Here is a 57,671-nt window from a genome sequence, read left to right as displayed (position 1 = left end):
CCCTTAGCAGCGACGCCCCCACAATGGCCCACGCGCACCGGTCGGCGGGTGAGGGCTGATGGCCGGGTTCAACCTCCCTCACCGCGGACGTCCCACTCACCCATTGGCCGACGCTGCCCGCATCAGCGGAGTGAGCCTGCGCCGTGAACGCGGGCGGTTCTGGGCCTGCCGGTTCGGTCGCAGCGTCGAACTGAGCGAAGACCGTGACCGAAGGTGGTGGGTGCTCACCGATACCCACACTCCTCTTGGCCCCTACCAAGACCCGCAGGATCTCCTGCGAGCGGCCTCGGAGCTCCTGACCGAGCAAGCCGACCGCTCTCGCCACCGGCTCGTCCAAGGACGGAGGGTCTCATGAGCCACCCGCCCTGCCCTGCCTTCCACCCCTCAGACCGCCGCGCGGGGGCCCACCAACCCCACACCCAGTCACCGCGCGGCTCTGCCCGGACCCCGATGAGCTGCTCCGAACGCATCCGCGATCCGCGCACGCTCTGGGGTCTTGTCACCTACCGGCAAGGAGCGCACCGATGAACACGACCCGTGCAACTACATGCACCATGGCTGACCTGCAGGCTGCGCTGCTGGGCGCGGACGCTTCCCCGGAGGCCTTGCAGCACGCTCAGGCGTTGCAGCACGTGGCCCCTCGGATGTGGGGGCTGACCTGGAAGGGGCGGGAGTGGGTCGGGGCGCTTGTGCGCCATCTGCGTCCTTGGGGCGTGGAGCAGGTTGTGGATCTGGGCTGTGGGATGCCGACTCGGGTCGGTGCCCCTGGCCCCGTCCTGGTCGAGACCCATGAGCACGCCTTTGCGGCAGGGGTGCGCCGGTGTGCCTACGTGGACGTGGATCCTGAGGTGGTCCGGGCCCGCCGCGGGCTTCCCTCTTTCCGTGGAGGGGCGGCGTTGGCCGACATCACCGTTGCCGATCAGCTCCATCACGCGCTGGCCGAGTGCGGTATCGACCCTGACCGGCCCACCCTGGTCCTGTTGGGTTGGGTCTTGGGGTGGATGGATGATGCCCAGGTCACCCACACCCTGGGCCTGATCGGGGGCCTCTTCACCCACCCCTTAAGTCTGGTTGCGCTCTCCCACCTGAGCGGGTGGGGTCCAGCACCGGGGCAGCTCAGCCACGCCACCGGCCGGCACGTGTACGCCCGCTCAGCGCAGGATCTGCTCGCGCTGCTGAAACACGCCGGTCTACACCCGCACCAGGGCCCCACGCCGGTGGAGCACTGGCCCCTCCCTCATGAGCCCACCCCTGGCACCGATGTGCTCTGTGCCCTGGCTCGGATCGGAGGCCAGCGGTGACCGTGAACGCTCCTACCTTTCCTACCTTGGCTGATTTGTGTCCTGACAGCCCGGCCGCGGATCTACGTGTGGTCTACGAACACGGTGGTGCGACCGTCGCCGAGCTGATCACAGCCACCGGCACCTCACGCGCCAAGGTGGAGGACAAACTACGTCGCGCGGGAACACGCATGCGTCCGCCGGGCCGACGACCGACCCACTCGGTTCGAGGCCGGCTCAGCCCCGCCGCAACCACCCAGCCGTGCGCCGTCTCGGCTCCTTCTCCCATCGTGCTTCGGCATGTATTCGCCCGGCGGATACGGGAGCTGCGTGTCCAGGCGGGGCTCACCCAGTCCCAAGCTGCCCGGCGAGCGGAGGTCGCCTACAGCACCCTGTCTCGTGTGGAGAACCCTCAGACACCTCTGATAGGGGTGAGCCTGCTGGGCAAGCTGTGCCAGCTCTACGACGCATCATCTTCGGTGCGTGGGGAGCTGTTCGCCCTGTGGCAGGACAGCGACCTCCCCCCATGGTGGGAACACCAGAATCTGCGCGTGTCCGCTGAAGATGAGCGCACCGCGTTAGGGGTACGCGCGGACGCCCAGCGAGTGCACGGATGGGCTGAGGCCCTGGTGCCCGAACTGCTGCGCACCGCCGACTACACACGCGTCATCGCCGACGCCATGGGTGTTGAACCGCAGATGGCGGTCGCGGTGTGTTCGGCCGCCCAGCGCCGTGCACGACAACGCGGAGTCGAGCAGCGCTACGTCGTGGACGAGACCGTCATCCGTCGCCCCGTCGGTGGCCCCCAAGTCATGGCCGACCAGATCAGCGTCCTTCGTGGGCTGGCCGCGCAGGGTCGCTTGCGGGTGCTGGCGTGGGAGAGCGGCCACTATCCCCTCGACAGTGCGTTCGAGCTGTGCAGTGTGCCCGGCCTGGACACGGTGCTCTACCACCCACGTGCCCGAACCATCCATACCGGGGGAGCGTTCGGCCACCACGACGTCTTCATTCGTCTTTGGGGACAGGCCGAGGAGGAGAGCGCCACCCTGGCTCTGCTCGATGACGCCCACACCCGCCTGTCCGCCACAACCACGGCCACCCTCCGTCTGCCTGGGCGGCCTGGCCTCGACCGGCCCGGAGGTGCGTAGTGGCAGATCTGGTATTGCGCCCCCATCAGGTCGAGACGGTGGAAGTGAACAGCACCGGGTTCGACATCACCACGAGCGCCAACTCACCACGCCTCGGACAGGAGAGTGATGGGCGCTAACGCCTCCTACGGCAGGCTCGACCCCACAACCCGTGCCCTGCACCAGCTCCTGGCCTTGGCCCCTGGGGAGGAGGTGACCTTGGCCGCGGCCCAGGCTCTGGCCGACCGCCCCTACATCGAGGTGCGCCACAGTCTCTACGACCTGGTCGAGGCCGACATGCTCACCCGCACCGAGCGGGGCTGGAAGCAGACTGACCTCTGGCGCACCCACGCCTTCCACATCGAGGACGAGCACACACCGGACACCATGGCGGCGATGGGCAGGATCTTGACCTGGTATTTGCGCACCGCCACGGTCGCATCCCACGCCCTGGCCCCCCACTACTGGCATACCCCAGTGCGGGACGGGTCCGCGGACGTTGCCCACTACAGCCCGCTCCAGGCCATGGAATGGTTCACCGCTGAGGAGGGCGCCCTGGTCGCTGCCTTGTTGACTGCGCAAGGCCTGGACCAGCACCGGTTGGTGTGGCAACTACATGAAGCGATCCTGCCGTTCCTACGGTCGCATCGCACCCACACCCTGTGGCACCGCACACTGTCCGCCGCCCATCACGCCGCTGAAGTCTCCCAGGACCCTGTGGGCCAGGCGGTGGCCCAGTCGAGCAAAGCATTGTTGGAGGGCCAATTGGGCCCTACCGACCATGCCGCGGCCGCCTTCGAAGAGGCCCTCACCCTGTGGGAGCAGACCGAGCACACCGGTGGCCTGGCACAAACCCTCATCGACTACGCCGCCCTGCAGGTACGACGCGGTCACACCCGGCACGCCCGACATCTGCTGGAACGTTCCCTGGCCCTCACCTCAGAGCAGAGCTGCCTCGCCACTCGGCTGAGCGCACGAGCCCAGGTGTGGTTGGGCCAGGCCGCCCTCGACGAGAACCACCTGGATGAGGCGCGAACCTGGTTCACCACCGCACTCGAAGGCACCGGCTTTGTTGCGCAGGCCTACGCCCTCTTGGGCCTGACACGAACCCACCTGGTCGCGGGGGACCCGATCAGGGCCGCGCACGCCCTGCAACGCGCCGACCTGCTCTTGATCGCATACCCGGACCGAGCACCCCACGCCGCGGTCGAAGTGTTGCGCGCCCAACTCCACGCCGACGATCCCGCCCGGTGCCGCACCCATCTACTGCGGGCGCACACACTCCTGGCCAGCCTCGGGCATCCAGACGCCGACACCCTGCTTCAGTACATGGCCTCCCTACCCATCGAACCCACCGACCGCCCCTGGTGACCCCCTGCCATCTCAACCTCCGGAGTCTGAGATTGACCACCACCTCATCACCCGACCCCGAACAAACCACCCCCGACACCGACCAACAACAGGAGCTGTCTTCCCCCACCTGGCGGCGTTTCGACGAGGAACTGACCCGAACCTCGCTGTGGGCCAAACTCCGACGTATGCCCGCTCTGACCACAGCGGCGTTGGGGTGGGGCTGGCGTGCCAGCCCCCGAGACCTACTGGTGGCGCTGGGCGCGAGTGTGCTGGCCGCCGTACTCGCGGGGGTGAGTCTGGCGGCCGTGACCTGGGTTCTGGACGCCCTGCTGGCTGGAGGGGACATCGGTGAACGGGCGCGCTCAGCGGTGCCGGCCATCATGGTGGTCGCCGCCGTGGCCGGGGCCTCGGGGTCCATCCGTCTGGTCTCGGAATGGGCACTGGCACGCCTGGGACCCCAGATCGAACGCGTGGTGGAACCCGAACTGTTCCATCTGACCACCCGGGCACGACTGGAAGCCTTCGACGACCAGGAATGGGCCGACTCGATGTATCGGGCTCGGGACCGGGGCATGTACGAGGTCGCGCACATGGTCACCGCCTGCCTGGAAGTGATAGCCGGATTCGTGGGTCTGCTCTCCCTGGCCGGGGTCCTGGCCGTCCTACACCCCGCCCTGCTACCGCTGTTGGTGCTCAGCGTCATCCCCACCGGCTGGGCCGCCACCAAGGCAGCCGGGATGGAACATCAGGCCCGGCGTGAGTTGACCACCGGGCGTCGGCGCCGGTGGCTGTTGGGGGACCGTATGGCCGCCCGGGATCCCGCCGCTGAGCTGCGCTCCTACCAAATGCGCGATGACCTCATGGCCGAGTACGTGGTCCTGGCCGACCGGGAGCGCACCACCATGCTCGGTGTGGCCTGGCGCCAGACCCGGGTGCGGGCCGCCGGCGCGTTGGCTTCGGGAGCGGCCACCGCCGCCACCTACGCCGCGTTGGGAGGGCTACTCGTGGTGGGCATGATGCCCTTGGCCGCGGTGGGCACCGCGATCCTGGCCCTGCAACGCGCCAAAGGCCAGATGGGGCAGTCGTTGCATTCGCTGAACCGGGTGTATGAATCCGGGCTTTACTTCGCAGACTTCACCGAGTTCTGCGCCCGTGCTCGCGACCAACTACCGCCCGCCCCCACCGCCCCGCACCCGGGGCCGCTGGCACGGCTCCAGGTCCATGAGGCGACCTTCGCCTACCCCACCACCGGTGACCGGCCCGCTCTGCGACAGGTCAGCATGCACGTGAAAGCCGGAGAGACCATCGCCCTGGTGGGTGAGAACGGGTCGGGCAAGTCCACCCTGGCCCGGCTCCTGAGCGGTCTCTACCACCCTCAGCAGGGGCAGGTGACATGGAACGGGGTCGACTACACCGCGATCGGAGAGCCCATACATCAGCGGGTCAGTGTCATCACCCAGGACCACACCCGCTGGCCCATGGACGCCCGCCGCAACGTCACCATGACCAGTATCTGCGACCTTGAGCGTTTGGGCGAGGCCGCTCGGCTCAGCGGCACCGACGAGGTCATCACCACCCTGCCCCAGGGGTGGGACACCCTGCTCGACACCACCTTCGCCAACGGGGTCAACCTCTCCGGTGGGCAATGGCAACGTCTGGCCACCGCCCGCGGCCTGTACCGCACCGCCGACCTGCTCATCGCTGACGAGCCCACCTCGGCGTTGGACGCGCGCGCCGAGGCCCGCTTCTTTAGCACCATCAGTGAGCACGCCGCCCGCACCGGTGCCGCGGTCGTACTCATCACCCACCGGATGATCAATGTCCCCATGGCCGATCGCATCTATGTGATGGATCAGGGCCAGGTCATCGAAGAGGGCACCCACACCCAGCTCATGGCCGCCCAGGACCGCTATCACGAGCTGTACACCCTCCAGGCCCGCGCCTACACCGACACCGCCGATACATCGATCACCGATCGGTGACGTCGTGGACGTCCCTACCGACCACTGGGCCCTGGTAGGGAAGTCGGCCCCAGCACCCAGTCCTTAGCCTGATTCACCGAAAGCGATCTCAGATGCGTGAGTCCTACCAGCTGCAAGAGCATCAGCGCGATGCACTGCGCCCGACATTGGAGACCCTGGCCACCAACGATCGCACCTTCACCGTCATGCCCTGCGGTACGGGCAAGACCATCCTGGGGCGCGCCGTACAAGACCATCTGGCTCCCCGCGGGTGCGTCCTGACCCTGGTACCCCGCATCTCCCTGGTCGGTCAAACCCTCGCTGACTACCGCAACCTCGGTGATGAGCGCTTCGGGACGATCCTCGCGGTGTGCTCGGATCCGAGCATCGGCCAGGACCGGCACCTGCACGGGCTCACCGTGGTGGCCACCACCGACCCGGCTGTGGTGGCCACCACCGTCGCACATGCGGTGGGGCGTGTGACGGTGGTGGCCACCTACCAGGCGCTGGACACCCTGATCAGTGCGCACCGCGACCACGACCTGCCCACATGGGCGGTGGTGGTGCTGGACGAAGCCCACCGCTTGGTGGGCTCCCCCGACTGGTCCCGCGCTCTGGACAACACCCTGGTGCCCGCCCGCTACCGCGTCGGTGTCACCGCCACCCCCCGCGTGGTGGCCACCTCATCCGCAGGCCAGGAATCGCCAGAGCTAGTGGCCATGGACGACCCCGAACGGTTCGGTCCCCGCGCCCACACCTTGAGTTTCGCCGAGGCGCGCGAGCAAAACCTGCTCGCCCCCTACCGGGTGGCCACACCCGTCATCACCCCCGGCCACGTCCGCTCACTGGTCGACCGATCCGAGCATCTGCTGGTCGGCGACCAACCAGGGGCCCTCTCCGCCCAGGTGCTGGCCGTGCAACTGGCCGTGCTCCAGGCGATGCACCGCTTCGGTAACCGCCGCGCGCTGACCTTCCACCCCCGCCTGCCCCATGCCCGGCTGTGGGCGCGCACCCTGCCCCAAGTGGCCACGCTGCTGCAGGAGCCACCGGTCCGAGTCCAGGCGCGTCATCTGAACGGCGCGCATTCCCATCACCGTCGCTCGCAAGTGCTGGAGGAGTTCACCTCTGCCATGGGCGAGGACGAGATCCGCGCGATCACCTCGGTGGGTTTGTACCGTGACGGCCTGGACGCCCCCTCCTGTGACACCGCGGTCATCACCCACCCGCTCACCTCGGTCGAGGCCGGGGTGCAAATGCTCAGTCGGCCCCTGCGGGTGGACCCCGAACGGCCCGACAAGGTGGCGTTGTTCGTGCTCCCGATCGTGCTCTCGGCCACCACCGACCCTGATCACCTGGGCGAGATCCTCACCGATTCAGGGTGGGGCACCTTGTGGTCCGCCCTTCGCGCTCTGGGCGCCATGGACGAAGACATCTTCATCCAGCACGCCCGCCCCAGCCCGGCGAGCACCGCGCTTTCAGAGTCTGGGTCCCAAACGGCCTTCCCTCCGTGGTGGAGCTTGACCGGAGTGCCCATCCCTTCGGGTTTCGCCCACGCCATCATGGTGCGGGCCGCCCACGAGATCACCCCCCAAAGCCCAGACGCGGTAGAGAGCGTCTACCGGGCAGCTCTCATGCGTTTCCTGGCTCGCGAGCGCCACCTGAACATCCCCAGCAAGCACGTGGAGGACGGGTTCGCCTTGGGTCAACGGGCCGCCCACAAGCGTTCCCTCCACCGAAGGGGGGCCCTGCCTGCGGACGAGGTGGCCTGGCATGAGGAGCTCGGCTTCCCCTGGGACATGACTGGCCGTGACGAAAAGTGGGACCGGGCGTTCTCCCACACCCAGGCGTTCTTCACCGAGCATGGTCACCTGAACATCCCCAGATCCCACAGACCAGAGGGGTTTCATCTGACTGAGTGGCTACGCCGCCAGCACGCCGACTGGGACAGCCTCCCCGACACCAGGCGCACCCGTTTGGAGCGCATTGGTATGGGCCACGAGCTCTTCCAAACTCGATCTGAGATGTGGGAAGACGCGTTTACCCACGCTGAGAAGTACTTCGCCGAACACGGCCACCTGAACGTGCCCCAACAGCACCACGTCGACGGGTTCGGGCTGGGCTCATGGATCAAACGACAGCGCAGCCGTTGGGACAAGTTGAGCACCGAACAACGCACACGGCTGCTGCGTCTTGGTTTCAAGCCCAAGACCGAACGGCCCAAGAAGTCCACTCTTGACAGGCCCAAGGCGCCCAGCAAAGTCCAGCAGTGGGAAAACGCGTTCGCGCAAGCCGAAAGGTTCTTCCACGAGCACGGCCACCTCGACGTCCCCTGCGAGCACACGGTGAATGACGTGCACTTGGGTCGGTGGGTGCACGGTCAACTCCACTGCTGGGACCGGCTCTCCCCAGCTCGCCAGCAACAGCTCCTGGATATCGGTTTCGACCCGGCGCATAAGGCTCCGGCAAGGAGTCAGCAGTGGGAAAACGCGTTCACGCTAGCCACAGCCTTCTTCACTCAGCACGGCCATCTCAACGTGCCCAAGAGCCACACACCACAGGGGTTTCGTCTGCGTAAGTGGCTACGCCGCCAGCACAACAGCTGGGACGAACTCACCCAAGACCATCAAGCCAGGTTGAACACCATCGGCATGGACCCCGAACTCTTCGCCCGCCGCCGGCCCTGCTCTGAACCCGAGCAGGGCCCTCGCTGAGCAGGAGCACGCCACGCCCTCGCCCCAAGCCGCCCTCGTCCACCCCACCAACAACACGGCCATCAACAGGTGAGTGCGCGGCCAGCACCAACAACCCTCGAAGGAAAGAGCATGAGCATCACGATCCGTGGCATGTCCGCCAACGTCTGGCGCAGCGGGGTCTGGACCCCGGAGCGCACTCCCCAGAACCGGATCCCGGCCCTATGTGAGGCCATCACCGCACAGAGCCCCCACCTGCTCGGTGTGCAAGAGGCCGATGACTGGGCCAAGAACGATGGGTTGCTCTTGGCCGAGGTGGAAGAGCGGCTCGGTCTGAGCGCGGTCAAGGAGTCGTTCCTCCCCGACCGGTCCACGGGCTTGCTCTACGACCCCACCGTGATGGACCTGGTGGAGTGGGAGCCCGCCCCGGGCCAGGGCTGGCAGGGTTTCACCGGTACAGCCCGCTTCGACCTGGGGCTGGAGTACTCGATCGCGGTCATCGTGGTGCACCTGTCCCACCAGAGCGCCCCCTGGGCCCTGCACCAGGCATCCCTGGTCAACGACCGGGCCCGGCGTGTGTCGGACCGCCGTCAAGCACCCGGTGCGGTGCGAGCCGAAGCGGCGTTGGTGTTCGGCGACGTGAACCAGCCTGGGCTTTACCACTCGGCCGCTCCGCCCGACCCGCGCCCGCAGGAGTTGCCCGCGTGCAACCTGGCCTACCGGTTCACCGGCATGCCGGGGCAGGAGGTGGTGAACCGGGATGTGGCCGAGCTGTTCGCCCGGTGCCGGTGGACCGATCTGGCCCTGCATCTGGCCGACCAGAGCACCGACCCCGGCGAACAGGCCCAGCTCATGGCCTCCACCGCCCACAACGGCGGGTTCTCCATTGACCGGGTGTATCTGACCGAATCGGTGGTGCCCGCCGCACGCACTTTGAAGCAGGTGGACATCCCCTCCGACCACCGGGCTCTGGTGTGGGAGATCGACCCCGCACGGATCGACCCGGCCGTGACCACACGCCTGCACGTATAGCCCCCTTGTCCGAGTCTGTCTACTCACGCATGGAGAAGTTACCCATGACCCCCCGATGGACCGGCTGCGCGAGCTGGACCTGCATGCCCTGCGTACCCCTGCCTCAACAGATTGCTCTCGCCGCCACCCCGGTGTTTCCGCGACCCCTGGGCCACCTGGAGGTACACCTGCCCCACCTGCTCGCCCACGACCCCGACGACATCGCTGACACGCTGGGCCGTCACGGGGTGCGGGCGGTGGCCGCTACCGGCCTGTTGCCTGGATCGGTGCTGCACCGCGACCTCGACGTGGACCAGATACGTCACGGTTTGCGGTTCCTGGCCCGTATCGGTTGCCCGGTGGCACTGGTGATGCTCGACCATTCGATCACCGGTACCTACTACCGGGCCGTGCAGGAGACCATCACCCGGTTGTGCGCCCTGGTCGACCTCGCGGCCGAGCACGACATCACCCTGGCCGTGCAAACCCTGGGCGCTCCGGGCCAGCAGCGGTCCGAATACGCCAGCGGCACCCTGCCGGGTATCCGCACCCTGCCACAAGTCACGCGACTGTTGGATGAGTTCGACACCGAATCGGCCCGGGTGGGGGTGTGCGTGGACTCGGTGTCCTGGGCCGCCACCGGAGCCGACCCCGCACATCTGACCGAACTCGACCACCCGGTGCGCCATGTCCGCATCGCTGACATCCCCCACCGAGTCCCCGCCCACCGGTGGGGGCCGGCCCAACGCTTGATGCCCGGCGACGGGGCCTTGCCCTGGGCCACGTTCACCTCGGCCCTGGAGAAGATCCGCTATCGGGGGCCGGTCGCGGTGACGGTGTCCAACCCCCGCATCCGCGCCCTACCCGGGCCAGACATCATCGCCCGCTCGGCCCGGGCCCTGGCCCAGGTGTGCTCGCGTGCCCCTACGACCGAGGCCACCGCCTACGCCGCCTGAACACAATCCAAGCTCTGCCCCCTGTCGACACACCATGGAGAAACACATGTCCACGACCGTCACCGTCGTATCGCAGAACATGGCCTATTCCGGGCTTTTCACGTCCAGCGGGGAGCGTGACCCGCACCGGTGGGAGGGCCTGATGTCCACCATCGACTCCCACGAGCCGGACATCCTGCTCCTACAGGAGGTCGGTAAGTGGGAAGACCACAACCGCCAGCCCATCGCCCGCGCCGAGGACGCGTTGGGGATGCGCATGGTCGGGATCACCACCCGCCCCGCCGGTGGGGGAACGGCCCTGATGATCCGCCCCGACACAATCAAGTGGGAGCAGTGGGAGGACCGCTACAGTGACCAGACCCTGCACGGGTTCGGGGTAGGGGTACTGCGCCTACCCGGCCTGGACACCCCACTGGCCACCATCAGCGCCCACCTGAACCCGTTCTCGGCCAAAGCCGCCGTTGAGGAAGGCCAACTCCTCGTCGCCCGCTCCTACCGGTACGGCGGTCTCGGCGTGATCGGCGGCGACATCAACCACTTCTCCCACCACGACGACCCCAGTGCGATCCCCAACCCCGACCACATCCCCCCGTACAACCGCTCCTCCCGCTGGATCACCACCGACGCCGGGGACGTGCTCCCCAACCGTGCGGTGGGCCGTGCCCTCCGACTCGGTGGGCTGACCGACGTGGCGGTGCGCGTGGCCACTGAAACTTCGAACACCGACGTGCTGGCACCCACCGGTCGAGGCAGGTGCCGGGTCGATCAGTTCTGGGTCACCCCGCCTCTGGTGCCCGCCATCGTCGGCTACGCACACCACCCGCACGAGTACTCCGACCACTCCCTGATCACGATGGGGCTAGACACCAGCCGGGTGGACCTGGACGCCGCCATTCCTGAATGGATCTGACCCCAACCCGCAGCAAGAGGCACCATCCCCCACACCAAGCCGGGTTGGAGACCGTGGTGAAGGTGGAGCGGCACCTGTCCAAGCGCTGATCCTCTTCCCGGACCCCGTTTCCCGGTGTGGGTACCGCACGCACCCGAGGTGCCCACACCCCCGCCTGATACCGCATCAACCAGGAAGTTGCCCGGTGATCGCCTCCCTCGCACACCAAGTAGAGCACTGGCCCCCAGAAGGGATGCCGCACGTGTACGCGCTCCCAGACCCGGACCTACCCGCCAACCAGGCGTTCTTCGACCTTGCGGCCCGCCACCGCCGCATCCTCACCGACCGCTTCACCCACCTGGTGGCCCCCGTCCCCCAACAGTGGCTACACGCCACCGTGCAACTGGTCATCGACCCCGGCTCTCCTACGCTGTCGCCCCACCAGCTCGATGAGGTGGCAGCCGCACTCCACCACCACGTGGCCGGCCGACCAGCCTTCACCCTCGGGGCCGCCCCCTACGTCGGCACTCACAACCCGACCCTGGACCTGGCACCCGATGAGCCCTTCAACCAGGTTGTCGACCTCACCCGTCGCGCTCTGGACCAGGTCCTGGGTCAGAAGCGGTCCACCTATCAACCCACCGCAGCGCACATCACCACCGGTTACTGCCACACCGCAGCCGACTCCGGGCCGGTAGCCAACGCCCTGCGCGCCTCCCGCCCCTCCCAAGCACCGGTGACCATCACCCGCCTGGCCCTGGTGATGGTCACCCACGACCCCGAAGGCCCCAGCTACCGATGGCACAACCCACCGCTGGCCACCATCGACCTGCACCAGGAAAGGCTCCCTTGCGCATGACCCACATCCGCACCGCCACCACCCCTGGCTCACCCACCCGCCTCAACGAGGACTTCACCGCGGTGACCGACACCGCCGCGGTACTGCTGGACGGCGCCGGAGGGCCGGCGTCCCTGAACAGTGGGTGCTCCCACGGAACCCCTTGGTTCGTACGCCGCCTCGGTGCGCACCTGCTGCACTCCATGCTCACCAGCGACCAGAAGTTGCCCGACCTGCTCGCCCAGGCCATCACCGACGTGGCCGCCGCGCACACCGGCTGCGATCTGCGACATCACGGCACCCCCTCCACCACCGTGGTCCTGCTGCGCCGCGCCGCCCCCGGCATCTGGGAGTACCTGGTGTTGTCGGACTCCACCCTGGTGTTGGTCACCGACCAGGCAGTGCAGACGATCAGCGACAAACGCATCGACGACGTCGCCACCGTTGAAAAGCAACGGATGGAGTCCCACCCCTTGGGGTCCAAGGAGCACCATCGGGCTCGGCTGGCCAAGGTGAACCGGGAACGGGACTGGCGCAACCGCGAAGGGGGGCACTGGACGGCGGCCTCCGACTCGGACGTGGCTGCCCACGCGATCACCGGCACCGTTGACCACCTCCAACGGGCCGTGCTGTTAACCGATGGAGCCGAGCGGTGGATGCACTTCACCGACCGAACCATCAAGGAGTTGCTCGCTGCCCTGGACGAGCAGGGCCCGGCCGCGATCATCGCCCAGGTGCGTGCACACGAAGACGCCGACCCCAAGGGGCAGACTCTGCCGCGGGCCAAACACCGAGATGACGCCACCATCGTCGACATCCACCTCCAAGGAGCCTCCCGGTGACCACCCTGTCCCCCGTCTCTTTCGACACGATCACGGTCCTGACGTTCAACGTCTGCAAACAGGACGAACCTTTGAAGGGTTCGGGACGTGACTGGGGCCCCATCGCCGACCTGATTACCAGCCACAACCCCGACGTGGTGTTGCTACAAGAACTGGACGGCACCACCGCCAAACCCGCCGCCCCCAACGGCCGCCCCGTGCCCGGTGCGGCCGTGGACCGCCGTCAAGCCGAACGACTCGGCCAAGCGTTGGGCATGAAGATCAGCATCGCCGACGCCCCCGACTCCACCGTGCACACCGCCATCGCCTGGCGCTCCGAACTGACACTGGTGCACTGGACGGAGTTGGTCGAGCCGCCCAACCACCACGGCCAGTCTCTGGCCGTGTTCGACCACCCCACCTGGGCACATCCGCTGACCGTGGCGAGCGTGCACTTCTACCCCCGCAGTGCCCACCGGGCGGCTGAGGAGTGCCGAGCCCTGATCGAACCTCTGCTCAAGCACAGCCCACTCGCGGTGGTCGGAGGCGATTTCAATACCGCCACCGCCACTGACCTCGATCGAGGTGTGGATTTTGCGACTCTGCCAGCGCACAACCGGTCAGCACGTGTGGAAGCCCGGCCCGGCCCGGCCACCCCCGTCCTGGAACTCGACCACGTGGTGCGGTTGGCCGGCCTGGTCGACCCGGCCGCGTATCTGTACACGCAGACCCAGGAGCCGAGATTGATCGAAGCTACTGGACGTGGTGGGTTGCGTGTGGACCGGTACGCCCTGACCAGCGATCTGGTTGAAGGGGTGGTCGACTGTCATCCGGTGGACGGACAGGGGTTGAGCGATCATGTGCCGGTCCTGCTCACCCTCGCCCTGCCCACCACATAAGAACAGGTGGTGGCGGACCCCATAGCGGGTGACCTGCCACCACGCAGGAACCATCACGGCTCTCCGCTCTTCTCTTCCCCTGGCACAGAGGGCTTCGGGCCTTACCAACGGGCCAAGGAACGCTGTGCCCCTCCGCCACAGAGGCGCTTTCCACCGTTAGCCTCTGGTCGCCCCCGTCACCGGGGAAGTCGTCATTCCCTGGCCGGCCATCACCCGGCCTCACCGCTAGGCGGTGACCTGCTCCATCATGTGCCTCCACACCGCACCCACGATCAGCGGCTGGGGCGTCCACTCAGCATGACCGTCCGGGCACATCGCCCGGGCGACCTGACGGTCCCACCCCATACCGATACCAGTATCCCGATCACACACCGGACAGCACAACGTGTGAGGCCCATCTTCGCTTTCCGGCCCAAGATCCAAAAGGATGCGCTGCTCCGCGGTGAACCCCTCGACTATCTCCCCCGTCGGGGCGGACTTGCCCACCACACCCATGTGGTCGTACAACTGATCGATCAAGGTGAGTTTGCCCCAGGCGTCCACCAGTTCTTCGGGAAGTTCGGTGTGTGCGTGCAGCGGGCGCAAAAGGTCGAGCTCGTAGGCGGTCCCCGGAGGCAGCTCGCGGGGCGTACGCAGCGTGCGTGGCACCACCATTGTTCCTGGTGCAGGCGGTCGGTCCCACCACACCCACGCCGCGACAGCCACCACAAGGTCCGGATCCTGCCCGGACCCTCCTGGGATCCCGGATTCAGCACGGTCTCGGGCCAACGCCCTGCGCGCCCAGGCCACGGCATCGGTCCAGGCCTCATGTCCATGTCCGGTCGCGTTGTGATCAATGCGCATAGGGGCAGTGTGGTGCACACTGGCCCTTCCTGTGTGGCCGATTACGGCCATTTCCTCGGACATCTAAGAACCGCAGGCCCGTGGGTAGGGTTCCACCATGACCACACCCCCACTCCCTCCAGCGACACCGCGCTCGTCGGGGTCCACGGACTGCTCACGCATCTGACCAGCGACACCGACTGGCCCCGACAGGTGCTCGACATGATCGCCGAGCAGCTCATATCCGCCGGTGATGCCGCCAAACACCTCGCTCACCGTGAAGGTGCGCCGTTCCACTTCGAAACTCACCGAGAGGCCGAGGCCGCCATTCGTCGGGCCAGGGACTACCACGCTCACCTGGCCCACCTGGACGGAGCCCCGTCCAACATCACCTCTGAGCTCCACCGGCATGCCGACACCAACAAGATGGCTCGCATCGAGGTCCTGGGTCGGTACCCCGGTTGGGCATGGGCAGGGCGGGCCTATATCAGCGCCATCGAAACCGTGCAGGTGAGCCTGCCGGAGATCAAGGTGTCCCCCTGGCAGGTGGAACGGATCGGGCTCTCCCTGAGAGCGGGACAATCAGCCTCGGTCTGGGTGTGGCGGGACCGGATCCGCAGTATCGCTCCCGGGGGCAAGGTCCGGAACCGGTCCGCACTGCGCCTGCACTCGTCCCGCTCACACTGCCGCGCAGGAGCGCGATCCCGTCTACATCATTTACACTTCAGGTTTTCCGGCCGTCTCAAAGCAGTACTCGTACTGCATCGGGCAATCGCTCAGCTAGTGCTGTGGCCGGGAACGTTCGCCCGGGTGAGTGATCGGTGTCAGGGTTGACCGCAACACCAGCAGTCAACCCTGAAAACCGCGATGTCCGCACCGCTCAAAGCCCGCAGACTCACCGACCCCGAGGGCCAAAAACTGCAACGCATCGTTCGCCGGGGCAGCACCAACACCGTGCGCTACCGGCGGGCGATGATCATCCTGGCCTCCTCCAGCGGCAACACCGTCCCGGTCATCGCCCGCCTGGTCGCCGCTGATGAGAAAACCGTGCGCGAGGTCATCCACGCCTGCAACACCCAAGGGCTGAGCTGCCTGGACCCTAAGTGGGCGGGAGGCCGTCCCCGCCTACTCACCCCCGACGAAGAAGACCTCGTCACCCAGACGGCCACGACCCGACCGGCCAAGCTCGGTCAGCCCTTCACCCGCTGGTCGCTGCGCAAGCTCGCCGCCTACCTGGCCCACCGCAGCGGACCGGGCCTGCGCATCGGCCGCGAGACCCTGCGCGCCCTGCTGCACCGGCACCACATCACCTTCCAACGCACCACGACCTGGAAGGACTCACCCGACCCCGACCGCGATACCAAACTCGACCGCATCGAGCACGTCATGGAGCACTTCGCCGACCGGGTCTTCGCCTTCGACGAGTTCGGGCCGCTGGGCATCCGCCCCACCGCCGGAACGGGCTGGGCCCGCAAAAGCCGCCCGGACCGGATCGCGGCCACCTACCGGCGCACGCACGGCATCACCTACTTCCACGGTTGCTACTCGGTGGGCGATGACACCTTGTGGGGCCTCAACCACCGGGGTAAAGGCGGCGCGAACACACTCACGGTGCTCAAGTCGATCCGTGCCGCCCGCCCGGACGGCGCTCCGATCTACGTGATCATGGACAACCTGTCCGCGCACAAGGGTCCCAAGATCCGCTCCTGGGCGGCCAGGAACAAGGTCGAGTTGTGTTTCACTCCTACCTACGCCTCCTGGGCCAACCCGATCGAGGCGCACTTCGGGCCGTTGCGCCAGTTCACCATCGCCAACTCCCATCACCCCAACCACACGGTCCAGACGCGGGCGCTGCATGCCTACCTGCGGTGGCGCAACGCCAACACCCGTGACCCGGACGTGCTCGCGGCCCAACGCCGAGAACGCGCCCGGGTGCGTAGCGAGAAAGGTGTTCGTTGGGGAGGCCGACCGCTATCCATCGCGGCGTGAAGGTACCCGGGTGAACGTTCCCGGCCACAGCACTAGGCAGTCGGGGGACAGTTGTTGTCCCACGCGGTAGGCGCATCGAGCAAAGGCCCGAAGTGACAACGGCAGCGCGATTCTTCTCCGCCTATCGTGGAGCCGACGAACTGTCGGCATCCGCAGTGACCTTGCTTCGTTTCCGAAGCTGGCCCAGCGCCACCCAAACCACCATGACCAGCAGGCTCACCCCCACCATGGCGTCCGCGGCCTCCGCAGGCGGCCAGACCCCGGTCACCGTGCGGTACCCGGCCACCATCACCATGACCACAGCGCACACCCCGGCGACCACCTGGATGATCGGGTTCTTGGTATGGACGAGCCACACGCCGAATGCGATCCCCACGATGGCCATGCCTACGACCACAGCCGATTCGGGAACTCCCGCCGACATGGGGTCAACCATTGCACCTCTGTATGTTCCCATTTGAAATGTCTATCACTAGCCCTTTCAAATGGGAACGAACACCAGAGGCAGAGCCCGGAAGTGGTTCACCAAGGCTCGGCGCCCGGGACGGTCTTCCGCGCTGCGCGCGCCTCCCCCTGGGGGCGAATCTGGCGGAGACCGGTGATCGAGTAGTCGGCATTCGCCATTCGCTTGTGCAAGCCCCATTGCCAGTCAACCACCGGCTCCCGGTGGGCTCGCCAAACCGATTCTCATCAGGCCGCTGTCGTCGGGGCGGACCTCATGAGCGGCGCGGCCGGAAGCCCTCTCGACGGAACAGGTGCGCAGGGCCGTCTACCCCAGGCGCCTGGCCGAGCCCGGACCGGCCCTACTGACCGACGGCGGTAGACAGGGGCCAGACGAGGACAGGCGAGGGCGCGAACCATCTCGAGAGGACAGCGGAATGCCTGCTCGACCGTGCGGGTGAGGGACTTGAGGGGTACACGGCCTACCCGCCGTGGAACGCGGTGCTCGAGACCATCAAAACAATGCCCGAGGTCGACCAGCTCCGATGGCAGCGCAGCAGGATCGCCGAAAAGGGGACGCATAGCCTTCCCCAGCCGGCCACCGGGCAAGGCCGATGGGCGACTGAGCGCGGGAGCATAACGCCGACGACGAACCTCGCCACCTGTGAGGGCTTCGCCGCGGGGCGGTGTTGATCCGATGAGGCGATTCATGCTTCTTTGGCACGCGGACCCGTCCGGGGCCTCCGGCACGGGCCAGGTCGCCACTGGCTGCGAGTTCAGCAGCAGCACCGTGTTCCTGTATTGGTCTGGCGAGCACTCGCCCACGATGACCTAGCAGTCCACCGCCAGCGTCATCGCCGTCCACGGACACCAAGCCGCGCCGGACGCGGCGGCGGTGAAGAAGAGTCCCGGGTCCACCCCCTGGACTCTTCTTCACCTTCAGCCATGCATTGATTCGTCTTTTTAATCATCATCCTTAGCCATCTATCGGATAGTCTCGTACTGGTGAACGAGTCATCTATTCGACAGGAGGCAGCATGACTGTCGGGATCTTGATGGAGAAGCCGTCCGCGGCGCGCAACGGGAGCAAGGCGTGGGGCGGGACGAAGGGCACTTTCGACGGCGTGCAGTACGTCATCGCCCACGCCAGGGGGCACCTCTACGAGTTCGTCGCCCCGGACAAGATGGTCGACCCCTCGCTGGCCGGCAAGTACAAGAACTGGGACCTGGCCAACCTCCCTTGGGATCTCGGCGACTTTTCCTGGGCCAACGAGCCGATCAAGGACACCACCCAGGTCCGCAACGACGTCAAGCAGGCCCTGTCGGGCTGCGACGAGATCGCCATCGCCACGGACTGGGACGAGTCGGGCGAGGGCGACGCCATCGCCATCAACACGCTCGTCGAGCTGGGGCTGACCGGCAAGAAGATCTCGCGGCTGCACTTCACCGACGAGTCGGAGAAGTCCCTGCAGCAGGCGTTCAAGGACCGCCGGCCGGTGCAATCGGTGTACGACCACCCGGCGTTCAAGAAGGCCCGCTTCCGCTCAATGTTCGACTTCGCCTCGATGCAGTGGTCGCGGGCGGCGACGCACGTGGCCCGTCAGTCCGGCCAGGACACGGTCCTGCGCCAGGGACGGCTGAAGTCGGCGATGGTCAAGCTCGTCGGCGACCAGCTCAAGGCCTACAACGACTACGTGAAGTGGCCCTTCTTCCAGAACCGCTTCCGCGACGAGAACGCCGTCGTCTACACCAACCCGGACGAGCCGCGCTTCGACAGGGCCGACCAAGTGCCGCAGGAGTACACCGCCTCGCCGGTGGTCAAGGACAGTGCAGAGATGAGACGGACGACTCCTCCGAAGCTGCTCGACCTCGCGGCGCTGTCGTCCATGCTCGTGAGCAAGGGCGTGAAGGCCCAGCTCACGCTCAAGACCTACCAGGCGATGTACGAGCAGCAGGTCGTGTCCTACCCGCGCACCGAGGACAAAACGATCACCCCGCAGCAGCACGCCGAGCTCGCGCCGTTGGCTGACCGGATCGCCGCAGTGGCGGGCGTGGACACCAAGCACCTGACCCACCGCGAGCCGAGGAAGACCCATGTCAAGCCGGTCGGCGCGCACGGCGCGAACCGCCCCGGCCCGAACGTGCCGTTCTCCCTCGAGGACGTCGAGCAGCGTTTCGGCACCGCCGGCCGCATCATTTATCAGACGCTGGCGAAGAACTACCTGGCCATGCTCGCCGCCGACTATGAGTACGAACAGCAGAAGGGCCACGTCGAGAAATTCCCCGACTTCAAGGGCGTCGCCAACGTGCCGAAGAAGATGGGCTGGAAGTCGGTCTTCGACCCCGACGCCGGTGACGAGGATACGGCCGGCAACGAGGACGAGTCCGCTCATGGCCTGGGCACCAGCGCCGAGCCGTACGTGCACGAGGGCGCGAACAAGTGCCCGAAGCACCCGAGCATGAAGTGGCTGATGAAGCAGCTAGAGAAGAGGGACGTCGGCACCGGCGCGACGCGGACGAGCACGTACTCCGAGGTCACCAGCGCCAAGGCGAAGAACCCGCTGCTCGTCGAGAAGGGCAAGAAGCTCACCCTGGCCTCGGCTGGCGAGATGAGCTGGCTGCTGTTGCCGGACACCCGCATCGGCGACCTGTCGCTGACCGAGGAGATCTACGCCGGCATGCGCGCCGTCGCCGAGGGCAGCGTCGATCCCGACCAACTGCTGGCCCGGGTCGCCGACTGGGTCCGCGAGGACATCGAGGTGATGACAAGGAATGCTGACGCCATGCGCGCGACGCTCGGCCTGACCAAGACCGAGGTGGTCGCCCGCGCCGAGGGCGTGTGGACCGCCGCGCCCGACGGTCCGAAGAAGGTCTCGTTCAAGAAGGTCTGGGCCGGCCACCAGTTCACCGACGACGAGATCGGCCGCCTGCTGGCCGGTGAGGAGATCTCCTTCGAGGCGATGTCCAAGGCCGGCAAGTCCTTCTCGGCCAAGGGCAGGCTCGGGCTCAGCGAGTTCAAGGGCCGACGCTACGTCGGCTTCCGGCTCAAGGTCCCCGACCGCCCTGAGGCTTGGTGCAAACGCTCGTTCTCCGAGGACGAGAAGCGGGCCTTGGAGGCTGGCCAGATCCTCGAGCTCGACGGTTTCGTCTCCAAGAACGACAAGGCCTTCTCCGCGAAGGTGAGCTGGGACGCGAAGGCGAAGCGGATCGTTCCCCACTTCGGCGACAAGAAGTCCAAGCCGCGGGTGAAGGCGCGCGCCTGATCCACCGATCGTTCGAGGTCGCTGGCCGCCCGGACGATTCGTCCGGGCGGCCAAACTCCTTTCAATGTTCTATGAATGATTCTCAATCGGCAATCCGTGCGATAGAGTTTCCGTATATGGAATTCATCTATTAATTCATTTTAATCATCGAGTAATGGGTGAGAGAGAGGTGAGCAGGCGGATGCGAACGATCGCTGAGCCGACGGCGAGAGTAGGTGCGCGGCATGCCTGAAGTCAAGAGTGCGTACAAGGTTCCGGTCAGCCTGGCCAGAGGTCTGCCGGACCACGAGATCGGTCTCGGTGGCAACAGCTGGCAGATGCGGCCGATGCCGATCAAGCAGATCGGCTTCTTCCTCGGCGGGATCATCGTCGTCGCCTGGTGCGCGACCTCGACTTTCATCGCCGATTCCGGCTCGAAGTTCATCGCGCTCTTCGTCCTGTGGTCGCTGGTCTTCGTCCTCTACATGGGCCAGCTGACCAAGACCAAGGAGCTGCGGATCACGACGGTGCCGCCGCTGCTGGCCTACCTGCCGAAGTCGGCGCGCCGGGTCTTCACCAGGCGGGACTCGAACCCATCGGGCTTCTACTCGATTGTCGGCATCGAGTCGATCGACGAGGACGGTCGGATCCACTACTCCGACGGTGGGCAGGGGCAGGTCTATCTCGTCGTCGGGTCGGCGAGCTACCTGCTCTTTGATGAAGACCGGGTCGGGATCCTCAAGCGCAACGACGACTTCTGGAAGAAGGTTGAGACGACCTGCGAGCACGTCTTCATCACGACGAAGGAGCCGCAGCGGATCTACCACCAGATGGCGAATCTTGAGCGGCGTAATCAGGCCTTGGGGATCCGGGACCCCGATCTCATCGAGCTGCAGAACGAGCAGTACGACATCCTCACCCAGCACGTCGGTGGCAAGTTCGCATCGATTCACCAATACCTGCTGCTCAAGGGCAAGAGCGAGGACGCGCTGCGCCGCGGACACACGATCCTCCAGGCCGAGGTCGAGAACAGCGATTTGATGATCAAGGAAGCCACGATGCTCGACCGCGAAGAGGCCCAGCCGATGCTGCGGGTCTTCTACTCCGGAATCGATGACCAGCTCACTCCCACCGCGACCTGAGCGATACCCCCTCCCCAACGAGACGACGAAGTAAGGATGCGGACGAACCATGGCGCTGTTCATGAAGAGCAGGAAGCAGCTGGGTATCCCGGCCGAGGCCGAGCCGGAGACCGAGCCGAGCCAACCGGTCGACGGGCCCGAGCCCCAGATGACGACCGCCACGCGGCGCGGCTTGCTCGGCTGGTGGGCCCGACGGCAGGAGGAGCGACAACTGGCCGGATCCTACTTCTTTTACCCGCACCTCATGGCGCTCAAGCCCAAGGAGCGCTACCTCTTCCGCTCGGACTACGTCGAGGTCGACTCCTCGGTCGCCTGCGTCCTCGGCTACTTTCACGACGACGCCTCGCACGACGCCTTCGCCCCGTTCTGGGGTATCGACAGGATCCCGTCGGGGCTCGACGAGCGGGTCACGGCGGTCGTGCTCGAGCAGGTCGTGCGCAAGGACGACAAGTGGATTGACCAGTACACCAAGCAGTCGGAGAAGCTCGACTCCCTCGAGACCAGCGAGCAGGAAGCCTCGGGCACGACCTCCTCGAAGCGCAAGGCCGCCAAGGCCTCGGCCGACCGCGAGGCGATCATCGGCGAGCTCCAGGATGGAGCAGCGTACCTGCACGTGCACAACCGCCTCTTTCTCAAGGCACCGGACCTGGAGACCCTCGAGGACACCATTGATCGGGTCACGCGCCTCTACATCGACCGCTTCGGCACTCTCAAGGCTGCGGCCTACGTCGGCGAGCAGCGCCAGGAGCTGTCGGGCCTGTTCAAGAACAACGACAAGAAGCGCGGCAAGGGCTTCCATTACACCTCGACCGAGTTCGCCGGCTCCTACTCACTGGTGACCAACGGGCTCAACGACAAGGACGGAGAGTACGTCGGATTCATGGTCGGAGACGTTAATTCCTCGGCCGTGCTCATGGGTGTCAATGACTACGCCCACCACGTCGTCGTCGCCGACTCGACGCTGTCGGAGTACCTCGACCGCGAGCGGGTGTCGAACATGTGGTGCTCGAAGCTGTCTCAGGCGACGATGCTCGACAACGGCCGCGCCGTCCACCTCGTCCTCGACGGGGCCAAGATGGACAAGCTCGGGCCGGCGTTCGAGCGCCTGACCGCCCGCGTCGACCTCAACTCCGGCGAAGTGAACATGTTCGAGATGTTCGGTGAGGAGAAGGACGAGCTGGCGATCTTCTCCACGCACATGGAGAAGCTCAAGCTCATGTTCGAGCAGCTCTACGAGTCCTCGGACGGGGCGGTGGCCTCGATTATCAGGGGCAACCTCGAGCGAATCGCCACGGACTTCTACATCGACCAGGGCATGTGGCGCGAGAACGCCCAGTACATGCGCAAGAAGCTGCGTGTGGTCGGCATTGACCACACACATGTGCCGAAGCTGCAGCTGTTCGTGTCCTATCTCGACATGGCGCACAAGCGCCTGCTGGCCTCGGACAAAAGCGACCCCGACCAGCTCCGGGCGCTCAACCTGCTCCAGACCATCGGACAGACGATGCTCTCGACCAACGGTGACCTGTTCAATAACGCCACGGCTGCCGCGATCGACGGGGTCCACGACGCCCGCCGGGTGCTCTACGACTTCTCGCGGCTGATGACGCGCGGGCGCGGCGTGGCCATGGCCCAGTTGGTCAATATCGTCGGCTTCGCCGTGGCCGAGCTCGGCGTAGGCGACACCGTGATCATTCACGGGGCAGACCTCATCGACGACCGGGTGAAGACGTACATCACCGAGCAGTTCGAGCACCTCTTCGACCGGGGAGGGCGTGTCGTCTACAGCTACAACGACGTCGACAAGATGCTCTCGGACTCGAAGTTCAACAAGTTCGACGCCGCCGACTACACCGTGCTAGGGCCGATGCGTGACTCGACGGTGCTCGAATACCAGAAGCAGCTGGCTCAGCAGATCCCCCGCGACCTTGCCAACCTCATCACGATCCGCGGCGAGAGTCTGTCGTATCTGCGCCGCGGCGTGACGAATGTTGTCTTCCACCTCGACCTGGCCCTGGGGATCAACCCCTACCGGGAGGCCCAGCGGCGCAAGGTCCGCCTCGAGGCGGCCCGGGCCGAGGAGGCCGAGCGGATGGCCCAGATCCTCGACGACGAACCGACGCCGGGTGCGAATCTCACGTCATTGGGGAACAATAGAAATGACAATTCAGATGATGAATTGAATGACGGCTCGTCCGGGGATCGGAAGACGAAGCCGGCCGCTGGGCTCACCAAGAAGGCCCCACGCCGCGGCACGGCGAAGAGGGGCAAGCGGACGAAGCTGGCCAAGAAATGAGCAGAGGGGAATCGGTGGAACGGATGGGCACGGCGATCACGCGCGCGCGAGGCGGGTTCGGCAGCGTCCTGCTCCGGCCGGGGTGGATCAGGGTCGTCGTCGGCGTGCTCCTCGTCGTGCTCGCCGCACCCCTCTTGTTCGGTCTCCTTGGCGGCTCCACGGCTTTCGCCGACGACAACGCCTCGGAGGAGGAGGACAACTACAGCTTGTATCAGCTCGCGTCCAACGGCGCGGGCTACTTCTCTGACTCCAACGAGCCCGGCGAGAGCCTCGGCGGGGCGTGGGAGGATATCGCCGAGTCCGATCCGGGGGCCGCGGGCTCCCTGCTCGGCTACGGCGACCCGACAGTTTCGCAGTTCAAACGCTGGCTCTCGGCCGGGTTGTCGGGCTCGACGCAGACGATCACGCACCAGACGCTGAGCCAGGGGGGCGACGCCTTCCTCGCCTACGGCCAGTTCGGGGCGGCCAACAAGGACCTGGGCTTCGACTCGATGTCAAGCGGGGTCATCGGTGACATCATCGGTGGCTTCGCGGGGTCGGTGATGTGGGCCTGCTACGGCGTGGCTCTGCTCATATCAGGACTCTTCTTCGCCTTCATCGAGCTGCTCAAGTTCCTCAACCCCTTCGCGTGGTTCTACACGGCCGTCGCCGACGTGACCACCGCCGAGGGAACGAGCGGGGGTTACCAGCAGGGCCTGGCCGACGGGATGCTCAACTGCGAGTCGGGCGGCGACTGCGGGCCTCCCGGCGCGTTCTCGGGAATCGCGACCTTCATCGGCGAGTGGTACGGCACGCTCGTCGACCTGTCGTGGAACTTCCTCGTCCCACTCTTCCTCGGCTTCCTCCTCATCGGCCTCGTGCTGTTCAAGAAGATGGATCGCGGCTCGGCGATCAAGAAGTTCGTCGTACGCATCCTCTTCCTCGGCCTCGGCCTGCCGATCTTCGGATCGATGTACACCGCCGTCCTCGACGGCTTCTCTGAATCCGAGGTCGACGCCTCGGCCGGTGCCACCCAGGTCGTCCTATCCAACTACGTCGATTTCAACGCCTGGGCGATGAACTCCCGCCTGCTCGTGCCCGAGGACGCGATCATCGGCTGGAACGAGGGAAAGGGGCAGGCCGACCCGAAGTCGACGATGTCGGCGCGGAGCTCGGCGCTGGCGATCAACATCGTCTCCCACCCGGCCTACCGCGACGCCGGCTGGGACACCGGAGGCGTGTCCGACAATGCGGAGGACGCGTGGAAGGACGCCTCGAACGTCGACCTCACCCAGGAGGAGCCGGGCTCGTGGCAGCAGGTGGCCACGACGCTGGACATCCTCAACCGCTACATCAGCGGGCAGGAGACGCCGGCCTCAGACTTCGAGTCGGGTGTGAAGAGCTGGTTGTCGGAGAACGCCGACGAGGACGTCAAGGAGGACTGGTTCAATAACACGGGCAGCTACGGCGACGTTGAGCGATTCGGCGACGAGGACGACCCGGAGGCCTCCGGGGCCCCGATGATCTCGACCCAGGGCGAGGGCCTGCAGTCGGAGGTCTCCGACGGTGTGCGGACGTTCACGACGAAAAATCAGGAGGACTCGGCCAAGACCTGCGGCTTCATGGTCACGACCAACAACGGCGAGGACCCGGCGAAGTGCAGCATGTCGCCCCTGTCGATGTACAACTATCTCAACAGCTCGTTCTCCTCAGATAGCCTCACTTCGTTCAGCTCGGAGAACGCGATGTCGGGCCTCGTGCGCGAGAACCACTCCTCGGTGAGCCAGGTCGGCTCGGGACCGGCGTCGTTCATGTACTGGGCCAACACCGTCACGCTGTTGGGCAGCATTTGCCTGCTGGGCATCTGGTACGCCTTCGGCATGGTCATCGGCGCACTCAAGCGGACCTTCTCGCTGATCGCGGCAATCCCGTTCGCCACTCTGGGCGCGATCGCGGCGATCAGCAAGGTGATCATTTACTCGGTGGCAATGATCCTCGAAGTCATCCTCACGATCTTCCTCTATCAGCTCGTCTCACGGTTGATCATCGGCGTGCCGTCGATCGCCTCTGGACCCCTGACGAACCTCGTGACTGTGAACGGACTCCTGTCCACGCTCGGCCTGGGGCCGGTGGCGGTGGTCGTCCTCACCTTCCTGTCCACGCTGCTCATTATCGCCGTGACGTTCATCCTCCTGCGCGTGCGCAAGACCGTACTCCAGGCCCTGGACGAGGCCGTGACGAAGCTCGTCGACAAGTTCCTCGAGACCGACACCGCGCCGAAGGCGAAACAGGGCGGTCCCATGCAGGCCGCAGCCGGGGGCCTCGGCGCCGGCGCGGGCATGGCGGCGGGCAACAAGCTCGCCCAGGCCACCGGCGGCAAGCTCGGCGGACTGAAGAAGCCCAACGGCAACGGCCAGCCCGGCCCCGGCGGAGGAGACACGAACAAACCCAACGCCGGCGGGATCCCGAGCAACGCCCAGCTCGAGGGCGGCAATGTCAAAGCCCTCAAGTCAGGCCAACCCGGTCCCGGGGAGCCGGGCCCCGGGACCAAGAGATCACCTCAGGGTGGCCCGGGCACCTTCAACGGGTCGAGGTCATCGTCGAACGAGCACAACTCGGCCGGTCAGCTGGAGCAGTCGCAGCAGAACACGAAGGGAGGACCACTGCAGCTGCCCGGCGCGCCTCCGGGATCGGCCCAGGAGGACAAGGCCAAGGCCGAAGGTATTGCTCGGCAGGGAGGCCTGTCGAGGCTGGGCTTCGACACGAAGGACCAGAAGAAGGCCGAGATCCCCGACGGCGGCGTGACGACCGGCGACGTCGCGGGCTCAGACCCGGATCAGATGCCCGGCGGCAAGAGCCGGGTCATCCAGGGCGAGATCATCTCCCATCCTGGAGGCCACAGGTCGAAGGGCGTCGATCCCAGCGCAGACCAGACGAACTTCTCCGGCTCGAACCCCGGCGACCAGCAGGCCCGATCAACATCTCACCCAGGCAGCAGGACCGGCGTTACCTCGATCCCGACGCGGTTCGACGCGCAGGTCGGCCCCGGGGACCATGCGGGGACCCCGGGCATCAAGCCGAGTCCGAAGGCCCCGCGCCTCAGCGGGGCGATCCCGCTGCCGGCCGGTCCGCCCCCCGCTGCGTCAACCGAACCCGCGGCCGCGACACCGATGGCACCGTCGGGCACCGATACCACGGCGATCGGCGGGCCGAGCACCGCCAGTGGTGCCCCCGGAGGCAACGGGTTCTCGCATCGGTACCAGAGGTCGGGGATCCAGGCGTCCCCCGGCCAGAGGACCAAGCAGCCTAGGGACCGCGAGATCACGGAGCGCCCGAGGCCGGTCAATCGACCGGACGGCTCGTAGGAGCCGATCGGATGAGGTCTCCCCCCGCAGGGGAGGCGGTCGATACGACCGCCTCCCCTGCCTGCTGCCAGGAGGTGCGATGGGCCTGAAGACGGGACTGCGCAACGAGTTCCCCCGCGGCCGGTGGCGCTCGGCGTCGTGGTGGCTGGCGGGTCTGTGGGAGATCGACCTGGGCATCGTGGCCGTCGTAGCCACCGCCGCCCTGCTGCCCTGGGCGGTGCGCGGACTACGCTCGCGGGACGAGCCGGAGGCGCTGTCGGTCTTCGATCGATGCTTCAAGGGCTGCCTGGCCGGACTCGTCGCCCATCTCGCCGGTCTCCTCGGCCTGGCGGTGCTCGACCTGCGCGGCGAGCTGATGGCAGTGCTGGCGCTCCCCCTCATCCTGGCCGCAGCGTGGTCCTCGGCAAACGCGGCGACAGCGGGCCTGGCCCTGTTCCTCGTCGCCCGCTCGCGGTGGGCCAGGCAGGCGGAGTGGTCGGTCATCGGCTTCGTCGCCGCACGGGCACCGCGCTACGGCCGACCCCCGGAGACAATCGAAGAGTACGAGGCCGAGCAGCTGCGGGAGAGGTAGAGGAGGCGTGAAGAAACCCCGTGAGCCCTGGACTCACGGGGTCTTCGTCGTCGCGGGCGGTGTCAATCGCACTCTTCGGCCCGATGCTTGTCAAGCATGACCTTGCCGGCATCGCTGCCCCCGCGGACGTAGGCCTTGTCGCCGAGGGTGATCGTGTCGTCGGTCGTGCTCAGCGCCTCGGTCCCGGTGCGTTCATTGCGCTCGTCGTCGCCGATGGTGATCCAGGTGATCTGCGACTGATCGTCGCTGAACTGCCCCGTCGACTCGACGTCGGCCTTGGTGTAGACCGCGTCGCACTTGTACTCGTTGTGCGTGACGTCGTCGCCGTTGACCACCAGCTGGCCGAGGTTGGACGTGCCGTTGACGTCCTCGGCGTAATAGGTGCCGTCGAGGCCACCGCCGCCCGAGCAGGCGGCGAGAGAGAAGCCGAGACCGACCAGGACCGCGCTGACAGCGGTGAACCTGGTCCGTGCGGTGGTCCTGGTGATCATCATGGTCTTCGTCCTTGTCTGTCGGGGCGATGGGGAGTCAGCTCTGGTGCAATCGCTCCAAGACTCGCGCCCACGCCCGGAAGCCAAAGCTGGACCAAAGACTATACACATGATTGTCTGATCCACCCCCGCCCCCATCGACACAGGCAGTACTTGCTACTCCAATTGCCTCAGAGATCGTGTACCACTTGGGCATTGATTGACTGAGAATCCTCGACTGAACTGGGGGTTCATCGGGATTCACACTGTGTCTGATCTACGGTAGGCCGAGCACTCACAGTCTCAGACGAGAGTTGATGGAGTACTGGATGCAGGTCATCGTGTCGGCCCTCCCCTTGGCGGACACAACGATGAGCGTCGACCCGGCATGCAGGAAGCCCCTGGAGCCAGAGCGGCCGGGGGCTTCGTCAGTGTCGTGGGCGAGTTGTTGTTAGGCGACGCGGTGCTCGCGCAACCACGTGTCGAGATCGTCGATGAGATAGACGACGCGCGATCCGATGCGGACATAGGCCGGGCCGTCACCGGTCACGCGCCACTTCTTCAGCGTTCCATACGAGAGCCCGGTGTAGTGTGCGGCTTCTTCGGTAGGCAGGGCAGCACGGTCGGTTCTCACGGTGGTCGTACGTCGGCTCGTGGTGGACCGACCCGTGGTGGACCGACCCGCTGCGGTGGGCATCGTAGGTTCTCTCTTTCGTCTTTGGCACCGATCCACTCCGGTGCACGTGTCGGACAGTCTATCCGAATAATGATTAATAGACCACTCATGTAGTGAGTTATACGTGATTTAGATAAGCACTCATTGGTGATTATGCGTCACGCGTGGCCCATGCAGAGGCGGCAGCAGCCGATGTTTACACTGACCCAATGACACGCGCGACGACAAGCAAGCTGGCTCCGGGGGAGCACACTGCCGAACGCTCGACCCCGAGACAGCTGGCCGACGGTACGTATCGGATGACCTGGACGCTGGTCCATCGCGATGGACGCAAGGAGCGGAAGGATTCCTACGGCGCGACCAAGGGCGAGACCCGGCGCAAGGCGAAGCGTAAGGCCGAGGAGCTGTTGCGCACGGGCGGCGGTGCCTGGCGTCTGTCAGACCAGCTGTCGGACTATATCGACAAGGTGACCCGGCCGGCACTCGAGAAGGCCAAGCTCGAGGACCTGAGCCGGGAGAAATACGAGGCGGGGTTACGGTTCCTCCTCGGAGACTGCGCGAAGTGCAAGGGCAAGCGCCACCAGCATGGGTTTAACCGGCACACCATCGGGTCGGGCACGACCCCTCGAGCCCTCGAGGAGACCCTCACAGAGATCGCCCAGCTGCACGGCCTGTCCACGGCGAAGTCGTGCCGCACGGTGTGGAACAAGTACATCGCTAAGCGCCTCGTCCTCGACGGGATGATGGACTTCAACCCCGTGATGGAAGCACGCCTGACCGACCTGACCGGCGTCGAGAGGCCGCAGAGGAAGCGCGGGGGTCGAGCTCTCATGCGCCAGGAGTACGAGCTCACGCTGCAGTGGCTCCTCGATGCCGATCCCACCGACTGGCCGGTTTCGCACAAGAAGTACGGGTGGATATGGCGCCCTGAGCTCCAGGTCGCCACCTTCCTCACCAGCATCGACATGACCCTGCTTCAGGCGACCACCGGGCTACGGCAGAGCGAAGGTCGTCTGGTCGACTGGTCCATGGCGCACGTTTCCGGCAACGGGGTCCTGAGCATCGACGTACCGGAGCACGTGGCCAAGGGCGGCCACCCGCGTGTCGTCCTGGTCCTTGATCAACGGGTGGCCGAGCGACTTCTCAAGCGCCGTGATGAGCAGGGTGGCGAAGGGTTCATCGTCGGTGCGCCGATGGATCCTCTGAAGCCCTGGCATCGACAGAGGTGCGGTCAGGTGTGCCGGAAGCTCTACATGCGCATGGCCAAGGCGACCAGGATCGCACTGTTCGAAGAGCAGCGCTCGCACCTGTGGCGCACGACGTTGCGCTCGTTCTTCGTGGGTCAGGTATCTGAGGCGGTACTCAACTCCCAGTTCGGCCACTCGACCAAAGTCGCTAACCTCTACTACACCGATGCCTCCGACCTCAACGGCCTCGCCCAGGCAGCCAAGCTGGTCGACGATGAGTAGCGTCGGCCGCTGGAGAGTCCCGCACAGTACCGCGCAATATCCCGCACAGTGTGAGTAACGTGCGCCCACCCGGAGCACCTCCGGTCACCCTAGAATCACATGATGACTGAATCACTATGTGGGGATCACATCACTCGGACCGAGCCGAGGCATGCTCGATAGCAATTCAGACAGCGTCCGGACGAGGCGTTCCGATGCAGAAAAAAGCTCTCTGACCTGCGGATATGCAGGCCAGAGAGCGTGATTCAGACGATCAGACGTTGAAGCCCAGCATGCGCAGCTGGTCCCGACCATCGTCGGTGATCTTGTCCGGACCCCACGGCGGCATCCAGACCCAGTTGATCTTGACTTCGCGATCGAACTCGTCCAAGGCGCTGTTGGTCTGGTCCTCGATGACGTCCGTCAGCGGGCAGGCAGCGCTGGTCAGGGTCATGTCCAGGGTGATCGACTTGTCGTCGGCGTTCACCCCGTACAACAGCCCCAGGTCGACGATGTTCACCCCGAGCTCGGGGTCGATCACGTCCTTGAGGGCCTCACCGACCTCCTCGGCGAACGCCTCCTGCTCAGGGGAGAGCGGAGTTGCCTCGGGCTGCTCGGCGGTCTCGGTCGTCGTGCTCTCGTTGTCGCTCATTCAGGAGCCTTCCTTCTCGAAGGACTGCGATACCGCGTCCTTCCAGGCCATCCACCCCAACAGGGCGCACTTGATCCGGGCCGGGTACTTGGACACACCGACGAACGCCACCGCGTCCTCCAGTACGTCCTCGTCGGGTTCACCCTTGCCCTTGGACTGCATCATCTCGCTGAAGGCGTCCAGGGTCCGCATCCCCTCGGCCACCGACTTCCCGATGAGGAGGTCGGTGAGCACGGAGGTGCTGGCCTGGCTGATCGAACAGCCCATCCCATCATAGGAGACGTCGCTGATGACCGCCTTCTCGTCCAGTTCCGCACCATCGGTGGCCGGAGTCAACGCCACGCGGAGCGTCACCTCATCCCCGCACGTGGGGTTGATGTGATGCGCCTCGGCGTTGTGCGGGTCCCGCAGGCCTTTGCGGTGCGGGTTCCGGTAGTGGTCCAGGATGATCTCCTGGTACATCGCGTCCAACTGCATGGTCAGGCAGAATCCTCGTTCCTAGGCCCGGGTTCCGAAGAACCTCTGGGCGGCCCGGATGGCCTCCACGAGCGCTTCGACATCCTCCACCGTGTTGTAGAGGTAGAAGGAGGCGCGCGTGGTCGCGACGATGCCGAGCTTACGGTGCAGTGGCCAGGCGCAGTGGTGGCCCACCCGCACCTCGACCCCCTTGTCGTCCAGGACCTGGCCCAGGTCGTGCGGGTGGATGTCGTCCACCACGAACGACACCGCGCCGCCCCGGTCCACGGCCTCCGTCGGACCGACGATCCGCACACCCTCGATCGCCCCCACCAGCTTGAGCGCGTACTCGGTGAGTTCGTGCTCGTGCGCGGCGACGCGGTCCATGCCCACCTTCGACAGGTAGTCACAGGCCGCGGCCAGACCGACGGCCTGCGGGGCCATCGGCACACCGGCCTCGAACCGCTGAGGTGGGTCGGCCCAGGTGGAGTGGCTCATGTGCACCACGCCGATCATCGAACCACCGCTGATGAACGGCGGCATGGCGGCGAGGAGCTCCCTGCGCCCCCAGAGCACGCCGATCCCGTTGGGACCGAGCATCTTGTGCCCGGAGAAGGCCAGGAAGTCGACGTCCAACGCCGCGACGTCGACCGGCATGTGCGGCACCGACTGACAGGCGTCCAGCAGCACCATGGCGCCGACCTCTCGGGCCCGCGCGGTGATGGTGGCGACCGGGTTGACGGTGCCCACCACGTTGGACTGATGCGCGAACGCCACCAGCTTCGTGCGTTCGTTGACCAGCTCGTTCAGGTCCGACAGGTCCAGACGACCCTCGTCGGTCACCGAGAACCAGCGCAGCGTCGCACCGGTGCGCTGACACAGCTGCTGCCAGGGCACCAGATTGGCGTGGTGCTCCATCTCGGTGACGACGATCTCGTCGCCCGGACCCACCTGGAACCGACGGAGGCCCTCCTCGGCCGTGGCGGCGTTGCTCATCGCGTACGCGACCAGGTTGACCGCCTCGGTGGCGTTCTTGGTGAACACCACCTCGTCGGAGTCGGCCCCGATGAACGACGCGATGGTCTCTCGGGCCGACTCGTAGGCGTCGGTGGCCTCCTCCGCGAGCTGGTGCGCTCCCCGGTGCACCGCCGCGTTGTGGCGTTCGTAGAACTCACGCTCGGCGTCCAGCACCTGCCGGGGTTTTTGCGAGGTAGCCCCGGAGTCGAGGTACACCAACGGGCGCTCGTCACGGACGGTCCGGGAGAGGATCGGGAAGTCCTCCCGGATCGCCGCGACGTCGAGCCGTTCCAGCTCGCGATCATTCATGTGTTACGCGCCCGCCTTCACAAAACGCTCGTAGCCCTCGGACTCCAGCACCTGCGCCAGCTCGGGGCCGCCGGACTCGGCGATGCGCCCCTCGGCGAAGACGTGCACGAAGTCGGGCTTCACGTAGTTGAGGATCCGGGTGTAGTGCGTGATGAGCATGACACCCAGGTCGCTCGCGGTGTGGGCGCGGTTGATGCCCTCGGAGACGACCTTGAGCGCGTCGACGTCCAGGCCGGAGTCGGTCTCGTCCAAGATGGCGACCTTGGGCTTGAGCAGCTCCAGCTGGAGGATCTCGTGCCGCTTCTTCTCACCACCGGAGAAGCCCTCGTTGACGCCGCGGGCGGCGAAGGAGGAGTCGATGGAGAGGTTCTTCATGGCGCCCTGGAGCTCCTTGGAGAACTGACGGAGCTTGGGGGCCTCGCCGCGCACGGAAGTGACCGAGCTGCGCAGGAAGTTGGACATGGACACGCCCGGAACCTCGACCGGGTACTGCATGGCCAGGAACACACCGGCGCGGGCCCGCTCGTCCACCTCCATGTCGAGGACGTTCTCGCCGTCGAGGAGGACCTCGCCCTCGGTGATCTCGTAGCGGGGGTGACCCGCGATCGCGTAGGCGAGGGTGGACTTGCCGGAGCCGTTGGGGCCCATGATGGCGTGGGTCTCACCGGAGTTGATGGTGAGGTCGACGCCCTTGAGGATCTCGCGTCGCTCGTCCTCACCGATGAGGACGTCGGCGCGCAGACCGCGGATTTCGAACTTCGTCATTTCAGGCCTCAGGAATTCTTCTCATCCAGCGACACGAACACGTCGTCGCCGTCGATCTTCACGTCATAGGTGGGGACCGGCTTGGTCGCGGGCGGGTTGATGGGCGCCCCCGAACGCAGGTCGAAGCAGGAGCCGTGCAGCCAGCACTCGATGGTGCCGTCCTCGACCTCGCCCTCCGACAGGCGGACCTCCGCGTGCGAGCACTCGTCCCGCATCGCGAAGATCTCGCCTTCGCTGCGCACCAGCACGACGGGCGTTTCGTCGTCGGTCTCGATCCCCAGGACCCCCTCCTCGGGGATCTCGTCGAGCTCGGCGACCTTGGTCCAAACGCCCTGCTCACTCATGTGCGGCGAGCTTCTGCTCGACCTTCTCCATGACCCGCTCGCGCAGGTCCTCGTCGTCGATGCGGTTGACGATGTCCAGGAAGTAGCCGCGAATGATCAGGCGACGGGCCTCCTCTTCCGGGATCCCGCGCGAGCGCAGGTAGAAGAGGTGGATGTCGTCCAGACGCCCACTGGCGCTGGCGTGCCCCGCCCCCTGGACCTCACCGGTGAAGATCTCCAGGTTCGGCACGGAGTCCACACGGGTGTCGTCGGAGAGCTGGAGGTTGCGGTTGTGCTCGTAGGAGTCGGTGCCCTCGGTGCCCTCGCCGATGATCACGTCACCGATCCAGACGGTGTGAGCCCCGGAACCGTTGAGCGCGCCCTTGTAGTCCACCCTGGAGCGGGTGTGGGACAGGTTGTGGTCGATCAGCGAACGGTGCTCGTGGTGCTGCTTGTCACCGGCGAAGTAGAGACCGTAGAGCTCGGCGTTGCCGCCGCGGCCCGTGTAGGACACGCGCGGCGACAGACGGACCAGGTCCCCGCCCAGGGTGATGATGACCGACTTGAAGCTCGCGTCCTTGGCCACCCGCGCGTTGTGCTGGCTGACCTCGACCGCGTCCTCGTCCCACTCCTGGAGGCTGACCAGGTTGAGCTTGGCGCCCTCACCGACGTGCACGTCGAGGTTGCCCGCGCGCACACCGGTGCCGGTGTTGGTGATGATCACGGTGGCCTCGGCCATCGGCTGAACGTCGATGACGAGCTGCTCGAAGGCGGTGCCGCCCAGACCCTTGCGGTCGATCGTGATCGCCTTGTCGGCGACCAGCGAGCGCGGCACGGTCACGACCGTGGCCTGCTCGAAGGCGCTGTAGGCCTGCGCGATGACGCGGTCCACGGGAAGACCCGCGGTGCCCAGACGCTCGTCGTCGCGGCCGACCTGCTCGACGGTGACGCCCTCGGGCGCGTCGACGACGGTCTCGTCGGTGCCGTCGGCCTCGCCCTTCCAGTCGTGCAGCTTCTTGAGGCGACGCATCGGCGTGAAGCGCCACTCCTCCTCACGTCCGTTGGGGACGGGGAAGTCGTTCACGTCGTGGGAACCGTGCGTGTCCAGCTTCGAGACCGGGATCTGTCCCAGCCCGTGGCTGTGCGCCTTGGGTTCGGTGTTCGTGGTCGTCAACTTAACCAACCGATCCTTCCATCTGGAGCTCGATCAGACGGTTCAGCTCCAGCGCGTACTCCATCGGGAGCTCCCTGGCGATGGGCTCCACGAAACCTCGAACGACCATGGCCATGGCCTCTTCTTCGCCCATCCCCCGACTCATCAGGTAGAAGAGCTGGTCCTCGCTGACCTTGGAGACGGTGGCCTCGTGCGCGAGTTCGGTGTCGTCCTCGCGCAGGTCGTTGTAGGGGTAGGTGTCGGAACGGCTGATCGTGTCGATCAGCAGCGCGTCGCACTCCACCGAGGACTTGGCGAAGTGGGCGCCCTCCTGGACCTGGATCAGGCCGCGGTAGGAGGAACGACCGCCGCCGCGCGCCACGGACTTGGACACGACCTTGGAGGTGGTGTTGGGTGCGCAGTGCACCATCTTGGCGCCGGTGTCCTGGTGCTGGCCCTCGCCGGCGAAGGCGATGGACAGGGTCTCGCCGTTGGCGTGCTCGCCCATCAGGTACACGGCCGGGTACTTCATGGTGACCTGGGAGCCGATGTTGCCGTCGACCCACTCCATGGTGGCGCCCTCTTCGGCGATGGCGCGCTTGGTCACCAGGTTGAAGACGTTGTTCGACCAGTTCTGAATGGTCGTGTAACGGCAGCGGGCGTTCTTCTTGACGATGATCTCGACGACCGCGGAGTGCAGCGAGTCCGTCTTGTAGATCGGCGCGGTGCAACCCTCGACGTAGTGGACGTAGGCGCCCTCGTCGACGATGATCAGCGTCCGCTCGAACTGGCCCATGTTCTCGGTGTTGATCCGGAAGTAGGCCTGGAGCGGGATCTCCACGTGCACGTTCTTGGGCACGTAGACGAACGACCCGCCACTCCACACCGAGGTGTTGAGCGCGGCGAACTTGTTGTCGCCGGGCGGAATGATGGAGCCGAAGTACTCCTCGAAGATCTCCGGGTGCTCCTTGAGGGCGGTGTCGGTGTCCATGAAGATGACACCCTGCTCCTCCAGGTCCTCACGGATCTGGTGGTAGACGACCTCGGACTCGTACTGCGCGGCGACACCGGAGACCAGGCGCTGCTTCTCCGCCTCGGGGATGCCCAAGCGGTCGTAGGTGTTCTTGATGTCCTCGGGCAGGTCCTCCCAGGAGGTGGCCTGCTTCTCCGTGGACCGCACGAAGTACTTGATGTTGTCGAAGTCGATCCTGGACAGGTCCGCGCCCCAGTCGGGCATGGGCTTCTTGTCAAAGAGCTTGAGCGACTTGAGACGGAGCTTGGTCATCCATTCCGGCTCGTCCTTCTTCGCCGAAATGTCCCGAACGACCTCCTCGTTCAGGCCACGACGGGCCGAGGCACCGGCCGCGTCGGAGTCGGACCAGCCGTACTCGTATGTTCCGAGCCCTTCGAGCTCGGGATGCGCGACAGAAGTCATGTGCGCGGACTCCTCCTGGACTCAGACGTCCTTGTGTTGCGATCCTCCGCCCGCCGTGCGGCGGGCGCTGGTGGTCGCGGGGGCGTGTTCTTCCCCGCCCGCCACGTCTCCCCGGGGGGTGACGTGTGTGGTGCACACACCGTCGCCATGGGCGATGGTGGCCAATCTGCGCACCGGTGTGCCCAGAAGCCGCGAGAAGGCCTCGATCTCGGCCTCACAGAGTTGCGGGAACTCGGCGGCCACGTGCGCGACGGGGCAGTGGTGTTGGCACAACTGGTCGCCGCCGCCGGGTGCGGGCGCCTGGCCCGCGCTGGCGGCGTAACCGTCGCTGGAGAGTGCCTCGGCCAGGAGCCGGACCCGCTGCTCGGCGGGGACGGCGTCCAGCATGGGCTTGTAGCGCCGTTCCAGGTCGGCGACCTGGCTGCGGGCGAACTCGCCGATGGCCTCGGGACCGGCGCTCTGCGCCAGGAAGCGCAGCGCGTTGGACGCGAGGTCGTCATAGGCGTGAACGAAGGCGTCGCGTCCGGCTTCGTTGATGGCGAAGACGCGGGCGGGGCGACCCCGACGACGGCGACCCGGCGTGGGCCTGGCGTCGCGGGCTTCGATCATGCCCTCGCTGGTGAGGTTGTCGAGGTGGCGGCGGATGGCCGCCGGGGTCAGGCCGAGCCGTTCCCCCAGGTCGGAGGCGGTGATCGGCCCCTTCTCCAGAATGAGCCGGGCGACACGGGCGCGGGTTCCGTGGTCGGGCCCGTTGAGGGCGCGGGGCGTGCTGGATGCTTCGGGCATTCGGCTCCCCTCCCTCGTTCACTACCGGCTCTGCCTTTTGACAACATCAGTGTGCCGTAAATAAGTCCACCTAGGCAAACCCGACTCCATGCGCTTCGTCACGAAGGTCAGGCTTGCCTAATCTGGAGATTCGCGCCGATGTGACAAGTGCGACCCATCTCCCCGGGCGTCGAATTCGACCATTCGTCCTGGATGGCGAGACGCCGATCCCACGATGCGGTCGCACCCTCCGCCCGGCAGGAGACAAAGCAGGTCTCGGTAGTGCACAACGGAGCGATTATGCACCATCATTCCCTTCCGACCCCGCACTCACCCCCACTCCACGGGCTCCGGACGGGGTGGTGAGGCCCGACGCCGGAGCGCACGTAAACTCAGGCCCCATGGACACAGCCGCCCTCGAAGTCGTCGACCTGGTGAAGCGCTACGGCTCCACCACGGCCGTCACGGGCCTCTCGTTCACCGCGCGCCCGGGCGCGGTGACCGCCCTGCTCGGCCCCAACGGAGCGGGCAAGACCAGCACCATCGAGATCTGCGAAGGCTTCCGCCGCGCCGACGGTGGAAGTGTGCGCGTGCTGGGGCTGGACCCCATCGGGGACGCCACCGCGCTCAAGCCCCGGGTCGGTGTGATGCCCCAATCCGGCGGTGTTCCCACCGGCGCCCGCGCCGCCGAGTGGCTGCGCCTCATGGCGTCCTTCCACGCCAGCCCCATCGAACCCGACCTGCTCCTGGAGCGGCTCGGTCTGACCTCGGCCGGCCGCACCCCCTTCCGCCGCCTGTCCGGCGGACAACAACAGCGTCTCTCCCTGGCCTGTGCCGTCGTGGGTCGCCCCGAGATCGTCTTCCTCGACGAGCCCACCGCAGGACTCGATCCCCAGGCCCGCATGGCCACCTGGGACCTGGTGACGGCGCTGCGCACCGCCGGGGTCGCGGTCATCCTCACCACCCACCACATGGAAGAGGCCGAACGTCTCTCCGACCACGTCGTCATCATCGACCACGGTGCCGTGGTGGCCGAGGGCGCCCCGGACGAACTCACCGGGCGCCGACGCGACGTGCGCTTCTCCACCGACGCCCCCATCGACGCCGACGCCCTGCGAGCGGCCCTGCCCGAGGGCGGGACCGTGGCCACGGTGACCGCGGGCGGCCGGTACGAACACACCGTCACCGCCGAGGACCCCGAGTCCCCGGGCCCGGAGTTCCTCGCCGTCGTCGCCGCCTGGTGCGCCTCGGCCGGCGTCCTCGCCGAGGACCTGCGCGTGCGACGGCGTACCCTCGAAGACGTCTTCCTTGAAACCACCGGCCGGGAACTGCGCGACTGATGATGACCGAGCACACCTTCGGCGCGACCGTCGCCGACTCCGCAACACCGACCCTCGCCGACGACCCCGGATTGTTCTCCCCCGCGCCGGGCGCCGCGCCCATGTGGCGCATGGTCGCCGCCCAGGCCCGAATGGAACTGCGCGTGATGCTGCGCCATGGCGAGCAGTTCCTGCTCACCATGGTGATCCCCGTGCTGTTGCTGGTCGGGTTCAGCCTCGTCAACGTGCTGGACGTGGGCGAGGGCCCCCGGGTGGACGCGCTCACCCCCGGCATCCTGGCCCTGGCGATCATGTCCACCTCGTTCACCGGGCTGGCCATCGGCACCGGCTTCGAACGGCGCTACGGCGTGCTCAAACGTCTGGGCGCGACCCCGCTGTCCCGGTTCGGGCTGCTGGCGGCCAAGACCCTGGCCGTGCTGGCCGTGCAGAGCATCCAGATCACCCTCCTGGGTGTGGTCGCGCTCCTGCTGGGCTGGGAGCCCGCGCTGAGCCCGGCCGGCGTGATCGCCGCCCTGGCCCTGGTGCTGTTGGCCACAGCGGCGTTCAGTTCCCTGGCGTTGTTGATGGCGGGCACCCTGCGCGCGGAGGCGACCCTGGCCGGCGCCAATCTCGTGTATGTGCTCATGCTGGGTCTGGGCGGGGTGCTCTTCCCCACCAGCAGCTTCCCCGCGCCCATGGAACAGGCGGTGTCGGTGCTGCCGATCACCGCGCTCGCGTCGGGGCTGCGCGAGGTGCTCGCGCACGGTGCCCTGCCGTCCGTGGGCACCTTCCTGATCCTGGGCGTGTGGACGGTCGTGTGCGGCCTGCTGGCCTCGCGTCTGTTCCGCTGGGAGTGACGGCGGGGCCGGCACCGGGTTCGGGAATCGTACGGTCGTAGGCTGTCGGCCATGACGATCGACATCGACACCGTGACCAAGATTCTCCGCGAGGCCGCGCAGGAGTCGATCCTGCCGCGATTCCGTTCCCTGCGCGGGGACGAGGTGACGGAGAAGTCGCCCGGTGAGATCGTCACCGTGGCCGACCGCGAGGCGGAGGCCACCATCACCCGCAGACTCCGCGAGCTCGTGGACGCGCCCGTCGTCGGCGAGGAGGCCACCGCCGCCGACCCCGCGCTGCTTCGCGCGCTGCGCGACGAACCCACCGCGTGGCTGGTCGACCCCTTGGACGGCACCCGCAACTTCGTGCACGGTTCGGAGGACTTCGCCGTGATGGCGGCGCTGGTGCGCGAGGGAAGGGCGGTGGCCTCGTGGATCCTGCGTCCGACCCTGGAGATCGTGTACACGGCCGAACTCGGGTCGGGCGCCTGGTGCGACGGGCGTCGCCTGAGCCGGGAGCCCGCACCGGCCGACCCCGCGCGGATGCGCGGAGCGGTGCAGTCCCGGTTCCTCTCCCCCAGCGCGCGTGAGCGCGTGGAGGCCGCCGTGGACCGGTTCGCCGAGGTGGGGTCGGGGGCCCACTGCGCCGGGGTGGACTACCCCCGGCTGGCCGAGGGCGGGCTGGACTTCGTGCTGTACCACCGGACCCTGCCCTGGGACCACGCCCCCGGCGGCCTGTTGATCACCGAGGCCGGCGGGGTCGCCCTACGTCCCGAGGGGGACCCCTACCGTCCCGACGACGACCGGGTGGGGCTGTTGGACGCCGCCGACGAGGTCACCTGGCGGACGGTGCGTTCCCTGCTGCTGGCCTGACCCGGCCCCCGGTGAGGAACACGATCACGGCCACCACGACCAGTACCGCACCGGCCAGGAGGAAGCCCCCGTTCGGGGAGGCCACGGTGAGGAACATCCCGACCGCCGCCGCTCCCAGCGAAGACCCGGCGTTGTAGGCGGTGTTGACCCAGTTCCCGGCCCGGGTCCGGTAGCCGGCGCCCACCGACTCGTCGGCCAGCAGATACGTGGTGATGATCAGGGGCGCCGTGAACGCACCGACCACGAACAGCAACGCCACCAGCGCCGGGACACCGGGCATCAGCGCGGCCACGGCCACCCCGACACCCAATCCCAGCCCCAGCAGGGCGCTCCGTGCCCGAGCGCCGGCGCGCCAGATCACCGCCCCGTAGGCCAGACCACCGAGGGCGCTGCCCGCGGACTGGGCGGCTTCGACCAACACCACGGCCTCGACCGCGCCCCGTTGTTCGGCGAAGGCGACGTTGAGCAGGGCCGTCGACCCCAGGGTCAGTCCCATGACGGCCGAGAGCGCCACGGCGGCGAGGAATCCCGTACGCGAGACGAGATCCGGTCGCCTCGCGCCGGTCGGACGCGGATCGCCCGGCGCGTCCGGTCGTGGCGGGGTCAGGGAACGAGCGGCGGTCGAGGTCGCCAGCCCCACGGTCCCGACCAGGATCAGGACGCCGCTGAGCGCGAGCCCCGCCGAAGGGGGCGCCACCCACATCAGGGCGCCGAGGATCAGCGGCCCGGTGAAGAAAAGGGTCTCCTCCGCGACGGTATCGAGACTGTAGGCGCGTTGGAGCAGGCCCCGGTCGGCGACCACGTGGCTCCAGATGGTGCGGGTGACCGGCCCGAGCGGAGGCGCACCAGCACCCGCGAGCACGGTCAGGGCGGCCAGGGTCCCGAGCGCCCCACCGGGGTTCCAGGTGGTGACCGCCAGACCCAGTAGGGCGCACGCGTGGAGCACGGCCATCGGGAGCAGGGCACGGGACGTTCCGTGCCGGTCGATGAGGCGGGCGCGCAACGGCGACAGGACGGTGACGGTGAGGCCGAACAGGCCGGTGACCAGCCCGACGTCGGCGTAGGAACCCGTGGCGTGGACGACGGACAGGACCAGGGCGAGCGAGACCATCCCGTAGGACGCGCGGCCCAGGAGCGCGGGTGCGAAGAAGCGGGCGACCCCCGTGACGCGCAGCACGGAGGCGTACGACGGGGCCCGAACGGGCGATGACATGGTTGTTCTCCGAAGGAGGCGGCGCGCGTGGGCGACGCCGCGAACGTGCGTGGACGCCGAGGGGTCGCGGCGGCCTGCCGCGACGGGGGCGTCGGTCTACGCACGGTCGGAGAACATGTGGGCGACCTTAACACGGTGGCGCCGGACCGGTTCGGATCAGCCCAGCGGGGCCAGGCGCCACTGCTGGTGGGGGTGGCCGCCGTCCTCGGCCGGGTAGGCGAGGGTGCCGTTCTCGTCCGCACCGCCCTGACCTTCGAGGGCCTGTCCCGAGGCGCGGTTGACCAGACGGACCACTCCGTCACCGACCTCGACCAGGGTCCAGTGCTGGTTGTGCTCGCCGGTGCGGCTGAGCAGGGAGGCCGCGTGGGCGCTCTCGGGGTCGGCCTCCGGGTCGGGTTCGGCGGGGAACTCCAGCAGCTTGTCGCTGCCCACACCGACGATCTCGTAGAAGTCGTCCTCGACCGGGACGAACCGCCACTGTTGGTTCTCCTCGTCGTGTCGGTCCCACAGGTGCACGTCGGCCCCGTTGTCGGTGGAACCGCCGGCGACGTCCAGGGCCCGCTCGCCGTTCACGTTCAACAGGGCGTAGGTGATCGCCGGGTCCAGACCGGCGGGGTGGGCCTCCTCCTCCGGCTCGGGGTCCTCGGAGGGTTCGGACTCCGGGGCTCCGGAGGGTTCGACGAGAATGCCCGAGGTCACCGTCATCTCCTCGACCTGCGACCTGGTCTCGACGAAGAACTGCCCGCCGGTGTACGCACCCACCACCACGGCCAACAGCAGGGCCGACGCTCCGGCGGCCACCGGCCACCGTGGCAGGTGGTCGGGGGCGGTGCGGGTGCGGGCTCTACGTCGGGACCGGGACATGGTGGGACTCTCCTGCGGGGCCGGGGTCATCCGGGGTCGGACCGAACCATTTCACACCACACCACACGATCAGCGCACGTTCGCCCGCTTCACCGTGGCATGACGGTCGTGTCCGGACCTTCTGGATAGGGTGCCCGACATGGAGAGCATCGGCGTGCCCTGGTTCCTCGTGGTCCGTTACCTGGGCCCGCCCCTGTTCCTCGTGCTGGCGGGCGGTGCCCTCCTGTGGTGGCGACGTCCGCCGCGGGCCGGGCTGGCGTGGACCGCGCTGATGGTGAACCTGTTCGCGGCGGCGCTGCCGTTCCTGTGGATCGGCGTGCAGTTGCTCACCGGTGAGGGCGACCTGACGGTGATCGGCCTGGTGATGACGCTCCTGCAACCCGCCGTGGTGGTCGTGGCGTGGTCGCTGCTCCTGCTGGCCTTCGTCGGGGGCCCGCGCGGCTCCTCGGGTGTGACCGACGCCGAGGGGACCGGGGAGGCGAGCCGCACCCCGCAAAACGTAGGATGACCCATCATGAGCACCCGTTCGACCCGCCTCTCCCCCGGCACGCTGCTGGACTCGATGCCGCCGGTGTGGTTGATCCTGGTCGGCATCGTCTCCGTGCAGACCGGCGCCGGGCTCGCCAAGAACCTCTTCGAGGCGCTGCCGCCCGCCGCGGTCGTCTGGCTGCGTCTGCTCACCTCCGCCGTCGTCCTGACGGTCCTGGCCCGTCCGGTGCTGCGCGCTCGTACCCGCACCGACTGGATGGTGGTGGTCGGCTACGGAGTGGCGCTGGCCGCCATGAACTTCCTCATCTACCAGGCCTTCGCCCGCATTCCGTTGGGCATCGCGGTCACCATCGAGTACCTGGGACCGCTGGCCATCGCCATCCTGGGTTCCCGTCGGCGCGTCGACCTGCTGTGGGCGGGTCTGGCCGGGCTCGGTGTGGCGGCCCTGGGTGTGGAGTTCGGGTCGCTCGACCCACTGGGGGTGCTCTTCGCGGTGCTGGCCGCGGTCGCCTGGGCCGGCTACATCCTGTTGAGCGCGGCGACGGGTCAGCGATTCAGCGGTGCCTCCGGACTGGCCATCGGCAGCGTGGTGGGTGTGGTGGTCCTGGCACCGGCGGGGATCGCCGAGGGCGGTGCCGCCCTGCTCGACTGGCGGCTGCTGCTGTTCGGCCTGGCCGTGGGCGTGCTCTCCTCCGTGATCCCCTACACACTGGAGATGAACGCACTCCGCCGGATACCGCCACGCGTGTTCGGGGTGCTGATGAGTCTGCAACCGGCGGCCGCCGCCCTGGTGGGGCTGGTCCTGCTCGGTGAACTGCTGACCGTGTGGCAGTGGCTGGCGGTGGCCTGTGTGATCATCGCCAGCGCCGGATCGACCCGCTCCTCGGCCTAGACCCACCATCATCGGCGCAGGTGGGGCCACTCGGCGGGGTCGCGTAAGCGCTACCACATCGATGTACTACAGTCTGTCGTATGTTTGGTTCTCCGGTCGCCGCGACGACGACCCCTTCCACCATGACCTCGCTCGCGGCGGACGAGTTGGAGGACATCGTGCTCCTCGGCGTCCCCCTCTGGGGCTGGCAGGTCGCCCTGGCCATCGTGGGCGTACTCGCGCTCGTCTTCCTGGCCAGGAGCATCTGGAACCCCACGCAGCGGTCGCTGCGCGCCTGGGCTCTGGGAAACGTCGTCGTCAACGCCGGGATCGCCGTCACCGGCGCCACCGTCCGGGTCACCTCCTCGGGGCTGGGCTGCTCCGAGTGGCCCCGATGCACCCCCGACAGCTTCGTACCGATCGACACCGGCCACGCGGCCTTCAACGCCGCCATCGAGTTCGGCAACCGCACCCTGACCTTCCTGGTGTTGGCGGTCGGAGTCATCACCCTGATCGCCGTGCTGCGGTCGACCCCGCGGCGCCGTGACCTGACCCGCCTGGCCACCATCATCCCTCTGGGCGTGCTGGGCCAGGCCGTGGTCGGCGGCATCACCGTCTGGACCGACCTGCACCCGGCCTCGGTCGCCACCCACTTCCTGCTGTCCATGGTGATGGTCTTCATCGCCGTCGCGCTGTACGTGCGCTGCGAGGAACCCGAGGGAACGCCCAGGGTCGTCGTGGGTCCGATGCTGCACGCGGTGAGCATCGCCCTGGTCGTGGTCGGTTTCCTGCTGCTCATCGCCGGGACCGTGACCACCGGCACCGGCCCGCACGGCGGTGACGCGGCCGCACCGCGCTGGGACATGGACCTGCCCTCGGTCACCCGGGTGCACTCGGTCCTGGCCTGGCTCACCCTGCTGGGGAGCGCGGCGGCCGTCCTGCTCGCCTACCGTGGCGGCGCCGGTCGGCCCGCCCGCCTGAGCGGCGTGGCACTGCTGGTGGTCGTGCTGCTCCAGGGTGTTCTGGGCTACACCCAGTACGCCCTGGAACTGCCCGAGTCCCTCGTGGTGCTGCACGTGCTCGGATCGGCGCTGACCTGGGTGGCGATCGCACGGCTGTACTTCGCCACCACCCGGCTGACCCCGAACGAGGAGCGGGTCAGTACGGAGGCGGCTGCGGAGACTGACCATGACGGGGAACGTAACTCTGCTGAGCCTGCGCCTGGGCGATGACGTGCGCGAAGTCCGCGCGTCGCATGAAGCCCGAGTCCGTGGGACGCTCCGCCCAGCCCGGGGTGACCGGCTGGGGTAGCCGCCCCAGGAAGGTGTCCCGGGCCACGTGCATCAGGGCCAGGAAAGCGTCGCGGTTGACCTTCCAGTCCTTGCGGGCCACCCCCGCGTCCAGCTTCCGGTGCAACAGCGCGAGCTCGGTGGCGGCCAGCTGGTAGTCCTTCATCGCCGAACGCCCGCGGGCGCCGGCGTTGCGCGCCGCCCACTCCCTGGCCTGGCGACGGCCGGTCATGGAGCCGAGCATGGTGATGTCGGCGGGGGTCACCAGACCGGTGGAGACGTAGGGCGGCAGGTAGTGGGCGATCGCGGTGATCTGGTTGCGCCGGTCCTGACCGGCGAGCGCCAGGATGCCCATGAGCACCACGAGCAGAACCAGGTAGGCCACGCCCAGACCGCCCCACCCGAAGAGGGTCGCGCCGTTCCACATCCCGTGCAGCAGCACCGCCAGGACCCAGCCGGCGACGGGGGCGAGGAAGCGCAGGCCCCCGCTGCGCATGGCCGCGTAGGCGACGCCGATACCGATCATCGCGGTGTAGAGCGGGTGCCCGAAGGGCGCGATGAGCCCGCGGATGGCGAACGTGGCCACCAGCGTGTTCTCGAAGAACGCGCTGAGGAAGTACAGGACGTTCTCGGTGAACGCGAAACCGGTCGCCACCATGCCCGCGTAGACCACACCGTCGGTGAAGGTGTCGATCTCGTGGCGGCGCCGCCACAGCAGGATGAGCAGCACCAGGCCCTTGGCGCTCTCCTCCACCACCGGGGCCACCAGTGAGGTGCCGAGGAAGTCGCCCATGTCCTGTCCGAAGAGCGGCACCATGAGATAGGCGATGCCCCAGCTGTTGAGGAGGAAGGACACCACGACCGCCACCCCCGCGCCCCACACGAAGGCGAAGAACAGCACCCACCCGGGTTCGGGTTCGAGGCGGTCCAGGAAAAGGATGAGCGGGAGGAGGATGGTGACCGGGACGACCGCCGCGATCAGGCTCACGGTGAAACCGACGGCCCCGTCGATTCCCGCGGCCGCACCACCCGCCATCGCCAGGACCCACAAATACCCGAGCATGCCGAGCAGGCACACCACGCTGATGGTGATGCCCAGGATGAGCGTCATCGAGTAACGGGATTTGCGGCCTTGGAGGATGGCCTTGCTGTCGAGTCGGGGCATGGCCACAGATCGTAGCGCTTGCCGTCGGCGGTGCCGACTCCCCCTCCACCCTGCGGAGATCACCCCCCGAGGGGCCGCCCGTGTACGACAGGATGACAGTCCGACCGGCCCCACCCAGAAAGGCCTCCGCCATGGATCCGAACGACACCGCCCGGGCCCGTCCCGTCTCCGTCTGGGAGTGGGTACTGCGTGTGGCCGTCCTGGCCGCGGTGGCCGTGCTCCTGTGGGAATTCGTCACGGCCGGCCAACTGATCACCGACAACCTGGACGCCCTGCCGTTGCACTACGGCGGGGCGCTCGCGGTGCACGTGACCACCGGCGCGCAACTGCTGGCGGCGGGCGTGCTGTGGTTCTCCCGGGGGCGCGGCCCCGGGACCACCCGTACGGTCTTCCTGCTCAGCCTGGGAGCGTTCGTGGTCGGCTTCCCGCAGGCGGCGTTGGGCACCTACGGCCCCCTTCAGGCGCACGTCCCCTTGGCGCTGCTGCTGGTGACCCTGGTGGTGTGGTCGGCCGTGCTCATCTTCCGTCGCCGGCCCGCGTGAGCCGTCCCCGAACGCAGTCGAACGGCGCCCGCCCCCTCGATGGGGACGGGCGCCGTCGTGGTCCACGGGACGGTGTCCAGTGCCGCGTCAGCCGATCACGCCCGCCAGGAGCGGGTCGATGGTCACGGCCGAGAACAGCAGCGCCAGGTAGGCGTTGGACAGGTGGAAGAAACCCATGGTCTTGAGCTTGGCACCGGTCACACCCGCCATGGAGCGGCTCAGCAGGCGGTGGGCTTGGAACACCAACAGGGCACCGAGGATCAGCGCGACCGCGCCGTAGAACCAGGTGGTGCCGGCCACCGGCCAGAAGAGAAGGGACACGATGACGGTCGCCCAGCTGTAGAGCACCGACTCCAGCAGCACCCGGCGGTCGCTGGCGACCACGGGCAGCATCGGCACCTTGGCGGCGGCGTAGTCCTCGCGGTACCGCATGGCCAGGGTCCAGGTGTGCGGGGGCGTCCAGAAGAACACCACGAGGAACAGCACGAACGGCGCCCAGTCGAGGCTGTTGGTGACCGCGGCCCAGCCGATGAGCACCGGCATGCAGCCGGCGATGCCGCCCCACACCACGTTCTGCGCGGTGCGCCGCTTGAGCAGCATCGAGTAGACGAAGATGTAGAACCCGATCGCGAAGAGCGACAGCACCGCGGACAGCACGTTGACGAACGCGAGGAACCCGACGGTGGAACCGACCGCCAGGACCAGCCCGTAGACGAGGGCTCCCTTGGGGGTCACCAGGTCCATCGCCGCCGGACGCTGGCGGGTGCGACGCATCTCACGGTCGATGTCGCGGTCGATGTAGCAGTTCATCGCGTTGGCGCTGGCCGCCGACATGGTGCCGAACAGCAGGGTGGCGACCGCGATCCACAGCGGCGGCACACCCCCGGCGGCGACGAACATCACCGGGATGGTGGTGATGAGCAACAGCTCGATGACACGGGGCTTGGACAGGGCCACGTAAGCACGGACGTATTCGCCCAGGGAGGCCTTGCGGGGGGCCTCGGGGGTGGACGATCCGACCTGCGGGGGACGGTTGGTGAGTGCCATCAGTACCGCGTCCCCACGGCCGAAGGCACTCCTGTCCCCTGCGGGACCGGCTCGGATTCAGACACGCGGATACCTCGACAACTCTTCGGGAATTTCGACACTGCTCGCCACGCGGGGTCGAGCGGACCGACAAACCGTCAGGATCAGCGAAAACCCCGTCAACGACATACTGTAGTACTTCCTTGCGCGGACCGATGACCAACCCCCTGGGAACGAGGTCCCACCCGTGGGGTGACCTTCGCCCCATGACGGGCCACCGCGGGGGTGGAGGGCGAGTGTAAGGAAGGTTCGCACACGCCTCACCGTGCCACCAACGTGCCACGCGTCCCCTCCCGGAGCGGGCGAACCCGCACGACAGGCCCGTTACCCATGGGTAATGAGAGGTGTCGGCCAACGACAGGTCCCGCCACGGACGATAGGCTCGCAGACGGCGCTGTTCCTCGTGGCCCGACCGGCCCGGGGCCGTGCCAGGCCCACAGCCCGCCGCCGAGTGAACTCGCCCTCCACACCCCCTTCGGCCCACCCGACCGGTGGGTCGCCACCGGGATGCCCGGCGAACAACAAGCACACACGACCCCACACCGCCCCGAACGCCGGATGGTTCGGGCGCCTGAGAAGGAGGACGTCAGTCCGTGAACGCCCACACCCCGCAGACTCTGGAGTGGTCGGACCTCGACCTTCGCGCCGTCAACACGGTCCGGGCGCTGGCGATGGACGCGGTAGAGAAGTCGGGTAACGGCCACCCCGGCACCGCGATGAGCCTGGCGCCCGCCGCCTACCTGCTGTTCCAGAAGGTCATGCAGCACGACCCCTCGGACCCGGAGTGGGCCGGCCGTGACCGCTTCGTCCTGTCGATCGGTCACTCCAGCCTCACCCTGTACATCCAGCTCTACCTCGCCGGATACGGCCTGGAACTGGACGACCTGAAGTCCCTGCGTCAGTGGGACAGCCGCACCCCGGGCCACCCCGAGTTCAGCCACACCCCCGGTGTGGAGACCACCACCGGTCCGCTCGGCCAGGGTGTGGGCAACGCCGTCGGCATGGCCATGGCCGCCCGCCGCGAGCGTGGCCTGTTCAACCCCGAGGCCGGACCGGGCGTCAGCCCCTTCGACCACCACATCTTCGCGTTCTGCTCCGACGGTGACGTCCAGGAGGGCGTCAGCCACGAGGCCAGCGCCCTGGCGGGGACCCAGCAGCTGGGCAACCTCATCATGATCTATGACGACAACAAGATCTCGATCGAGGACGACACCCGCATCGCGCACAGCGAGGACGTGGCCGCGCGCTACGCCGCCTACGGCTGGCACGTCGAGGACGTCGACTGGACCGCCACCGGCGAGTACGTCGAGGACATCGAGGCTCTCTACCAGGCGATCCTGCGCGGCAAGGCCGAAACCGAGCGGCCCACCTTCATCCGTCTGCGCACGGTCATCGGTTGGCCGGCGCCCAACAAGCAGAACACCGGCGCCATCCACGGTGCCGCGATCGGCGCCGACGAGATCTCCGCCACCAAGCAGATCATGGGCCTGCCCGACGAGCCGTTCGGCGTCGAGGACACCGTGATCGAGCACACCCGCAAGGCGCTGGACCGTGGCCGTGAGCTCCGTTCCACCTGGGACGTGGAATTCGACGCCTGGCACAAGAGCGCCGGCGAGCGTTCCGAGCTGTTCGACCGCCTGGTGCGGCAGCGTCTTCCGGAGGGGTGGGAGAAGTCCGTTCCCACCTTCGAGGCGAGCGAGAAGGGCATGGCCACCCGTAAGGCCAGCGGTGAGGTGCTCTCCGCGCTGGCCCCGCTGCTGCCCGAGCTGTGGGGTGGCTCCGCCGACCTGGCCGGGTCCAACAACACCACGCCCAAGGGCGAGCCGTCCTTCCTGCCCTTCGACCGCGCCAGCGAGATGTTCCCGGGCAACCCGTACGGGCGCGTGATGCACTTCGGTGTGCGCGAGCACGGCATGGGTTCGATCCTCAACGGCATCGCCCTGCACGGTCCCACCCGCCCCTACGGCGGCACGTTCCTGGTCTTCAGCGACTACATGCGTCCGGCCGTACGCCTGGCCGCACTGATGAAGCTGGGCATCACCTACGTGTGGACGCACGACTCCATCGGACTGGGCGAGGACGGCCCCACCCACCAGCCGGTCGAGCACCTGTGGTCGCTGCGCGCCATCCACGGCCTGGACGTCATCCGTCCGGCCGACGCCAACGAGACCGCCGTGGTGTGGCGTTCGGTCCTGGAGAACGGCGACCGTCCGTCCGCGCTGGCGCTGACCCGTCAGAACCTGCCCGTCCTGGACCGGCAGGAGTACGCGCCGGCCGAGGGCGCGGTCAAGGGCGGTTACGTGCTGGCCGAGGCCGAGGGCGAGGCCCCCGAGGTGATCATCATCGCGACCGGCAGCGAGGTGCCGATCGCGCTGGACGCCCGCAAGTCCCTCCAGGAAGCGGGTACGCCCACCCGTGTGGTCTCGATGCCGTGCGTGGAGTGGTTCGACCGTCAGGACGAGGAGTACCGCGAGCAGGTGCTGCCCTCCTCGGTCCGCGCCCGCGTGTCCATCGAGGCCGGTATCGCCCTCGGTTGGCGCGCCTACGTCGGTGACGCCGGCGAGTCGGTGAGCCTGGAGCACTACGGTGCCTCCGCCCCCTACGAGGTCCTGTACGAGAAGTTCGGCTTCACGCCCGAGGCGGTCGTCGAAGCGGCTCACAGGAGCCTCGCCAAGTCCGGCAAGTGATCAAGGGGCCCGCCGCGGATGAGCCCGCGGCGGGCCTCGTTCCAGTGGAAGAGGGAACACCATGAGCAACGCACTCCAGGACCTGTCCGAGGAGGGCGTTTCGGTCTGGCTGGACGACATCAGCCGCGAACGTCTCCGGACCGGCAACCTGACCGAGCTGATGTCGACCCACCACGTGGTCGGCGTCACCTCCAACCCCACCATCTTCGACAAGGCCCTCGCCGAGGGTGAGGCCTACGACGAGCAGGTACACGAGCTGGCCCTGCGCGGCGTCTCGGTGGAGGAGGCGGTACGCGCCATCACCGCCTACGACATCCGTTGGGCCGCGGACGTGCTGCGTCCGGTCTACGACTCCACCGACGGTGTGGACGGTCGCGTGTCCCTTGAGGTGGACCCGCGTCTGGCCAACGACACCGAGCGCACCGCCGCCGAGGCCAAGGCGCTGTGGTGGCTGGTGGACCGACCCAACCTGATGGTCAAGATCCCCGCCACCGCCGCGGGACTGCCCGCCATCACCCGGACCCTGGGCGAGGGCATCAGCGTCAACGTCACGCTGATCTTCTCCCTGGACCGGTACCGGCAGGTGATGGACGCGTTCCTGGAGGGCATGGAGCTGGCCCGCGTCAACGGCCACGACCTGTCGAAGATCCACTCGGTGGCGTCCTTCTTCGTCAGCCGGGTGGACTCCGAGGTCGACAAGCGCCTGAAGGCGATCGGCACCGACGAGGCGCTCGCGCTGACGGGCAAGGCCGCGCTGGCCAACGCGCGGCTGGCCTACGAGGCCTACGGCGAGGTGTTCTCCTCCACCGAGTGGCGTGCCCTCGCCGAGCGGGGCGCCAAGCCGCAGCGTCCGCTGTGGGCGTCCACCGGCGTCAAGGACCCGTCCTTGGAGGACACCCTCTACGTCACCGGCCTGGTGGCCCGCGACACCGTGAACACCATGCCGCAGGCCACCCTGGACGCGACCGCCGACCACGGTCGGATCACCGGCAACACCGTTCTGGGCACCTACGAACAGGCCCGGGACGACTTCGCCGCTCTCGCGGACGCCGGGGTGAGCCTGACCGACGTGTTCGCCGTCCTGGAACAGGAGGGCGTCGACAAGTTCGTCGATTCCTGGAAGAGCCTGCTGGACGCTCTGTCGGCCAAGCTCGACAAGCTGGGCTGACATCGCGGGCCGTTCCGGGGGCGACCCTGGAACGGCCCGGAAGCACACCACCGAGGCACCGGCCACTCTCCATCGGAAAGAGAAGAGACCGTGAAAGAACCGGTGATGCCGGGAGCGGTACCCAACCCGCTCCGCAACGCCCTGGACCGAAGACTTCCCCGGATCGCCGGACCCAGCGTTCTGGTGTTGTTCGGGGTCACGGGCGACCTGGCGCGCAAGAAACTGCTGCCGGGCATCTACGATCTGGCCAACCGGGGCCTGCTGCCGCCGGGTTTCGGTCTGGTGGGCTTCGCCCGCCGGGACTGGGAGGACCAGGACTTCGCCCAGGAGGCCCAGGAGGCCGTACGCAAACACGCGCGCACCCCGTTCCGCGAGGACGTATGGCGTCAGCTCAGCGAAGGGGTGCGGTTCGTCCAGGGCACCCTGGACGACGACGAGGCCTTCGACGAGCTGGCCCGGACCGTGATCGAGCTGGACGAGGAGCGCGGTACCGGCGGCAACTACGCGTTCTACCTGTCGCTGCCGCCCAAGCTGTTCCCGACCGTGGTCACCCAGCTCAAGCGGTCCGGTCTGGCGAAGGCGGAGGAGGGTTCGGGGCCTGGCGGGATCACCCCGTGGCGCCGGGTGGTGATCGAGAAGCCCTTCGGTCACGACCTGGAGAGCGCCCAGGAACTCAACGAGGTCGTGGACGAGGTCTTCCCACCCTCGTCGGTGTTCCGCATCGACCACTACCTGGGCAAGGAGACGGTCCAGAACATCCTGGCGCTGCGCTTCGCCAACACCCTGTTCGAACCGTTGTGGAACCGCAGCTACGTCGACCACGTGCAGATCACGATGGCCGAGGACATCGGTGTGGGCGGCCGTGCCGGCTACTACGACGGCATCGGCGCCGCCCGTGACGTCATGCAGAACCACCTCCTGCAACTCTTGGCGCTCGTGGCCATGGAGGAGCCCGTCTCCTACAACGCCGACGCGATCCGCACGGAGAAGGAGAAGGTGCTCTCCGCCGTCAGCCTGCCAGAGGACCTGGCCACCGGCACCGCCCGTGGCCAGTACGCCGCAGGTTGGCAGGGCGGTGAGGCCGTGCGCGGCTACCTGGAGGAGGAGGGCATCCCCTCCGACTCGGTGACCGAGACCTACGCGGCGCTGAAGCTGAACGTGGGCACCCGCCGGTGGGCGGGCGTCCCGTTCTACATGCGCACCGGCAAACGTCTGGGCCGTCGCGTCACCGAGGTGGCGTTGGTGTTCCAGGCCGCGCCACAGCAGATGTTCTCCCGCACCGACATCAGTGAGCTGGGGCAGAACGCCCTGGTGCTGCGCATCCAACCGGACGAGGGCGTGACCCTGCGGTTCGGTTCCAAGGTGCCGGGCACCTCCATGGAGGTGCGCGACGTGAGCATGGACTTCGCCTACGGGCAGTCCTTCACCGAGGCCAGCCCGGAAGCCTACGAGCGGCTCATCCTGGACGTGCTCATCGGCGACCCGCCGCTGTTCCCGCGCCAGGAGGAAGTGGAGCTGTCCTGGCGGATCCTGGACCCGGTCGAGGAGTACTGGGCCGAGAACGGCAAGCCCGAACAGTACGGTTCGGGTACATGGGGTCCGGAGTCCGCCCACGAACTGCTCGCCAGGGACGGCCGCCACTGGCGGCGTCCGTGACCGTCGGGAGGAATCGATGACGCTCTACCTGCCGCGCACCACCACCTCGGAGATCACCGAGGCGCTCATGGCCGAACGGCTCAGCGTCGGTGGCGGTGCCATGAACATGGTGCTCACCCTGGTCATCGTCACCGACGAGGGCGACCACTACGACGCCGTACGGGCCGCCACGGAGGCGGGGCGCGAACACCCCTCCCGGGTGGTGGCGCTCATCCGTCGTGACCCCAAGGCCGAACCCACCATCGACGCCGAGATCCGCCGACCGGGCACCTCGGGGCCCGGCGAAGCGGTGCTGCTGCGCCTGTACGGACCCTTGGGCGAACACCCCGACTCGGTGCTCACTCCCCTGCTGGTGCCGGACGCACCCGTGGTGGTGTGGTGGCCGGGTCAGGGTCCGCTCGACCCTGCCTCCGACCCGGTGGGCCGGCTCGCGCAACGTCGGATCACCGACTCCCTACGCGCTCCGGACCCGTTGAGCGACCTGCTCGACCGGGTGGCCCACTACCGGCCGGGGGACACCGACCTGACCTGGACCCGGCTGACCCCATGGCGTTCGCTGCTGGCCAGCGTCATGGACCAACCGTGCGGATGGGTGACCGGGGCCAAGGTGACGGCCGAACCCGACTACCCGAGCGCCGAGTTGCTGGCCGCGTGGCTGTCCGAACGCCTGGAGATCTCCGTGGAGCGCGGCGTCTCCGACGGCCCCGGCCTGACCGAGGTGAGTCTGACCACCGACCAGGGGGACATCGTGATCTCCCGGCGCGACGGTCGAGTGGCCACCCTGACCAGGTTCTCGCAACCGGACCAGAGAGTGGCCCTGGCCCGGCGAGGCGCCGCCACGGCCCTGGCCGAGGAACTGCGCCGCCTGGACCCCGACGAAACATACGTGAGCGCGGCCCGACACCTGGGGCCGATGCTCGCTGGAAGCGGAGCGTGAGATGAGCGAGCCGGAGCTGAACCAGCCGGAGATCGTCCGCACCAACGACGCGGCGCAGCTGGCGCAGAGCGCGGCGTCGCGGTTGGCGAAACTGATCGTGAGCGCCGAGACCGCCGAGCGCGACTTCCACCTGGTGCTGACCGGTGGCGGGGTCGGTATCCAGACCCTCGCCGCCCTGCGCGACGAGGCCAAGGCCAGCGGCATGAAGTGGTCGCACGTGCACCTGTGGTGGGGCGACGAGCGTTTCCTTCCCGAAGGGGACGCCGAGCGCAACGAGACCCAGGCCCGCGAGGCGCTGATCGACGACATCGACATCCCGGCCGAGAACGTGCACCCGATGCCGGCCTCGGACGGGACCGACCACTCCGAGGCGGAGCGGGCGGCGACCAACTACTCGGCAGCGCTGTCCGTGGCCGCCCGAGGGGCGGGACCCGTGCCGGCGTTCGACGTGTGTCTGTTGGGGTTGGGCCCGGACGCGCATGTCGCCTCGCTGTTCCCCGGGCTACCGGGGGTCCGGGAGAACGAGGCGGCCGCGGTGGCGGTGCACGACTCCCCCAAGCCGCCGCCCACCCGGGTGAGCCTGACCCTGCAGGCGATCAACACCGCGCAGCAGGTATGGGTCCTGGCCGCCGGTGAGTCCAAGTCCGAGGCCGTGCGCCTGGGGTTGTCGGGGGCCGGTGTCGACGAGGCACCGGTCTCGGGTGTGAAGGGCAGCGAGAAGACAGTGTTCTGGCTGGACGAGGCGGCTGCCTCGAAGCTGTAGCGGCGTAGATGCAAACGCCGGGGTCGAGGTAGAGGTCGAGGTAGGTGCGGACGTAGAGCCGGAACCAGAACCAGAACCAGAACTGGAACCAGAACAAGCGTAAGAACGAGCGATGCCCTGGTGGGGGTTCCCTGCCAGGGCATCGCCATGTTCAGGCGCGGAACGGCGGGCGCGGCTCGGGTGCGGCCCGGGCGCGGCTCGGGTGCGGCTTCGGGTGCGGCTTCGGGTGCGGATTCGGGTGCGGCTTCGGGTGCGGCTTCGGGTGCGGCTTCGGGTGCGGATTCAGGTGATCTGGCGAATGTCGGGGCTCTTGCTATGGGGCGCCTCGGGTGGGAAACCCTGGGGGTGTCGGGCGTCTCGTAGGTGTGTTGGTGGTGCGCCTGAGGTCGAGTTCCTTGGGGTTGTCGGGCGGGGTTGCGGTGGTCTCCCCCTTCCCCGCCGCGTGATTGTGGCCGTCTCCGCTACGCGCGTCAAGGTCGTCGCTGAGGCGGCTTCGCCGAGAGAGCGCTCCACCTTGACCCGCTTCGCTGCGACGGCAGTTGGCGGCTATCGGGGAAGGGGGAGGTGGGGTCAGGGCCCTAAAAGCCCTTCCGGGCCTTCGGCCCGTCGGGCTTCGCCCGGTCCGGCCGCAGCCGGCCGAATCCCTACCCAGCCGCCTCGCCGTGTCGTTGAGCGCGTCGCCGTGGGCGTCGGCCTGGGTAACGAAGGGCCCGCTACAGGTGCGGCTCGGGGCGGGCCGCGTCCCAGCGGTAGCCGGCACCGGCGATGGCAATGGCGGAAAAAAGGGTTGTGGATAACCCGCAACAAGCGCCATTCCATGATAGGAATCCCGGCGTCCCGGGAAAAGAAAGTAATATACTCGGGAGTAGGGCTGCCATTCTCCTGGTCATTGGCATATAATCAGAGTATGATCTTTCCTCCCAGCGCACCGCCCTCGACCGGGACCACCCCGGTCGATCAGGCGATGGCCCATGCGCGGGAGATGGCGGTAGGATTCGCCGGCCGGGATATCCCGATCGGGGCCGAGGACGAGGCGCTCGAACAGTGCGGTCGGATCAACGGGGAAATGGATCGCATCTACTACGGGATGCTCCCCGCCCTGGCCACCATGGAAGCCTCCGGGGCCGTGTTAGAAAAAGGCGGCCAGAACACCCTCAAAGCGTGGATCACCCACAAGTGGGGCACCACCCCCGCCCAGGCCGGCAACCTCGCCACCCTGGCCCGAGCCCTGCACCACCAGCAACTCCCCCTGGTGGACGAAGCGTTCCAGGGTGATGTCCTGTCGTTGGGTGAAGCGTGCGCGATCGCGACCTCCACCGAAAAAGCTGTGACCGACTGGGCGAAGGTCCTGGACTCGGCGGATGAGGCGTTCAAAGCCGACCACCCCGACGTGGAGGGTTTCCGGGCCCGCCTGGAATTCGGGCTGATCGCCTATAAGAAGGAATGCCCGAAAGCGTCGGTGCGGCAGTTGCGGGACGCGGCGAAATGGTTCGTCGCCCAACTGGACCCCGACAAAGCCGACCGGGACTACGACGAGACTTTCGACAACCGTGGCGCCCAATTCTCGCCCACCTTCGAAGGCGGGTTCCTGCTGCGCATGTGGGGGCCGGGTGCGGATAACCAGCTGATCCAGGCCGGGTTGGACGCCTACACCGAACCCTACGGGCCGGACAGTGCGGCGGTGCCGAAGCATCAGCGCACTTATGACGCGATGATGCGGATCTTCGAGACCGCTCTGGCCCACCGCAAGTGCGCGAAAGCGCCCCGGCCGGTGGTCACGTTGAACATCACCGTCCCGCTCAAGCGCTACCTCGGCGACCAAACGGCCGAGCCTGCGGTGACGGAGGATGGGGTGGTCATCCCCGACCAGATGATCTCCCGGTTGACGCCCAAGAGTTGGTTGCGCCGCTTCCTGACCGACGCCGAAGGCAAAACCCTGCTCGACGTGGGGCAGAAGCACCGGTGCGCCCCCGACCCCGTCCGCCAAGCGGCGGGGTATAAGGAGTTTCACTGCGAGTGGCACGAGGGCTGCGATATGCCGCGTAGCTGGTCGCAGTTCGACCACATCATCGCCTTCTCCCAGGGTGGGGCCACGAGCTCGGACAACATGCAGCTGTTGTGCTCGACCCACAACCGGCTCAAGCACCGCCTTCAGGTGAAGGCGAACCAGCAGATCTGGGAGCACCACCACACCCAGAACCGCCAGGAAGCGAAGAAAGAGAACGGGGACGGCGGGGACGGTGAGGGGGAGCCAGCACCAGCCACCGCCTAGCATCGCCACGCGTTTCCATCAGGTGGAACACCACCCCCGAGAGAACACCCCTGGTTGGGTGTCAGACCCCAAAGGCCCCGTGCCTTGTGGGGATACAGCCATGCCCGCACACCGAACCCCCCACCCAGAGCCATATCCAAGGGCCAGAATGACTCCCGCCGGGGGTCTCGCCAGCACATGCACCCCCGCACCGGTATTAGCACTGGTACACACGCCCGCACCGGTGCTGGGGAGTGACCGGCCCACCTCCACCAGTGCCGGCTACCGCTGGGACGCGGCCCGCCCCGAGCCGGACCTGTAGCGGGCCCTTCGTGACCTGACCCGTCACGTAGTGGCGACGCGCTTAACGAGGACACCAGGCGGCCGGGTAGGGATTCGGCCGGCTGCGGCCGGATCGGGCGAAGCCCGGCGGCCCGTGAGGGCCCCCAGGGCCCGTAGGGCCGGTGCTTTTGGGTCCCTGACCCCACTCCCCGCTTCCCCGATAGCCGCCAACTGCCGTC

Annotated in this window: 48 protein-coding genes; 31 read left to right on the top strand and 17 right to left on the bottom strand. The window is 67.4% G+C overall.

From position 1 onward, the window contains the following. Nucleotides 1–524 precede the first annotated feature (524 nt). The 11 genes from BQ8420_RS15140 (at nucleotide 525) to BQ8420_RS15090 (ending at nucleotide 13,825) form a co-directional block, all read left to right on the top strand. Nucleotides 525–1,301, top strand: coding sequence for an SAM-dependent methyltransferase (locus BQ8420_RS15140; protein ID WP_087099608.1), 777 nt, complete (start codon nucleotides 525–527; stop codon nucleotides 1,299–1,301). A 26-nt stretch (nucleotides 1,302–1,327) separates the two neighbouring features. After that, on the top strand, nucleotides 1,328–2,428 hold the full coding sequence (locus BQ8420_RS15135; RefSeq protein ID WP_160049324.1) for a Scr1 family TA system antitoxin-like transcriptional regulator: 1,101 nt from the start codon (nucleotides 1,328–1,330) through the stop codon (nucleotides 2,426–2,428). A 108-nt stretch (nucleotides 2,429–2,536) separates the two neighbouring features. Next, nucleotides 2,537–3,778: a hypothetical protein gene (locus BQ8420_RS15130; RefSeq protein WP_087099604.1), complete on the top strand. Its 1,242-nt coding sequence runs from the start codon at nucleotides 2,537–2,539 to the stop codon at nucleotides 3,776–3,778. 32 nt (nucleotides 3,779–3,810) lie between these two features. Then, nucleotides 3,811–5,742 carry an ABC transporter ATP-binding protein gene (locus tag BQ8420_RS15125; protein WP_087099602.1) on the top strand — a complete coding sequence of 644 codons (1,932 nt, stop codon included), beginning with the start codon at nucleotides 3,811–3,813 and terminating at the stop codon, nucleotides 5,740–5,742. 92 nt (nucleotides 5,743–5,834) lie between these two features. Beyond that, nucleotides 5,835–8,432 (top strand): DEAD/DEAH box helicase, encoded by a 2,598-nt coding sequence (locus tag BQ8420_RS15120; protein WP_087099600.1) that lies wholly within the window; start codon nucleotides 5,835–5,837, stop codon nucleotides 8,430–8,432. Between the two features lie 111 nt (nucleotides 8,433–8,543). Further along, nucleotides 8,544–9,443, top strand: coding sequence for an endonuclease/exonuclease/phosphatase family protein (locus tag BQ8420_RS15115; protein ID WP_087099598.1), 900 nt, complete (start codon nucleotides 8,544–8,546; stop codon nucleotides 9,441–9,443). 44 nt (nucleotides 9,444–9,487) lie between these two features. Next, nucleotides 9,488–10,378 carry a sugar phosphate isomerase/epimerase gene (locus tag BQ8420_RS15110; RefSeq protein ID WP_160049323.1) on the top strand — a complete coding sequence of 297 codons (891 nt, stop codon included), beginning with the start codon at nucleotides 9,488–9,490 and terminating at the stop codon, nucleotides 10,376–10,378. Between the two features lie 46 nt (nucleotides 10,379–10,424). Next, nucleotides 10,425–11,288 carry an endonuclease/exonuclease/phosphatase family protein gene (locus BQ8420_RS15105; RefSeq protein ID WP_160049322.1) on the top strand — a complete coding sequence of 288 codons (864 nt, stop codon included), beginning with the start codon at nucleotides 10,425–10,427 and terminating at the stop codon, nucleotides 11,286–11,288. A 241-nt stretch (nucleotides 11,289–11,529) separates the two neighbouring features. Beyond that, nucleotides 11,530–12,126 (top strand): 2'-5' RNA ligase family protein, encoded by a 597-nt coding sequence (locus BQ8420_RS15100; RefSeq protein ID WP_087099592.1) that lies wholly within the window; start codon nucleotides 11,530–11,532, stop codon nucleotides 12,124–12,126. Then, the gene (locus BQ8420_RS15095) at nucleotides 12,117–12,947 is read left to right on the top strand and encodes a protein phosphatase 2C domain-containing protein (RefSeq protein ID WP_160049321.1); all 831 of its coding nucleotides are present in this window, start codon (nucleotides 12,117–12,119) and stop codon (nucleotides 12,945–12,947) included. The genes BQ8420_RS15100 and BQ8420_RS15095 overlap by 10 nt, the downstream gene beginning before the upstream one ends. Next, the gene (locus BQ8420_RS15090) at nucleotides 12,944–13,825 is read left to right on the top strand and encodes an endonuclease/exonuclease/phosphatase family protein (protein ID WP_087099588.1); all 882 of its coding nucleotides are present in this window, start codon (nucleotides 12,944–12,946) and stop codon (nucleotides 13,823–13,825) included. The genes BQ8420_RS15095 and BQ8420_RS15090 overlap by 4 nt, the downstream gene beginning before the upstream one ends. A 225-nt stretch (nucleotides 13,826–14,050) precedes the next feature. Here the strand turns inward: BQ8420_RS15090 and BQ8420_RS15085 are convergent, their stop codons facing one another. Together BQ8420_RS15085 and BQ8420_RS15080 are read right to left on the bottom strand one after the other, a co-directional pair. Then, complete coding sequence (locus tag BQ8420_RS15085) at nucleotides 14,051–14,473, bottom strand: hypothetical protein (protein ID WP_143847301.1); 423 nt, start codon at nucleotides 14,471–14,473, stop codon at nucleotides 14,051–14,053. A 258-nt stretch (nucleotides 14,474–14,731) separates the two neighbouring features. Then, complete coding sequence (locus BQ8420_RS15080; protein WP_143847299.1) at nucleotides 14,732–15,004, bottom strand: hypothetical protein; 273 nt, start codon at nucleotides 15,002–15,004, stop codon at nucleotides 14,732–14,734. A 510-nt stretch (nucleotides 15,005–15,514) separates the two neighbouring features. Here BQ8420_RS15080 and BQ8420_RS15075 point away from each other — a divergent pair. Continuing rightward, complete coding sequence (locus BQ8420_RS15075; protein ID WP_087099582.1) at nucleotides 15,515–16,636, top strand: IS630 family transposase; 1,122 nt, start codon at nucleotides 15,515–15,517, stop codon at nucleotides 16,634–16,636. A 121-nt stretch (nucleotides 16,637–16,757) separates the two neighbouring features. Here the strand turns inward: BQ8420_RS15075 and BQ8420_RS15070 are convergent, their stop codons facing one another. Continuing rightward, nucleotides 16,758–17,072, bottom strand: a complete 315-nt coding sequence (locus BQ8420_RS15070) for a hypothetical protein (RefSeq protein ID WP_087099580.1) — start codon at nucleotides 17,070–17,072, stop codon at nucleotides 16,758–16,760. A 1,042-nt stretch (nucleotides 17,073–18,114) separates the two neighbouring features. Here BQ8420_RS15070 and BQ8420_RS15060 point away from each other — a divergent pair. The 5 genes from BQ8420_RS15060 to BQ8420_RS15040 all read left to right on the top strand — a co-directional run bounded on the left by BQ8420_RS15060 (nucleotide 18,115) and on the right by BQ8420_RS15040 (nucleotide 27,672). Beyond that, nucleotides 18,115–20,340, top strand: coding sequence for a DNA topoisomerase (locus tag BQ8420_RS15060; RefSeq protein ID WP_087099576.1), 2,226 nt, complete (start codon nucleotides 18,115–18,117; stop codon nucleotides 20,338–20,340). Between the two features lie 224 nt (nucleotides 20,341–20,564). Further along, a complete protein-coding gene (locus BQ8420_RS15055; RefSeq protein ID WP_087099574.1) occupies nucleotides 20,565–21,461 on the top strand; it encodes a hypothetical protein in 897 nt (298 codons plus the stop codon). 49 nt (nucleotides 21,462–21,510) lie between these two features. Beyond that, nucleotides 21,511–23,757 (top strand): hypothetical protein, encoded by a 2,247-nt coding sequence (locus tag BQ8420_RS15050; RefSeq protein WP_200815947.1) that lies wholly within the window; start codon nucleotides 21,511–21,513, stop codon nucleotides 23,755–23,757. A gap of 23 nt (nucleotides 23,758–23,780) precedes the next feature. Further along, nucleotides 23,781–27,101, top strand: a complete 3,321-nt coding sequence (locus tag BQ8420_RS15045; RefSeq protein ID WP_143847297.1) for a hypothetical protein — start codon at nucleotides 23,781–23,783, stop codon at nucleotides 27,099–27,101. Nucleotides 27,102–27,180: 79 nt separating this feature from the next. Further along, a complete protein-coding gene (locus BQ8420_RS15040) occupies nucleotides 27,181–27,672 on the top strand; it encodes a hypothetical protein (RefSeq protein ID WP_087099571.1) in 492 nt (163 codons plus the stop codon). A 62-nt stretch (nucleotides 27,673–27,734) separates the two neighbouring features. Here BQ8420_RS15040 and BQ8420_RS15035 read toward each other — a convergent pair whose 3' ends face one another. Both BQ8420_RS15035 and BQ8420_RS15030 read right to left on the bottom strand, forming a co-directional pair. Beyond that, nucleotides 27,735–28,166, bottom strand: a complete 432-nt coding sequence (locus BQ8420_RS15035; RefSeq protein ID WP_087099569.1) for a hypothetical protein — start codon at nucleotides 28,164–28,166, stop codon at nucleotides 27,735–27,737. Between the two features lie 427 nt (nucleotides 28,167–28,593). Further along, a complete protein-coding gene (locus BQ8420_RS15030; RefSeq protein WP_200815946.1) occupies nucleotides 28,594–28,776 on the bottom strand; it encodes an AlpA family transcriptional regulator in 183 nt (60 codons plus the stop codon). A 251-nt stretch (nucleotides 28,777–29,027) separates the two neighbouring features. Here BQ8420_RS15030 and BQ8420_RS15025 point away from each other — a divergent pair, with 251 nt between their 5' ends. Further along, complete coding sequence (locus BQ8420_RS15025) at nucleotides 29,028–30,287, top strand: hypothetical protein (protein ID WP_160049320.1); 1,260 nt, start codon at nucleotides 29,028–29,030, stop codon at nucleotides 30,285–30,287. A gap of 253 nt (nucleotides 30,288–30,540) precedes the next feature. On the opposite strand, the gene BQ8420_RS15020 is transcribed toward BQ8420_RS15025, so the two are convergent. The 8 genes from BQ8420_RS15020 to BQ8420_RS14985 are packed head-to-tail and all read right to left on the bottom strand — an operon-like array spanning nucleotide 30,541 to nucleotide 37,162. Beyond that, on the bottom strand, nucleotides 30,541–30,918 hold the full coding sequence (locus BQ8420_RS15020) for a metal-sulfur cluster assembly factor (RefSeq protein WP_087099563.1): 378 nt from the start codon (nucleotides 30,916–30,918) through the stop codon (nucleotides 30,541–30,543). Beyond that, a complete protein-coding gene (gene sufU, locus BQ8420_RS15015) occupies nucleotides 30,919–31,395 on the bottom strand; it encodes a Fe-S cluster assembly sulfur transfer protein SufU (RefSeq protein WP_087099560.1) in 477 nt (158 codons plus the stop codon). It abuts the gene before it with no gap. 21 nt (nucleotides 31,396–31,416) lie between these two features. Further along, nucleotides 31,417–32,700 carry a cysteine desulfurase gene (locus BQ8420_RS15010; protein WP_087099558.1) on the bottom strand — a complete coding sequence of 428 codons (1,284 nt, stop codon included), beginning with the start codon at nucleotides 32,698–32,700 and terminating at the stop codon, nucleotides 31,417–31,419. A 3-nt stretch (nucleotides 32,701–32,703) separates the two neighbouring features. Then, a complete protein-coding gene (gene sufC / locus BQ8420_RS15005) occupies nucleotides 32,704–33,465 on the bottom strand; it encodes a Fe-S cluster assembly ATPase SufC (RefSeq protein ID WP_087099556.1) in 762 nt (253 codons plus the stop codon). Nucleotides 33,466–33,473: 8 nt separating this feature from the next. Next, nucleotides 33,474–33,809: a non-heme iron oxygenase ferredoxin subunit gene (locus BQ8420_RS15000; protein ID WP_087099554.1), complete on the bottom strand. Its 336-nt coding sequence runs from the start codon at nucleotides 33,807–33,809 to the stop codon at nucleotides 33,474–33,476. Continuing rightward, on the bottom strand, nucleotides 33,802–34,962 hold the full coding sequence (gene sufD / locus BQ8420_RS14995) for a Fe-S cluster assembly protein SufD (protein ID WP_087099552.1): 1,161 nt from the start codon (nucleotides 34,960–34,962) through the stop codon (nucleotides 33,802–33,804). Before sufD ends, BQ8420_RS15000 begins: the two co-directional genes overlap by 8 nt. A 1-nt stretch (nucleotide 34,963) precedes the next feature. Continuing rightward, nucleotides 34,964–36,376: a Fe-S cluster assembly protein SufB gene (gene sufB / locus BQ8420_RS14990; protein ID WP_087099550.1), complete on the bottom strand. Its 1,413-nt coding sequence runs from the start codon at nucleotides 36,374–36,376 to the stop codon at nucleotides 34,964–34,966. Between the two features lie 21 nt (nucleotides 36,377–36,397). Continuing rightward, nucleotides 36,398–37,162: a metalloregulator ArsR/SmtB family transcription factor gene (locus BQ8420_RS14985; RefSeq protein WP_087099548.1), complete on the bottom strand. Its 765-nt coding sequence runs from the start codon at nucleotides 37,160–37,162 to the stop codon at nucleotides 36,398–36,400. A gap of 380 nt (nucleotides 37,163–37,542) precedes the next feature. Between BQ8420_RS14985 and BQ8420_RS14980 the strand changes: the two genes are divergently transcribed. Genes BQ8420_RS14980 through BQ8420_RS14970 form a run of 3 tightly spaced genes read left to right on the top strand, consistent with a single transcriptional unit; the run spans nucleotide 37,543 to nucleotide 40,169 of the window. After that, nucleotides 37,543–38,481, top strand: a complete 939-nt coding sequence (locus tag BQ8420_RS14980) for an ABC transporter ATP-binding protein (RefSeq protein ID WP_087099546.1) — start codon at nucleotides 37,543–37,545, stop codon at nucleotides 38,479–38,481. A 2-nt stretch (nucleotides 38,482–38,483) separates the two neighbouring features. After that, nucleotides 38,484–39,317, top strand: coding sequence for an ABC transporter permease (locus tag BQ8420_RS14975; RefSeq protein ID WP_087099627.1), 834 nt, complete (start codon nucleotides 38,484–38,486; stop codon nucleotides 39,315–39,317). A gap of 51 nt (nucleotides 39,318–39,368) precedes the next feature. Continuing rightward, complete coding sequence (locus tag BQ8420_RS14970; protein ID WP_087099544.1) at nucleotides 39,369–40,169, top strand: inositol monophosphatase; 801 nt, start codon at nucleotides 39,369–39,371, stop codon at nucleotides 40,167–40,169. Here the strand turns inward: BQ8420_RS14970 and BQ8420_RS14965 are convergent. Both BQ8420_RS14965 and BQ8420_RS14960 read right to left on the bottom strand, forming a co-directional pair. After that, nucleotides 40,132–41,382 (bottom strand): MFS transporter, encoded by a 1,251-nt coding sequence (locus BQ8420_RS14965; RefSeq protein WP_087099542.1) that lies wholly within the window; start codon nucleotides 41,380–41,382, stop codon nucleotides 40,132–40,134. The two genes, BQ8420_RS14970 and BQ8420_RS14965, sit on opposite strands and share 38 nt — an antisense overlap. 156 nt (nucleotides 41,383–41,538) lie before the next feature. Further along, nucleotides 41,539–42,246 (bottom strand): RICIN domain-containing protein, encoded by a 708-nt coding sequence (locus tag BQ8420_RS14960; protein ID WP_087099540.1) that lies wholly within the window; start codon nucleotides 42,244–42,246, stop codon nucleotides 41,539–41,541. Between the two features lie 139 nt (nucleotides 42,247–42,385). On the opposite strand from BQ8420_RS14960, the gene BQ8420_RS14955 reads away from it, so the two are divergent. The 3 genes from BQ8420_RS14955 (at nucleotide 42,386) to BQ8420_RS14945 (ending at nucleotide 44,838) form a co-directional block, all read left to right on the top strand. After that, the gene (locus BQ8420_RS14955) at nucleotides 42,386–42,754 is read left to right on the top strand and encodes a hypothetical protein (RefSeq protein WP_087099538.1); all 369 of its coding nucleotides are present in this window, start codon (nucleotides 42,386–42,388) and stop codon (nucleotides 42,752–42,754) included. Nucleotides 42,755–42,760: 6 nt separating this feature from the next. Beyond that, a complete protein-coding gene (locus BQ8420_RS14950) occupies nucleotides 42,761–43,627 on the top strand; it encodes a DMT family transporter (protein ID WP_087099536.1) in 867 nt (288 codons plus the stop codon). 80 nt (nucleotides 43,628–43,707) lie between these two features. After that, nucleotides 43,708–44,838, top strand: coding sequence for a heme A synthase (locus BQ8420_RS14945; protein WP_087099534.1), 1,131 nt, complete (start codon nucleotides 43,708–43,710; stop codon nucleotides 44,836–44,838). Here the strand turns inward: BQ8420_RS14945 and BQ8420_RS14940 are convergent. Next, complete coding sequence (locus BQ8420_RS14940) at nucleotides 44,765–46,060, bottom strand: PrsW family intramembrane metalloprotease (RefSeq protein ID WP_087099532.1); 1,296 nt, start codon at nucleotides 46,058–46,060, stop codon at nucleotides 44,765–44,767. The genes BQ8420_RS14945 and BQ8420_RS14940 overlap by 74 nt on opposite strands. Nucleotides 46,061–46,191: 131 nt before the next feature. Here BQ8420_RS14940 and BQ8420_RS14935 point away from each other — a divergent pair, with 131 nt between their 5' ends. Further along, nucleotides 46,192–46,602 carry a hypothetical protein gene (locus tag BQ8420_RS14935; RefSeq protein WP_087099530.1) on the top strand — a complete coding sequence of 137 codons (411 nt, stop codon included), beginning with the start codon at nucleotides 46,192–46,194 and terminating at the stop codon, nucleotides 46,600–46,602. A gap of 87 nt (nucleotides 46,603–46,689) precedes the next feature. On the opposite strand, the gene BQ8420_RS14930 is transcribed toward BQ8420_RS14935, so the two are convergent. Continuing rightward, nucleotides 46,690–47,649: a heme o synthase gene (locus BQ8420_RS14930; protein WP_087099528.1), complete on the bottom strand. Its 960-nt coding sequence runs from the start codon at nucleotides 47,647–47,649 to the stop codon at nucleotides 46,690–46,692. Between the two features lie 632 nt (nucleotides 47,650–48,281). On the opposite strand from BQ8420_RS14930, the gene tkt reads away from it, so the two are divergent. The 6 genes from tkt (at nucleotide 48,282) to BQ8420_RS14895 (ending at nucleotide 57,171) form a co-directional block, all read left to right on the top strand. Beyond that, nucleotides 48,282–50,375, top strand: a complete 2,094-nt coding sequence (gene tkt, locus BQ8420_RS14925; RefSeq protein WP_087099526.1) for a transketolase — start codon at nucleotides 48,282–48,284, stop codon at nucleotides 50,373–50,375. 61 nt (nucleotides 50,376–50,436) lie between these two features. Further along, on the top strand, nucleotides 50,437–51,543 hold the full coding sequence (gene tal, locus BQ8420_RS14920) for a transaldolase (RefSeq protein ID WP_087099524.1): 1,107 nt from the start codon (nucleotides 50,437–50,439) through the stop codon (nucleotides 51,541–51,543). A 105-nt stretch (nucleotides 51,544–51,648) separates the two neighbouring features. Then, on the top strand, nucleotides 51,649–53,199 hold the full coding sequence (zwf, locus tag BQ8420_RS14915) for a glucose-6-phosphate dehydrogenase (protein ID WP_087099521.1): 1,551 nt from the start codon (nucleotides 51,649–51,651) through the stop codon (nucleotides 53,197–53,199). Nucleotides 53,200–53,215: 16 nt separating this feature from the next. Further along, a complete protein-coding gene (locus tag BQ8420_RS14910; protein WP_087099519.1) occupies nucleotides 53,216–54,136 on the top strand; it encodes a glucose-6-phosphate dehydrogenase assembly protein OpcA in 921 nt (306 codons plus the stop codon). A 16-nt stretch (nucleotides 54,137–54,152) separates the two neighbouring features. Then, nucleotides 54,153–54,899: a 6-phosphogluconolactonase gene (gene pgl / locus BQ8420_RS14905; protein ID WP_087099625.1), complete on the top strand. Its 747-nt coding sequence runs from the start codon at nucleotides 54,153–54,155 to the stop codon at nucleotides 54,897–54,899. A gap of 907 nt (nucleotides 54,900–55,806) precedes the next feature. Then, a complete protein-coding gene (locus BQ8420_RS14895) occupies nucleotides 55,807–57,171 on the top strand; it encodes an HNH endonuclease signature motif containing protein (protein WP_160049318.1) in 1,365 nt (454 codons plus the stop codon). Nucleotides 57,172–57,671: the final 500 nt, after the last annotated feature.

It is taken from the genome of Nocardiopsis sp. JB363, assembly GCF_900143625.1.
Lineage (GTDB): Bacteria > Actinomycetota > Actinomycetes > Streptosporangiales > Streptosporangiaceae > Nocardiopsis.
This window is presented reverse-complemented; position numbering and strand designations above follow the sequence as displayed.

Bases quoted from the DNA above. Each gene is read 5' to 3' on its own strand.
- BQ8420_RS14970 (WP_087099544.1), top strand. From the start codon at position 39,369: ATGACGATCGACATCGACACCGTGACCAAGATTCTCCGCGAGGCCGCG.
- BQ8420_RS14955 (WP_087099538.1), top strand. From the start codon at position 42,386: ATGGAGAGCATCGGCGTGCCCTGGTTCCTCGTGGTCCGTTACCTGGGC.
- BQ8420_RS14945 (WP_087099534.1), top strand. From the start codon at position 43,708: ATGTTTGGTTCTCCGGTCGCCGCGACGACGACCCCTTCCACCATGACC.
- BQ8420_RS15050 (WP_200815947.1), top strand. From the start codon at position 21,511: ATGGCGCTGTTCATGAAGAGCAGGAAGCAGCTGGGTATCCCGGCCGAG.
- BQ8420_RS15140 (WP_087099608.1), top strand. From the start codon at position 525: ATGAACACGACCCGTGCAACTACATGCACCATGGCTGACCTGCAGGCT.
- BQ8420_RS15115 (WP_087099598.1), top strand. From the start codon at position 8,544: ATGAGCATCACGATCCGTGGCATGTCCGCCAACGTCTGGCGCAGCGGG.
- BQ8420_RS14910 (WP_087099519.1), top strand. From the start codon at position 53,216: ATGACGCTCTACCTGCCGCGCACCACCACCTCGGAGATCACCGAGGCG.
- BQ8420_RS15120 (WP_087099600.1), top strand. From the start codon at position 5,835: ATGCGTGAGTCCTACCAGCTGCAAGAGCATCAGCGCGATGCACTGCGC.
- BQ8420_RS15020 (WP_087099563.1), bottom strand. From the start codon at position 30,918: ATGAGCGACAACGAGAGCACGACGACCGAGACCGCCGAGCAGCCCGAG.
- sufB (WP_087099550.1), bottom strand. From the start codon at position 36,376: ATGACTTCTGTCGCGCATCCCGAGCTCGAAGGGCTCGGAACATACGAG.
- sufU (WP_087099560.1), bottom strand. From the start codon at position 31,395: ATGCAGTTGGACGCGATGTACCAGGAGATCATCCTGGACCACTACCGG.
- BQ8420_RS15130 (WP_087099604.1), top strand. From the start codon at position 2,537: ATGGGCGCTAACGCCTCCTACGGCAGGCTCGACCCCACAACCCGTGCC.
- BQ8420_RS15070 (WP_087099580.1), bottom strand. From the start codon at position 17,072: ATGGTTGACCCCATGTCGGCGGGAGTTCCCGAATCGGCTGTGGTCGTA.
- BQ8420_RS14895 (WP_160049318.1), top strand. From the start codon at position 55,807: ATGATCTTTCCTCCCAGCGCACCGCCCTCGACCGGGACCACCCCGGTC.
- BQ8420_RS15000 (WP_087099554.1), bottom strand. From the start codon at position 33,809: ATGAGTGAGCAGGGCGTTTGGACCAAGGTCGCCGAGCTCGACGAGATC.
- zwf (WP_087099521.1), top strand. From the start codon at position 51,649: ATGCCGGGAGCGGTACCCAACCCGCTCCGCAACGCCCTGGACCGAAGA.
- BQ8420_RS15110 (WP_160049323.1), top strand. From the start codon at position 9,488: ATGACCCCCCGATGGACCGGCTGCGCGAGCTGGACCTGCATGCCCTGC.
- BQ8420_RS14965 (WP_087099542.1), bottom strand. From the start codon at position 41,382: ATGTCATCGCCCGTTCGGGCCCCGTCGTACGCCTCCGTGCTGCGCGTC.
- BQ8420_RS15055 (WP_087099574.1), top strand. From the start codon at position 20,565: ATGCCTGAAGTCAAGAGTGCGTACAAGGTTCCGGTCAGCCTGGCCAGA.
- BQ8420_RS15060 (WP_087099576.1), top strand. From the start codon at position 18,115: ATGACTGTCGGGATCTTGATGGAGAAGCCGTCCGCGGCGCGCAACGGG.
- BQ8420_RS15010 (WP_087099558.1), bottom strand. From the start codon at position 32,700: ATGAATGATCGCGAGCTGGAACGGCTCGACGTCGCGGCGATCCGGGAG.
- BQ8420_RS15025 (WP_160049320.1), top strand. From the start codon at position 29,028: ATGACACGCGCGACGACAAGCAAGCTGGCTCCGGGGGAGCACACTGCC.
- tal (WP_087099524.1), top strand. From the start codon at position 50,437: ATGAGCAACGCACTCCAGGACCTGTCCGAGGAGGGCGTTTCGGTCTGG.
- BQ8420_RS14975 (WP_087099627.1), top strand. From the start codon at position 38,484: ATGACCGAGCACACCTTCGGCGCGACCGTCGCCGACTCCGCAACACCG.
- BQ8420_RS14940 (WP_087099532.1), bottom strand. From the start codon at position 46,060: ATGCCCCGACTCGACAGCAAGGCCATCCTCCAAGGCCGCAAATCCCGT.
- BQ8420_RS14980 (WP_087099546.1), top strand. From the start codon at position 37,543: ATGGACACAGCCGCCCTCGAAGTCGTCGACCTGGTGAAGCGCTACGGC.
- BQ8420_RS14960 (WP_087099540.1), bottom strand. From the start codon at position 42,246: ATGTCCCGGTCCCGACGTAGAGCCCGCACCCGCACCGCCCCCGACCAC.
- BQ8420_RS15105 (WP_160049322.1), top strand. From the start codon at position 10,425: ATGTCCACGACCGTCACCGTCGTATCGCAGAACATGGCCTATTCCGGG.
- BQ8420_RS14935 (WP_087099530.1), top strand. From the start codon at position 46,192: ATGGATCCGAACGACACCGCCCGGGCCCGTCCCGTCTCCGTCTGGGAG.
- BQ8420_RS15035 (WP_087099569.1), bottom strand. From the start codon at position 28,166: ATGATGATCACCAGGACCACCGCACGGACCAGGTTCACCGCTGTCAGC.
- sufC (WP_087099556.1), bottom strand. From the start codon at position 33,465: ATGACGAAGTTCGAAATCCGCGGTCTGCGCGCCGACGTCCTCATCGGT.
- BQ8420_RS15075 (WP_087099582.1), top strand. From the start codon at position 15,515: ATGTCCGCACCGCTCAAAGCCCGCAGACTCACCGACCCCGAGGGCCAA.
- BQ8420_RS14950 (WP_087099536.1), top strand. From the start codon at position 42,761: ATGAGCACCCGTTCGACCCGCCTCTCCCCCGGCACGCTGCTGGACTCG.
- BQ8420_RS15045 (WP_143847297.1), top strand. From the start codon at position 23,781: ATGGGCACGGCGATCACGCGCGCGCGAGGCGGGTTCGGCAGCGTCCTG.
- BQ8420_RS15040 (WP_087099571.1), top strand. From the start codon at position 27,181: ATGGGCCTGAAGACGGGACTGCGCAACGAGTTCCCCCGCGGCCGGTGG.
- BQ8420_RS14985 (WP_087099548.1), bottom strand. From the start codon at position 37,162: ATGCCCGAAGCATCCAGCACGCCCCGCGCCCTCAACGGGCCCGACCAC.
- BQ8420_RS14930 (WP_087099528.1), bottom strand. From the start codon at position 47,649: ATGGCACTCACCAACCGTCCCCCGCAGGTCGGATCGTCCACCCCCGAG.